General features: G+C 69.0%; 56 protein-coding genes (2 of these 56 cut by a window edge). 23 read left to right on the top strand and 33 right to left on the bottom strand.

Annotation, left to right across the window (positions count from 1 at the left end; genetic code table 11):
• Positions 1–405, top strand: partial view of a 1-aminocyclopropane-1-carboxylate deaminase gene (locus AC07OH_RS25970; protein WP_495302632.1) — the final stretch only. The gene continues 612 nt to the left of window position 1, outside the view; the window shows 405 of its 1,017 coding nt (coding positions 613–1,017); the start codon falls outside the window, past its left edge; the stop codon is at positions 403–405.
• 67 nt (positions 406–472) lie between these two features.
• Here the strand turns inward: AC07OH_RS25970 and pyk are convergent, their stop codons facing one another.
• From pyk to AC07OH_RS25955, 3 genes are all read right to left on the bottom strand, one after another.
• Positions 473–1,921, bottom strand: coding sequence for a pyruvate kinase (pyk, locus tag AC07OH_RS25965; protein ID WP_487847605.1), 1,449 nt, complete (start codon positions 1,919–1,921; stop codon positions 473–475).
• 105 nt (positions 1,922–2,026) lie between these two features.
• Positions 2,027–3,220, bottom strand: coding sequence for a phosphoglycerate kinase (locus tag AC07OH_RS25960; protein ID WP_495302631.1), 1,194 nt, complete (start codon positions 3,218–3,220; stop codon positions 2,027–2,029).
• 92 nt (positions 3,221–3,312) lie between these two features.
• Complete coding sequence (locus AC07OH_RS25955) at positions 3,313–4,221, bottom strand: LysR family transcriptional regulator (RefSeq protein ID WP_495302630.1); 909 nt, start codon at positions 4,219–4,221, stop codon at positions 3,313–3,315.
• A gap of 90 nt (positions 4,222–4,311) precedes the next feature.
• On the opposite strand from AC07OH_RS25955, the gene AC07OH_RS25950 reads away from it, so the two are divergent.
• From AC07OH_RS25950 to AC07OH_RS25925, 6 genes are read left to right on the top strand one after another with little or no spacing between them, the layout of a single operon-like run.
• The gene (locus AC07OH_RS25950) at positions 4,312–4,866 is read left to right on the top strand and encodes a VOC family protein (RefSeq protein WP_139700734.1); all 555 of its coding nucleotides are present in this window, start codon (positions 4,312–4,314) and stop codon (positions 4,864–4,866) included.
• Entirely contained in the window at positions 4,859–5,980 is a 1,122-nt protein-coding gene (locus tag AC07OH_RS25945; protein WP_495302629.1) for an alpha/beta hydrolase family protein, read from the top strand. Before AC07OH_RS25950 ends, AC07OH_RS25945 begins: the two co-directional genes overlap by 8 nt.
• A gap of 7 nt (positions 5,981–5,987) precedes the next feature.
• On the top strand, positions 5,988–7,643 hold the full coding sequence (locus AC07OH_RS25940) for an FAD-dependent oxidoreductase (protein ID WP_495302628.1): 1,656 nt from the start codon (positions 5,988–5,990) through the stop codon (positions 7,641–7,643).
• A complete protein-coding gene (locus AC07OH_RS25935) occupies positions 7,640–7,858 on the top strand; it encodes a DUF2783 domain-containing protein (protein WP_495302627.1) in 219 nt (72 codons plus the stop codon). The genes AC07OH_RS25940 and AC07OH_RS25935 overlap by 4 nt, the downstream gene beginning before the upstream one ends.
• Positions 7,855–8,820 (top strand): MBL fold metallo-hydrolase, encoded by a 966-nt coding sequence (locus AC07OH_RS25930; protein WP_495302626.1) that lies wholly within the window; start codon positions 7,855–7,857, stop codon positions 8,818–8,820. The genes AC07OH_RS25935 and AC07OH_RS25930 overlap by 4 nt, the downstream gene beginning before the upstream one ends.
• Before the next feature lie 41 nt (positions 8,821–8,861).
• Positions 8,862–9,836 (top strand): Bug family tripartite tricarboxylate transporter substrate binding protein, encoded by a 975-nt coding sequence (locus AC07OH_RS25925; RefSeq protein WP_062478265.1) that lies wholly within the window; start codon positions 8,862–8,864, stop codon positions 9,834–9,836.
• 10 nt (positions 9,837–9,846) lie between these two features.
• Here the strand turns inward: AC07OH_RS25925 and AC07OH_RS25920 are convergent, their stop codons facing one another.
• From AC07OH_RS25920 to def, 5 genes are read right to left on the bottom strand one after another with little or no spacing between them, the layout of a single operon-like run.
• Entirely contained in the window at positions 9,847–10,188 is a 342-nt protein-coding gene (locus tag AC07OH_RS25920) for an AzlD domain-containing protein (protein WP_369630623.1), read from the bottom strand.
• Positions 10,185–10,925: an AzlC family ABC transporter permease gene (locus AC07OH_RS25915; protein WP_495302625.1), complete on the bottom strand. Its 741-nt coding sequence runs from the start codon at positions 10,923–10,925 to the stop codon at positions 10,185–10,187. Before AC07OH_RS25915 ends, AC07OH_RS25920 begins: the two co-directional genes overlap by 4 nt.
• Positions 10,925–11,881, bottom strand: a complete 957-nt coding sequence (fmt, locus tag AC07OH_RS25910; RefSeq protein WP_495302624.1) for a methionyl-tRNA formyltransferase — start codon at positions 11,879–11,881, stop codon at positions 10,925–10,927. The genes AC07OH_RS25915 and fmt overlap by 1 nt, the downstream gene beginning before the upstream one ends.
• Positions 11,878–12,378: a hypothetical protein gene (locus AC07OH_RS25905; RefSeq protein ID WP_495302623.1), complete on the bottom strand. Its 501-nt coding sequence runs from the start codon at positions 12,376–12,378 to the stop codon at positions 11,878–11,880. The genes fmt and AC07OH_RS25905 overlap by 4 nt, the downstream gene beginning before the upstream one ends.
• On the bottom strand, positions 12,375–12,896 hold the full coding sequence (gene def, locus AC07OH_RS25900) for a peptide deformylase (protein WP_489060734.1): 522 nt from the start codon (positions 12,894–12,896) through the stop codon (positions 12,375–12,377). The genes AC07OH_RS25905 and def overlap by 4 nt, the downstream gene beginning before the upstream one ends.
• A gap of 160 nt (positions 12,897–13,056) precedes the next feature.
• Between def and AC07OH_RS25895 the strand changes: the two genes are divergently transcribed.
• From AC07OH_RS25895 to AC07OH_RS25885, 3 genes are all read left to right on the top strand, one after another.
• Positions 13,057–14,280, top strand: a complete 1,224-nt coding sequence (locus AC07OH_RS25895) for a LysM peptidoglycan-binding domain-containing protein (protein WP_495302622.1) — start codon at positions 13,057–13,059, stop codon at positions 14,278–14,280.
• A 33-nt stretch (positions 14,281–14,313) separates the two neighbouring features.
• Positions 14,314–15,456 (top strand): DNA-processing protein DprA, encoded by a 1,143-nt coding sequence (gene dprA / locus AC07OH_RS25890; RefSeq protein WP_495302621.1) that lies wholly within the window; start codon positions 14,314–14,316, stop codon positions 15,454–15,456.
• A 148-nt stretch (positions 15,457–15,604) separates the two neighbouring features.
• A complete protein-coding gene (locus tag AC07OH_RS25885) occupies positions 15,605–16,141 on the top strand; it encodes a Smg family protein (RefSeq protein ID WP_062478246.1) in 537 nt (178 codons plus the stop codon).
• 55 nt (positions 16,142–16,196) lie between these two features.
• Here AC07OH_RS25885 and AC07OH_RS25880 read toward each other — a convergent pair whose 3' ends face one another.
• From AC07OH_RS25880 to AC07OH_RS25860, 5 genes are all read right to left on the bottom strand, one after another.
• Positions 16,197–18,584, bottom strand: a complete 2,388-nt coding sequence (locus tag AC07OH_RS25880) for a DUF1631 family protein (protein ID WP_495302620.1) — start codon at positions 18,582–18,584, stop codon at positions 16,197–16,199.
• Positions 18,585–18,696: 112 nt separating this feature from the next.
• Positions 18,697–19,659 carry a protein translocase subunit SecF gene (gene secF / locus AC07OH_RS25875; RefSeq protein WP_489060724.1) on the bottom strand — a complete coding sequence of 321 codons (963 nt, stop codon included), beginning with the start codon at positions 19,657–19,659 and terminating at the stop codon, positions 18,697–18,699.
• A gap of 18 nt (positions 19,660–19,677) precedes the next feature.
• Positions 19,678–21,561 carry a protein translocase subunit SecD gene (secD, locus tag AC07OH_RS25870; protein WP_495302619.1) on the bottom strand — a complete coding sequence of 628 codons (1,884 nt, stop codon included), beginning with the start codon at positions 21,559–21,561 and terminating at the stop codon, positions 19,678–19,680.
• Between the two features lie 89 nt (positions 21,562–21,650).
• Positions 21,651–21,986, bottom strand: coding sequence for a preprotein translocase subunit YajC (gene yajC, locus AC07OH_RS25865; protein ID WP_099793994.1), 336 nt, complete (start codon positions 21,984–21,986; stop codon positions 21,651–21,653).
• A 258-nt stretch (positions 21,987–22,244) separates the two neighbouring features.
• Positions 22,245–25,856 carry an indolepyruvate ferredoxin oxidoreductase family protein gene (locus AC07OH_RS25860; RefSeq protein WP_495302618.1) on the bottom strand — a complete coding sequence of 1,204 codons (3,612 nt, stop codon included), beginning with the start codon at positions 25,854–25,856 and terminating at the stop codon, positions 22,245–22,247.
• Positions 25,857–26,034: 178 nt separating this feature from the next.
• On the opposite strand from AC07OH_RS25860, the gene AC07OH_RS25855 reads away from it, so the two are divergent.
• Positions 26,035–26,511 carry an Lrp/AsnC family transcriptional regulator gene (locus tag AC07OH_RS25855; RefSeq protein WP_062478228.1) on the top strand — a complete coding sequence of 159 codons (477 nt, stop codon included), beginning with the start codon at positions 26,035–26,037 and terminating at the stop codon, positions 26,509–26,511.
• Between the two features lie 72 nt (positions 26,512–26,583).
• Here the strand turns inward: AC07OH_RS25855 and AC07OH_RS25850 are convergent, their stop codons facing one another.
• From AC07OH_RS25850 to AC07OH_RS25835, 4 genes are all read right to left on the bottom strand, one after another.
• Positions 26,584–26,943 (bottom strand): hypothetical protein, encoded by a 360-nt coding sequence (locus AC07OH_RS25850; RefSeq protein WP_369645605.1) that lies wholly within the window; start codon positions 26,941–26,943, stop codon positions 26,584–26,586.
• Between the two features lie 100 nt (positions 26,944–27,043).
• Positions 27,044–27,433 (bottom strand): roadblock/LC7 domain-containing protein, encoded by a 390-nt coding sequence (locus AC07OH_RS25845; RefSeq protein ID WP_489060715.1) that lies wholly within the window; start codon positions 27,431–27,433, stop codon positions 27,044–27,046.
• Positions 27,430–27,972: a GTP-binding protein gene (locus tag AC07OH_RS25840; protein ID WP_495302617.1), complete on the bottom strand. Its 543-nt coding sequence runs from the start codon at positions 27,970–27,972 to the stop codon at positions 27,430–27,432. The genes AC07OH_RS25845 and AC07OH_RS25840 overlap by 4 nt, the downstream gene beginning before the upstream one ends.
• Positions 27,973–27,985: 13 nt before the next feature.
• Positions 27,986–28,540, bottom strand: coding sequence for a hypothetical protein (locus tag AC07OH_RS25835; RefSeq protein WP_495302616.1), 555 nt, complete (start codon positions 28,538–28,540; stop codon positions 27,986–27,988).
• A 269-nt stretch (positions 28,541–28,809) separates the two neighbouring features.
• Here AC07OH_RS25835 and AC07OH_RS25830 point away from each other — a divergent pair, with 269 nt between their 5' ends.
• The 4 genes from AC07OH_RS25830 (at position 28,810) to AC07OH_RS25815 (ending at position 32,897) form a co-directional block, all read left to right on the top strand.
• Positions 28,810–29,532 carry a hypothetical protein gene (locus AC07OH_RS25830; protein ID WP_495302615.1) on the top strand — a complete coding sequence of 241 codons (723 nt, stop codon included), beginning with the start codon at positions 28,810–28,812 and terminating at the stop codon, positions 29,530–29,532.
• A gap of 80 nt (positions 29,533–29,612) precedes the next feature.
• A complete protein-coding gene (locus tag AC07OH_RS25825) occupies positions 29,613–30,377 on the top strand; it encodes a basic amino acid ABC transporter substrate-binding protein (RefSeq protein ID WP_489060709.1) in 765 nt (254 codons plus the stop codon).
• Between the two features lie 93 nt (positions 30,378–30,470).
• Positions 30,471–31,241: an amino acid ABC transporter permease gene (locus AC07OH_RS25820; RefSeq protein ID WP_492682219.1), complete on the top strand. Its 771-nt coding sequence runs from the start codon at positions 30,471–30,473 to the stop codon at positions 31,239–31,241.
• A 30-nt stretch (positions 31,242–31,271) separates the two neighbouring features.
• Positions 31,272–32,897, top strand: a complete 1,626-nt coding sequence (locus AC07OH_RS25815) for an MFS transporter (protein WP_489060706.1) — start codon at positions 31,272–31,274, stop codon at positions 32,895–32,897.
• Positions 32,898–32,906: 9 nt separating this feature from the next.
• Here AC07OH_RS25815 and AC07OH_RS25810 read toward each other — a convergent pair whose 3' ends face one another.
• Genes AC07OH_RS25810 through AC07OH_RS25785 form a run of 6 tightly spaced genes read right to left on the bottom strand, consistent with a single transcriptional unit; the run spans position 32,907 to position 38,089 of the window.
• A complete protein-coding gene (locus tag AC07OH_RS25810) occupies positions 32,907–33,227 on the bottom strand; it encodes a cytochrome C oxidase subunit IV family protein (RefSeq protein ID WP_495302614.1) in 321 nt (106 codons plus the stop codon).
• Positions 33,228–33,238: 11 nt separating this feature from the next.
• The gene (locus AC07OH_RS25805; RefSeq protein ID WP_139700774.1) at positions 33,239–33,931 is read right to left on the bottom strand and encodes a heme-copper oxidase subunit III family protein; all 693 of its coding nucleotides are present in this window, start codon (positions 33,929–33,931) and stop codon (positions 33,239–33,241) included.
• 11 nt (positions 33,932–33,942) lie between these two features.
• Positions 33,943–34,560 (bottom strand): cytochrome c oxidase subunit 3 family protein, encoded by a 618-nt coding sequence (locus AC07OH_RS25800; RefSeq protein ID WP_495302613.1) that lies wholly within the window; start codon positions 34,558–34,560, stop codon positions 33,943–33,945.
• Positions 34,557–36,347 carry a cytochrome c oxidase subunit I gene (locus tag AC07OH_RS25795; RefSeq protein ID WP_495302612.1) on the bottom strand — a complete coding sequence of 597 codons (1,791 nt, stop codon included), beginning with the start codon at positions 36,345–36,347 and terminating at the stop codon, positions 34,557–34,559. The genes AC07OH_RS25800 and AC07OH_RS25795 overlap by 4 nt, the downstream gene beginning before the upstream one ends.
• The gene (locus AC07OH_RS25790; RefSeq protein ID WP_495302611.1) at positions 36,344–37,516 is read right to left on the bottom strand and encodes a c-type cytochrome; all 1,173 of its coding nucleotides are present in this window, start codon (positions 37,514–37,516) and stop codon (positions 36,344–36,346) included. Before AC07OH_RS25790 ends, AC07OH_RS25795 begins: the two co-directional genes overlap by 4 nt.
• Positions 37,517–37,573: 57 nt before the next feature.
• Positions 37,574–38,089, bottom strand: coding sequence for a DUF1269 domain-containing protein (locus AC07OH_RS25785; RefSeq protein WP_369645616.1), 516 nt, complete (start codon positions 38,087–38,089; stop codon positions 37,574–37,576).
• A gap of 256 nt (positions 38,090–38,345) precedes the next feature.
• Between AC07OH_RS25785 and AC07OH_RS25780 the strand changes: the two genes are divergently transcribed.
• From AC07OH_RS25780 to AC07OH_RS25745, 8 genes are all read left to right on the top strand, one after another.
• The gene (locus tag AC07OH_RS25780) at positions 38,346–39,167 is read left to right on the top strand and encodes a creatininase family protein (RefSeq protein ID WP_495302610.1); all 822 of its coding nucleotides are present in this window, start codon (positions 38,346–38,348) and stop codon (positions 39,165–39,167) included.
• 14 nt (positions 39,168–39,181) lie between these two features.
• Positions 39,182–40,006: an ABC transporter ATP-binding protein gene (locus AC07OH_RS25775; protein ID WP_489060692.1), complete on the top strand. Its 825-nt coding sequence runs from the start codon at positions 39,182–39,184 to the stop codon at positions 40,004–40,006.
• A complete protein-coding gene (locus tag AC07OH_RS25770; RefSeq protein WP_174250296.1) occupies positions 39,984–40,871 on the top strand; it encodes an ABC transporter permease in 888 nt (295 codons plus the stop codon). Before AC07OH_RS25775 ends, AC07OH_RS25770 begins: the two co-directional genes overlap by 23 nt.
• Positions 40,861–42,240, top strand: a complete 1,380-nt coding sequence (locus AC07OH_RS25765) for an FAD-binding oxidoreductase (protein ID WP_495302609.1) — start codon at positions 40,861–40,863, stop codon at positions 42,238–42,240. The genes AC07OH_RS25770 and AC07OH_RS25765 overlap by 11 nt, the downstream gene beginning before the upstream one ends.
• Positions 42,241–42,299: 59 nt before the next feature.
• Positions 42,300–43,328 (top strand): ABC transporter substrate-binding protein, encoded by a 1,029-nt coding sequence (locus tag AC07OH_RS25760; protein WP_495302608.1) that lies wholly within the window; start codon positions 42,300–42,302, stop codon positions 43,326–43,328.
• A gap of 141 nt (positions 43,329–43,469) precedes the next feature.
• Complete coding sequence (locus AC07OH_RS25755; protein ID WP_139700783.1) at positions 43,470–44,063, top strand: NAD(P)H-dependent oxidoreductase; 594 nt, start codon at positions 43,470–43,472, stop codon at positions 44,061–44,063.
• A 21-nt stretch (positions 44,064–44,084) separates the two neighbouring features.
• Entirely contained in the window at positions 44,085–45,047 is a 963-nt protein-coding gene (locus AC07OH_RS25750) for a PDR/VanB family oxidoreductase (RefSeq protein WP_495302607.1), read from the top strand.
• On the top strand, positions 45,044–45,694 hold the full coding sequence (locus AC07OH_RS25745) for a TetR family transcriptional regulator C-terminal domain-containing protein (protein WP_495302606.1): 651 nt from the start codon (positions 45,044–45,046) through the stop codon (positions 45,692–45,694). The genes AC07OH_RS25750 and AC07OH_RS25745 overlap by 4 nt, the downstream gene beginning before the upstream one ends.
• On the opposite strand, the gene AC07OH_RS25740 is transcribed toward AC07OH_RS25745, so the two are convergent.
• From AC07OH_RS25740 to mdeB, 10 genes are all read right to left on the bottom strand, one after another.
• Positions 45,687–46,154: a RidA family protein gene (locus AC07OH_RS25740; protein WP_495302605.1), complete on the bottom strand. Its 468-nt coding sequence runs from the start codon at positions 46,152–46,154 to the stop codon at positions 45,687–45,689. The two genes, AC07OH_RS25745 and AC07OH_RS25740, sit on opposite strands and share 8 nt — an antisense overlap.
• Positions 46,151–47,359 carry an amidohydrolase family protein gene (locus AC07OH_RS25735; RefSeq protein WP_495302604.1) on the bottom strand — a complete coding sequence of 403 codons (1,209 nt, stop codon included), beginning with the start codon at positions 47,357–47,359 and terminating at the stop codon, positions 46,151–46,153. Before AC07OH_RS25735 ends, AC07OH_RS25740 begins: the two co-directional genes overlap by 4 nt.
• Complete coding sequence (gene otnI, locus AC07OH_RS25730; protein ID WP_495302603.1) at positions 47,356–48,174, bottom strand: 2-oxo-tetronate isomerase; 819 nt, start codon at positions 48,172–48,174, stop codon at positions 47,356–47,358. The genes AC07OH_RS25735 and otnI overlap by 4 nt, the downstream gene beginning before the upstream one ends.
• 12 nt (positions 48,175–48,186) lie before the next feature.
• A complete protein-coding gene (locus AC07OH_RS25725; protein ID WP_495302602.1) occupies positions 48,187–48,852 on the bottom strand; it encodes a class II aldolase/adducin family protein in 666 nt (221 codons plus the stop codon).
• Positions 48,849–50,120 carry a 3-oxo-tetronate kinase gene (otnK, locus tag AC07OH_RS25720; protein WP_495302601.1) on the bottom strand — a complete coding sequence of 424 codons (1,272 nt, stop codon included), beginning with the start codon at positions 50,118–50,120 and terminating at the stop codon, positions 48,849–48,851. Before otnK ends, AC07OH_RS25725 begins: the two co-directional genes overlap by 4 nt.
• Positions 50,121–50,123: 3 nt before the next feature.
• Entirely contained in the window at positions 50,124–51,137 is a 1,014-nt protein-coding gene (gene denD, locus AC07OH_RS25715; RefSeq protein WP_095950468.1) for a D-erythronate dehydrogenase, read from the bottom strand.
• A 43-nt stretch (positions 51,138–51,180) separates the two neighbouring features.
• The gene (gene ltnD, locus AC07OH_RS25710; protein ID WP_495302600.1) at positions 51,181–52,110 is read right to left on the bottom strand and encodes an L-threonate dehydrogenase; all 930 of its coding nucleotides are present in this window, start codon (positions 52,108–52,110) and stop codon (positions 51,181–51,183) included.
• A gap of 16 nt (positions 52,111–52,126) precedes the next feature.
• Positions 52,127–53,452 carry an MFS transporter gene (locus tag AC07OH_RS25705; protein ID WP_095747283.1) on the bottom strand — a complete coding sequence of 442 codons (1,326 nt, stop codon included), beginning with the start codon at positions 53,450–53,452 and terminating at the stop codon, positions 52,127–52,129.
• 157 nt (positions 53,453–53,609) lie between these two features.
• Complete coding sequence (locus tag AC07OH_RS25700) at positions 53,610–54,386, bottom strand: FadR/GntR family transcriptional regulator (protein ID WP_070063260.1); 777 nt, start codon at positions 54,384–54,386, stop codon at positions 53,610–53,612.
• A 74-nt stretch (positions 54,387–54,460) separates the two neighbouring features.
• Positions 54,461–54,771, bottom strand: the end of a protein-coding gene (mdeB, locus tag AC07OH_RS25695) for an alpha-ketoglutarate dehydrogenase (protein WP_495302599.1). The gene runs 2,350 nt beyond the window's last position; the window shows 311 of its 2,661 coding nt (coding positions 2,351–2,661); its start codon lies beyond the right edge, outside the window; its stop codon occupies positions 54,461–54,463.

Below are 54,771 nucleotides of genomic sequence, written 5' to 3'. Positions count from 1 at the left end.
GGCATGGTGGTGGGCTTCGCGGCCGACGGGCGCGCCGAGCGCGTGATCGGCATCGACGCCTCGGCCAAGCCGCAGCAGACCTACGAGCAGATCCTGCGCATCGCCAAAAACACGGCCGAGCTGGTCGAGCTGGGCCGCGACATCACCGAGAAGGACGTGGTGCTCGACCGCCGCTTCGGCGGGCCCGAGTACGGGCTGCCGAACGAAGGCACGCTGGAGGCGATCCGGTTGAGCGCGCGCTTCGAGGGCATGCTGACCGACCCGGTGTACGAGGGCAAGTCGATGCACGGGATGATCGAGAAGGTGCGGCTGGGCGAATTCCCGGCGGGCTCGAAGGTGCTCTACGCGCACCTGGGCGGTGTGCCGGCGCTCAACGCCTACAGCTTCCTGTTCCGCAACGGCTGAGCGGGCTGACCGCCCAACGAAAAAGGCCGGCATGCGCCGGCCTTTGTCTTGTTGCGAACGAACTGGCTCAGCGCGCTCTGCAGATCTTCAGCATGTTGGTGCCGCCCGGCGCCCCCATCGGCTCGCCGCAGGTGATCGCGTACACGTCACCGCTTTGCACGATGCCGCGCTTCTTCAGATGGGCTTCCGCCTGTTCGAGCGCGGTGTCGCGGTCGGTCTGCGAGTCCATCAGCAGCGGGCGCACGTTGCGGTACAGCGCCAGCTTGCGCTGCGTGGACAGGCGCGAGGTCAGCGCGTACATGGGAATGTGCGCGCGGTGGCGGCTCATCCACAGGATGGTGGAGCCCGATTCGGTCAGCGCCACGATGGCCTTGGCGCCCAGGTGGTGCGCCGTGAACAGCGCGCCCATGGCGATCGACTGGTCGATGCGGCTGTAGGTCTTGCCGCTGAAGTCGGCGTCGAGCGTCTTGTCTTCGGCGGCCTCGGCGGCTTCGCAGATGCGGCTCATTTCCTGGACGGTCTCGAGCGGGTAGCGGCCCGAGGCGGTTTCGGCGGAGAGCATCACGGCGTCGGTGCCGTCGAGCACGGCGTTGGCCACGTCGCTCACCTCGGCGCGGGTGGGCACGGGGTTGGTGATCATCGACTCCATCATCTGGGTCGCGGTGATGACCACCTTGTCCATGTCGCGCGCCATGCGGATCATCTTCTTCTGCAGCGCCGGCACGGCGGCGTTGCCCACTTCCACGGCCAGGTCGCCGCGGGCGACCATGATGCCGTCGCTGGCGCGCAGGATTTCTTCCAGCTTCGGAATGGCTTCGGCGCGCTCGATCTTGGCGATCATGCCGGGCTTGTGGCCGTACTCGGCGGCCGCCACGTTGCACAGCTGGCGCGCCATTTCCATGTCGGTGGCGTTCTTGGGGAAGCTCACGGCCACGTAGTCGGCCTGGAAGCTCATCGCGGTCTTGATGTCTTCCATGTCCTTGGCCGTCAACGCGGGCGCCGTGAGGCCGCCGCCCTGCTTGTTGATGCCCTTGTTGTTCGACAGCTCGCCGCCCAGTTTGACGGTGGTGTGCACCGCCTCGCCCTTGACGCCGTCGACCGTGAGCACGATCAGGCCGTCGTTCAGCAGCAGCTTGTCGCCGGGCTTCACGTCGCGCGGCAGGTCCTTGTAGTCGAGGCCGACGGCATCGACATCACCCAGCTCGGTGCGCGAGGCGTCGAGCACGAACTTGGCGCCCGGCTCCAGCCAGATCTTGCCCTGCGCGAACTTGCCGACGCGAATCTTGGGGCCCTGCAGGTCGGCCATGATGGCCACTTCGCGGCCGGCCTTGCGGGCCGCCTCACGCACCATGGTGGCGCGGTCGATGTGGTCCTGCGCCGTGCCGTGGCTGAAGTTCAGCCGCACCACGCTGACCTTGGCCAGGATCATCTGTTCCAGCAATTCCGGCGTGCTGGAGGCGGGGCCGAGGGTGGCGACGATCTTGGTGGCGTGGCGGGGGATGCGGTCCGAGCTCATGAAGGGGGTCTCCGTTTTGTATTCGCTACTGTATACACTTTGTGTGTCGAACGGAAGTCAGTCGCCACGGGGGATTTCCCTCCCGTGGCCGGACCGCCGCCGGAATCAGCCCGCCGCGCGCTTGGCCAGGATCTCGAAGGCCGGCAGGGTCTTGCCCTCCAGCACCTCGAGGAAGGCACCGCCGCCGGTCGAGATGTAACCGACCTGCTTTTCGATGCCGTACTTGGCGATGGCCGCCAGGGTGTCGCCGCCGCCGGCGATCGAGAAGGCGCTGCTTTCGGCAATGGCTTGCGCGATGGCCTTGGTGCCGCCCGCGAAGGCGTCGAACTCGAACACGCCCACGGGGCCGTTCCAGACGATGGTGCCGGCTTCGCGCAGCTGCGCGGCCAGGATGGCGGCCGTCTTCGGGCCGATGTCCAGGATCAGGTCGTCGTCGGCCACGTCGGTGGCGGCCTTGACGGTGGCGGGCGCGTCGGCCGCGAAGGTCTTGGCCGTGACCACGTCCACCGGGATCGGCACGTCGGCGCCGCGCGCGCGCATGGCGTCGATCACGGCCTTGGCCTGGTCGAGCAGGTCGGGCTCGGCCAGCGACTTGCCGATCGACAGGCCCGCGGCCAGCATGAAGGTGTTGGCGATGCCGCCGCCGACGATCAGCTGGTCGACGTTGGCCGACAGGCTCTTCAGGATGGTGAGCTTGGTGCTGACCTTCGAGCCCGCCACGATGGCGACCAGCGGGCGCTTGGGCTGGGCCAGCGCCTTGGTGATGGCGTCGATCTCGGCCGCCAGCAGCGGACCGGCCGCGGCCACCTTGGCGAACTGCGCGATGCCGTAGGTGGTGGCTTCGGCGCGGTGGGCGGTGCCGAAGGCGTCGTTCACGTAGATGTCGGTGAGCGCGGCCAGCTTGCGGGCCAGCGCTTCGTCGTTCTTCTTCTCGCCCTTGTTGACGCGGCAGTTCTCCAGCAGCACGACCTGGCCGGGCTTCACGTCGACGCCGTCGACCCAGTTGGCCACCAGCGGAACTTCACGGCCGAGCAGCTCGCCCAGGCGCTGGGCGACGGGGGCCAGCGAGTCTTCGGGCTTGAACTCGCCCTCGGTCGGGCGGCCCAGGTGCGAGGTGACCATCACGGCCGCGCCGGCGTCGAGCGCCAGCTGGATGCAGGGCACCGAGGCGCGGATGCGCGTGTCTTCGGTGATGCGGCCGGCATCGTCCTGCGGCACGTTGAGGTCGGCACGGATGAAGACGCGCTGGCCGGCGGCCTTGCCTTGCGCACAGAGGTCGGTGAATCGAATGACGTTCATGGGTCTGAGGATGGTGAAAGACGGGACTGCCCGCATTGTAGTTTTCGCCCTCTGGCGCCCCTGCGCGTCTCTTGCGGGGCGGTGATGCTTTTTCAGCCCTTCGGCTGCGCGGTCGCGAACTGCTCCAGGATGCCGACGAAGCTCGCCGCCGCGGGCGACAGCGAACGCCGCGCCGCGCTGTACACGCAGACCTCGCGGTGGAAGTCGGGCGACTCGAGCCGCACCATCTGCAGCCCGTGCGCGCGCACCAGCGACGCCGAGTAGGTCGGGCACACGGTCAGCCCCAGCCCCGAGGCCACCATGCCCAGCGCGGTGGTCATGTACGACACCTCCTGCGTGCCCGGCCGCATCAAAAAAGCGCGCTCCTCGGCCCCCAGCTCGGGCAGCACGCGCTGGCGGAAGTCGCGCGTGGGCGCGATGAAGGTGTAGGGCCCCAGTTCGTGCCAGCGCACCTTGCGGCGCTTGGCGAAGGCGTGGTCGGGCGGGCAGATCAGCCAGTGGCGGTCGCGGAACAGCGTGCGGCGCTCGATGGCGGCGGCGTCCACCGCCACGTCCTGGCCCACGGCCAGCTCGACGTCGCCGGCCGCCACGCCCAGCAGCAGGTGCTCGGGCAGCGTGTCGGCCAGGCGCACGTCCACGTCGGGGTACGCCTCGCGGTAGGCGGCGATCACGCGCGGCATCAGCGTACAGGCCATGAGTTGCGGCGCTGCGAGCCGCAACAGCCCTTTCTTCTTGTCACGCAGGTCGGTCACGCCCGCGACCGCGCTCGTGAGGTCGCCGAGCAGCCGGTGCACCGACGGCAGAAACTCGCGCCCCGCCTCCGACAGCTGCACGCGGCGCGTGTTGCGGTCGAGCAGCTGCACGCCCATCTCGCGTTCGAGCTCGCGCACCAGCACGCTGAGCGCCGACTGCGTGAGGTGCAGCTGCCCGGCGGCGGTGGTGAAGCTGCCGGTTTCGGCCACGGCGGCGAAGGCGCGCAGCTGGCGCAGGGTGAGGTTCATATATATGGTTATTTCATCAATCGATGAATTAATTTCGATTGCATCATAAGACGTGGCATTGCCCAATCGCGGCCTCAACGGAGACACGACATGCCGACGACCGCCACCCCCACGGCGCCCCCACCCATTCGCGGGCTGCACCACTTCGCCTGGCGCTGCCGCGACAGCGAGGAAACCCGCCACTTCTACGAAGACCTGCTGGGCCTGCCGCTGGCCCACGTCATCAAGAACGACCACGTGCCGAGCACGGGCGAGTACTGCCCCTACGTGCACATCTTTTTCCAGATGCGCGACGGCGCGTACATCGCCTTCTTCGACCTGGGCGACGACACCGCCGCGCTGCCCTCGCCCAACACGCCTTCGTGGGTGAACCACATCGCGCTGCGCGTCGACTCGGTGGCCGACCTGCTGGCCGCCAAGGCGCGGCTCGAAGGCGCGGGCGTCGAGGTGCTGGGCGTGACCGACCACCACATCATCGAGTCGATCTACTTCTTCGACCCCAACGGCATCCGCGTGGAACTCACCACGCCGACCGTGCCGCAAACCGAGATGGACGCGCACGCGCGCCATGCCCATGCCGACCTCGACGCGTGGACCGCGCGCAAGGCGGCGCTTCGCGCAGCGAAAGGCGCATCGCATGTCTGAGCTGCAACTCGCCGTCATCGACGTGAAGCCCGGCGCGGCCATGGACAGCCAGTCGGGCCTGCAGCTGCTGCGCCCGCGCATCTACGGCGCCTTTCGCGCGCCGCCGGGGCCGAAGAAGATCGCGGCCATCGTGATGCACCCGACCAGCAACTTCATGGGCCACTACCTGATCGGCCCGCTGGCCGAGCGCGGCATCTGCTGCATGGGCCTGAACTCGCGCTTCGTCGGCAACGACACGGTGCTGCTGATGGAGCGTGCGATCCAGGACCTGGGCGCCGGCGTGCAGTACCTGCGCGCGGCCGGCTACGAGAAGGTGTTCCTGGTCGGCAACTCGGGCGGCGCCGCGCTCTCGGCCTTCTACCAGGCGCAGGCCGAGCAGCTCACGGCCACGCACCTGCCCGACGGCGACCCGACGCACCTGCACGCCAGCGACCTGCCCCCGGTGGACGGCCTCGCGCTGTGCGCCGCGCACCTGGGCCGCACGCGGCTCATGCGCGACTGGATCGACCCCTCGGTCACCGACGAGCACGACCCCCTCTCGGTCGACCCCGCGCTCGACATGTACGACCCGCGCCACCGCGTGCCCTACGAGGCCGACTTTCTCGCGCGCTTCAGCGCGGCGCAGAAGGCGCGGATGGACCGCATCGAGCAGTGGTGCCTCGAGCGCCTCGCGCTGCTGCGCGGCACCCCCGGCGCGCCGCGCGACCAGACCTTCGTCGTCTACCGCACGCATGCCGATCCGCGCTGCGTCGACCTGTCGCTCGATGCGAACGCGCGCCTGCCCGGCAGCGTCTGGGGCGATGCGCGGCAAGTGAACTACTCGGCCAACGCGATGGGCCGCACCACCTCGCTCACCGCGTTCCTCTCGCAGTGGTCGTCGCGCTCACAGGCCGACGGGCCCACCAACCTCGCGCGCACCACGGTGCCCAAGCTGCTGCTGACCTACACCGGCGACCAGTCGACCTTCCCGAGCACGCGCGATGCGTGGATGGCCGCGGGCGGCGCGCGCATCCGCAATGTCGACATCGTCGGCGGCAACCACTACCTGGCGGGCCAGCCGCACCTGATTCCGCAGGCGGCCGATGCCATCGCCGAGTTCGCGCACGCGCTGTAGAAGAGCCATGGAAAACTTTGCATTCGCACCGGCCTACGAGCTGCCGGTCTGGCCCTTCACGCCGCCGCCCGAGTTGGACAGCACGACCGTCGTGCGCCACCCGATCGTGATCGTCGGCGCGGGGCCATCCGGCCTCACGCTGGCCTGCGACCTCGCGCAACGCGGCGTGCGCGCCGTGCTGCTCGACGAAGACGACACCGTGGGCGTGCGCGGCGCCTCGTCGCGCGGCATCTGCTACGCGCAGAAGAGCCTGGAGATCTTCGCGCGCCTGGGCATCTGCGAACGCATCGCGGCCAAGGGCGTCACCTGGTCGTTCGGGCGCACCTTCTCGGGCGACGAGGAGGTCTACACCTTCAACCTGCAGGCCACCAGCGTCTCGACGCAGCCGCCCTTCATCAACCTGCAGCAGTTCTACATCGAGTGGTTCCTGGTCGATCGCATTCTCGAACTCGGCGTGACCGACCTGCGCTGGAAGAGCCGCGTGACGCGCGTCGAGCCGCTGGCCGACGGCGTGCGCATCGACATCGAGACGCCCGCCGGCAGCTACACGATCGAGGCCGACCACCTGATCGACGCCACGGGCGCGAACAGCCCGATCCGCACGCAGCTGGGCGTGGCATCGCACGCCTCGCGCAGCACCGACCGCTGGTGCATCAGCGACGTGCGCTTCGAGAAGCCGCTGCCCACCGAGCGCTGGACCTGGGTCGACGCGCCCTTCAACGAAGGCCGCGGCGTGTGGCAGCACCTGATGGCCGACGGCGTGTGGCGCATCGACTACCAGATGCCCGAGGACTGCGACCCGGCCGAGATCAGCCGCCCCGAGGTGGCCGGTGCGCGGCTGCGCGAACAGCTCGGGCCCGACGTGGCGTTCGAGTTCGTGTGGATCGGCCCGTACGGCTACCGCGACCACCTGCTGGAGCGCTTCCGCCACGGCCGCGTGTGCTTCATCGGCGACGCCGCGCACGTGGTGAGCCCCTTCGGCGCGCGCGGCGGCAACACCGGCATCCAGGACGCGGCCAACCTCGGCTGGAAGCTCGCGTTGGTCGCGCAGGGGCAGGCCGGCGACGCGCTGCTCGACAGCTACGACGCCGAGCGCCGCCCGGCCGCGCAGGAGAACCTGACGGTCACGAGCCGTTCCGCGCGCTTTCTTGCGCCGCGCTCGCCGGCCGAGCACACGCTGCGCCGCGCCGTGGTGGCGCTGGCCAAGCGCCACACCTTCGCGCGGGCGCTGGTCAACACGGGCCGCATGTCGGTCGCCAACGACTACCCTGCCGCGCCGCTGTTGCCCGAAGGCGGGCGCACGGTGCAGAACCTGCCGCTGCGCTGGGCCGATGGGCGCCAGACCACGCTGATGCAGCTGCTGGCCGAGGGCACGCAGTGCCTGGGCCTGTGGTTCGCGCCGACGCGCGCGCAGGCCCAGGCCGCGAGCGATGCGACGGCCGCACTGCCGCTGCACCTGCTGGCCGTGGGCGGCGACAGCAGCCTGCCGACCCTGCAGGTCGACGAGACGCTGGCACGCCACCTCGGCATCGATCCCAGCGCGGGCGGCTTCGTGCTCGTGCGCCCCGATGCCTACCGCGCCGCGCTCCTTGCGCAGGCCACTCCCGACACGATCGCCGCCGCCGTCCGCACGGCGCTCGCACTCCCCGCTTCGTCCCCATGATCACCGAGCCCCGCATCCCCGACCCCGACGGCTTCTACGCCGCCCTGCTGGCCGCGCACGAAGGCCGCACCGAGGCGCAGAGCGCCGGCCTCAACGCCCGCCTCGTGCTGCTGCTGGCCAACCAGTGCGCCGACCAAGCCGTGCTGCTCGCCTGCATCCGCGCGGCGGCCGAGGCCGACGACGACATCCCCCCGACCACGACAACACCTCCATGACCGCCACCGTCTCTTTCGCTTCCGCCTCCGACACCCGCGAGCAGAAGCCCCGTCTGCAGGAACTCGCGCCGGGCGCCTACGGCTACATCAGCGACTTCGATCCCAACTGCGGCTTCGTCGTCGGCGAGGAGCAGGTGGTGCTGATCGACACCCGCCCCACGCCGCGCATGGCGCGCGACTTCCTCGCGGCGATCCGCAGCGTGACCGACAAGCCGATCCGCACCATCGTGCTCACGCACTACCACGCGGTGCGCGTGATGGGCGCGAGCGCCTTCGACGAGGTGCAGGAGATCGTCGCCAGCAACGGCACGCTCGACTGGATCCGCACGCGCGGCCAGGCCGACTTCGAATCGGAGGTGGGCCGCTTCCCGCGCCTGTTCGCGGGCGTGGAAGAGATTCCGGGCCTGACCTTCCCGACCACGGTCTTCGAGCGCGAGATGACGCTGCCGCTGGGCGACGGCCGCGAACTGCGGCTCATGGCGCTGGGCCGCGGCCATTCGAGCGGCGACACCGTGGCCTGGCTGCCCGACAGCGGCGTGCTGTTTGCGGGCGACGTGGTCGAGAACCACTGCGGCGTGTACGCGGGCGACGCCTACATCGGCGACTGGGCCGGCACGCTCGATGCCGTGCGCGCGCTGCAACCGCGCGTGCTGGTGCCCGGGCGCGGCGCGGTGCTGCAGGGTGAAGCGGCCTGCGCCGAAGCGATCGGGCTCACGAAGGACTTTCTCTCCACGCTGCTCGACAGCGTGCGCGCGGGCATCGCCGCGGGCGAGACGCTCAAGGGCTGCTTCGCGCGCGCCGAGGCGGCCATGACGCCGCGCTTCGGCGGCTGGCCGGTGTTCCAGCACGTGCTGCCCTTCGACGTCTCGCGCGCCTACGACGAGCTGCGCGGCATCGAGCACCCCGTCGTGTGGACCGCCGAGCGCGACCGCGAGCTCTGGCAGATCCTGCGCGGCACCTGAGCCGCCCTCTTTTTCAACAAAGCAACCGGAGACAACAAACGATGAAGCGCTTCCTTCCCCTGCTGGCCGCGACCCTCGCGCTCGCCGCCGCACCCTTCGCGTCGGCGCAGCCTGCGGCCTACCCCAGCCAGCCCGTGAAATGGATCGTGCCCTACGTGGCCGGCGGCGGCACCGACAACCTCGCGCGCTCGCTGGCCGAGGCCATGCAGCCGTCGCTGGGCCAGCCGCTGATCATCGACAACCGTCCCGGCGCGTCGACCAACATCGGCGTGTCGGTGATGATGCAGGCCAAGCCCGACGGCTACACGATCATGCAGGCCGAGAACGCGGCGCTGCTGTTCAACGAGCACATGTTCGCCAAGCTGCCCTACAAGCCGGCGACCGACTTCACCTACATCGGCACCATCGGGCGCTTCCCGGTGGCGCTGGTCGTGCACCCCGACTTCCCCGCAAAGAACGTGGCCGAGTTCGTGCGCTACGTGAAGGCCAACCCCGACAAGGTGAGCTACGCCTCGCCCGGCAACGGCTCGCCGCACCACATGGCGATGGAGCTGTTCAAGCAGAAGGCGGGCCTGACGATCACGCACGTGCCGTACAAGGGCGCCGCGCCCGCCATGACCGACGTGATGGGCGGCCAGGTGCCGACGATGATGCTCGACCTGGCCTCGGGCCTGCCGATCATCAAGTCGGGCAAGGTGCGCGTGCTGGCCATCGCACTGCCGCAGCGCGCCAGTGCATTGCCCGAGGTGCCGACCTTCGTCGAAGCCGGCTTCAGCGACGTCAACGCCTACGCCTTCCACGGCCTGATCGGCCCGGCCGGCATGCCGCCCGAGGCCGTGGCGCGCATCAACACCGAGCTGCACAAGGCGATGAAGGCACCGAAGGTGGTGAAGCTGTTTGCGGAGTTCGGCTTCGAGGCGCTGCCCGGCACGCCGCAGGACTTCTACAAGCTCTCGCGCGCAGAAAGCGAGCGCTGGGGCAACATCATCAAGACCGCCGGCGTGAAGCTCGACTAGTCTGAGCCGATCACCAGCCCAGGCCCAGGTGCAGGGGCAGGTAGACGGCCATGCCGGCCAGCATCGTGCCGAGCACGCCGCGCCGCCAGAAGTAATAAGCACCGCCGACGACCGCCGCATAAAGGCGGGCGTCGTGCAGCGTGGTGATCAGGTGGCCCTGCGTCATCACGATTTCGGGCGCGATCACGCCGGCCAGCGCGGCGGCCGGCGCGTAGTGCAGCGCGCGGTGCGCCCACTCGGGCAGGCCCCAAGGGCGGTCGAGGATGAAGAAGAAGCAGCGCGTGAGCACAGTGACGCCGGCGAGGCCCGCGATCACGGCCAGGGTCCACCAGTCGGTGCCGCCGCCGCTCACTTGTCGTCCTCCGCGTCGGGGTCGAGCCCGAACTGCTTTTCGAGCCAGAAGCACAGCAGCACCGCCACGCCGATCGCGACCACGATGTTGAGCTTGAGCGGCAGCGCGTAAGCCGCGACCGCCGTGGCGCCCGCGATGAGCGCGGCCAGCACGCGCAGCCGCGTCGTCGCCATCGAGCAGACGATGGCCACCAGGCTCAGCACGCCGGCAAAGCCCAGGCCCCAGGTCTGCGGAATGAGGTTGGCCAGCGCGATGCCCAGCAGGCTCATGCCCATCCACGCGCACCAGGTCACGAAGTAGTTGCCGGTGAGGTAGGCCTCTTGCGCCAGCCGCTCGGCGGGCGTGGTCGGCGGGGCCGTGTACTGCTTCGTGAAGAGCGCGTAGCTCAGGTCGGCCGTCAGGTAGCCGTGCAGCAGGCGACGCCAGCGCGGCATGTGCATGAGGTAGGGCCGCAGGTGCAGGCTGAACACCACGAAGCGCAGGTTGACGCAGAAGCCCGTCGCCAGGATCACCCAGGCCGGCGCGCCCGCGGCCAGCAGCGGGATGGCGGCCAGCTGCGAGCTGCCGGCGTAGACGAACAGGGTCATCGCCACGGCCTCGATCACGCTCATGTCCGACTTGACCATGGCCACGCCGGTCATCAGGCCCCAGGCGCCGATGCCGAGCGCGGCCGAAGCCATGTCGCGCATGCCGGCGCGGAACTCGGGCTGGCGGCGCAGCGTGGGCGAGAGGAACATCAGCCGAAGACCTGGCCGGGCTTCAGGTCGAAGCCGCGCAGGAAATCGGCCGCGGGCAGGCGCTTGCCGCCCGGGCGTTGCAGTTCGGTGAGCACCACGGTGGCGTCCGACGCCGCCACGGCGACGCCGGTGGCGTCGGCCGAGACGACGGTGCCGGGCGCCGCGCCCGGGGTGCCGGGCGCCACGTGCGCGGCCCAGAGCTTGACGGTCTCGCCGCCGAGCGGGCTGTTGGCGCCGGGGAACGGATCGAAGGCCAGCACGCGGCGCACGATGGCAGCGGCCGGCTGCGTCCAGTCGATCAGCGCTTCGTGCTTCTCGACCTTGTGGGCGTAGGTGATGCCTTCGGTGGGCTGCGGCGTACGGGTGAGTTGCCCGATCTGCGCCAGCGCCTCGACCACCATGCGCCCGCCGAGCGCGGCCAGCCGGTCGTGCAGGCGGGCGGTGTTCTCGCCGGGCGCGATGTCGAGCGCCTCGCGCAGCAGCATGTCGCCGGTGTCCAGGCCCGCGTCCATCTGCATGATGGTGATGCCGGTCTGTGCGTCGCCGGCCTCGATGGCGCGGTGGATCGGCGCCGCGCCGCGCCAGCGCGGCAGCAGGCTGGCGTGGATGTTGAGGCAGCCGTGCGCCGGCAGGTCGAGCACCCACTGCGGCAGGATCAGCCCGTAGGCCGCGACCACCATCACGTCGGGCTGCCACGCCAGCAGCGTGTCGCGCGCGGCCGTGGCCTCGTCGGGGTACTTGCCGTCGAGCCGCAGGCTGCGCGGCTGCGCCACGGGCCAGTTGTGGGCCACGGCGCACTGCTTGACGGGTGAGGCCTGCAGCTTCATGCCGCGGCCGGCGGGCCGGTCGGGCTGGCTCATCACGCCGACGATGTCATGGCCGGCGGCGGCAATGGCCTCCAGGGCGACGCGCGCGAACTCGGGCGTGCCCGCAAAAACGACTTTCAACGCGCTCAATCCCGGTTCCGTTCGAATTCGAGGTCATCCCCCGTGTGATACCGGCGCACCACGCCGGTGGGGTCGATGTAGATATAGAGCATGCGGCGCTCGTTGACGGCCTTGTAGCGCCAGGTCCAGACGGCGCCGTCGAAGGAGCTGACGCGGCTGATTTCGTAGGGCTTGCCGTAGAAGGCCAGCACCTCGTTCTGGCGCCAGCGGTCGACCTGGATGTCGTGGCTAAAGCGCGCCTCGGTCAGCACCTGGGTCACCGAGACGACCTTGCCGGACGCGTCGAGGTCGATGTCGACCACCTCGAAGCCCGCGGGCATGCGCGAGTACTGCAACCGCTCGCCGCCGCCGTTGAGCGGGTAGCGGCCGGTGGGCGCGCCCAGGCGCTGCAGGGTCTCGGCGGCGGAGGTGCCGGGCTGGATGCGCGTGGGTTCGCTGACGCAACCCGCCAGGAACAACAGTCCGGCGGCGGTCAGCGAGGACCACGCAGCCCGGCGGCAATTCATGCCCGTGCTTCTTTCATGTCCTCGCGCTGTTGCTTGAGGAGCTTGCTCTTGATGCGGTTGCGCTTGAGTGGCGACAGGTATTCGACGAACACCTTGCCCAGGAGGTGGTCGAGCTCGTGCTGGATGCACACAGCCAGCAGGCCGTCGGCCTCGAGGGTGTGGCTGTTGCCGTCGGCGTCGAGCGCCTGGACCTTCACCGAGGTGGAGCGCATCACGCCGTCGTAGATGCCGGGCACCGAGAGGCAGCCCTCTTCGTTGAGCACCTTCTCGTCGCTGGCCCAGGTGATTTCCGGGTTGATGAGCACGATCGGCTCGTTGCGCTCTTCGGAGACGTCGATCACGACCACGCGCTCGTGCACGTCGATCTGGGTCGCGGCCAGGCCGATGCCGCTCGCGTCGTACATGGTTTCCAGCATGTCGGCGACCAGGGTCTTGATGCGCGCGTCCACGCCCTGCACCGGTTTGGCCACCGTATGCAGGCGCTTGTCGGGGTAACTCAGAATGATTCGTTTGGCCATGAAATCGGGGGGAAGTTGTGGCTATTTTCGCCAATTCCGCGACGCGTCGCGGCGCATTGGCGCGAAAACGTTGCCCTTGCAAGGGCTTCGGGCGCAGAATTCGTAGCAAATTGTGAGATTCGTATGCGCCACGATACTTCGTGCGCTCACCCATCCAGACATGACACAGCCCAGCTCCACCGAACACCAGCGCCCGACCTTCTTTGCCTTCTGGACGGCCGCCCTGGCGGTGGCCGGCAGTTGCGGCGCCACGGCGGCCTGGGCGCAGACGACCTACCCGGTCACGCCCCAGCAGCGCGCCACCGCCCAGCAGACCGCCCAGGCCGGCGTGCCGCTGAGCGAGCTGTCGCCGAAGGCGCCCGACGAGTACACCGTCAAGCCCGGTGACACGCTCTGGGCCATTTCGCGCCTGTACCTGCTGCGCCCCTGGCGCTGGCCGGAGCTGTGGGGCATGAACATCAACGAGATCCAGGACCCGCACCGCATCTACCCGGGTCAGGTGCTGTACCTGGACAAGAGCGGCGGCCGCGCCCGCCTGACCACCCGCCGCAGCGTGGGCGGCGTCGACGGCGGCACCATCAAGCTGTCGCCGCGCACGCGCTTCGACTCGCTCGCCGGCATGGCCCTGCCCACGCTCAACCCGAGCCTGATCGAGCCCTTCCTCAGCGAACCCATCGTGGTCGACGCCAACACGCTCGACGCCGCGCCGCGCATCGTGGCCGGCAACGACAGCCGCGTGCTGCTGTCGCGCGGCGACCGCGCCTATGCGCGCGGCAATGCCGAATCGCCGCTGGTCGAGAAGCCGGGCCCGGTGCAGCACTACCGCATCTTCCGCAGCGCCACGCCGCTGAAAGACCCCGGCACCGGCGAAATCCTCGGCTACGAGGCGCAGTACCTGGGCAAGGCGCAGCTGCAGCGCGGCGAATCGACCACCATCGAGACGACCGGCGACAAGGACGTCATCACGGTCGTGCCGGCCAGCATCGACATCATTGCGTCGCGCGAGGAAATGCGCGCCGGCGACCGCCTGCTGCCCGAGCCGCCGCGCCAGCTGCTGAGCTATGCGCCGCGCGCGCCTTCCACCCAGGTGGACGGCCGCATCGTGTCGGTCTACGGCAACGCGGTGCAGTACGCCGCGCAGAACCAGGTCGTGGCCATCAACAAGGGCACGCGCGACGGCATCGACAACGGCCACGTGCTGGCCATTCTGAAGAACGGCGAGACCATCCTCGACCGCACCGGCGCCCGCAAGGAAACCATCAAGCTGCCGAACGAACGCATCGGCCTGCTGATGGTGTTCCGCACCTTCGAGAAAGTCTCGTACGCATTGGTGCTCGAAATCAACGACACTCCCCGCGCCGGCGACTTCCTCGTCAATCCCTGACACGCGCCTGAGGCTTTTTTCTCGCACACTCGTTTGGAACGCGCAGAACTCGCAGGCTGGCTGCGACTTTCACTGACACCAGGCGTCGGCGACGGTGCCGCACGCCGCCTGCTCGCGGCCTTCGGGCTGCCTGACGCGATCTTCGCGCAGCCCGAGGCGACGCTGGGCGAAGTCGTCAGCGCCGCCCAGGCCGCCGCGCTGAAGCAGCCGCCCTCCGGCCTGCAGGCGCAGGTCGACCAGACCTGGCAATGGCTGCACCCCGCGGACGACAACACCGGCGGCGCCATCACGCGCCGCGTCGTGACGCTCGGCGACGCCGGCTACCCCAGTTCGCTGCTCGAGATGGTCGACCCGCCGCTGATGCTCTACGTGCTCGGCGCCGCCGCCTTCGACCTTACGCAACTCGGCCGCAGCCTCGCCGTGGTCGGCAGCCGCAACCCGACGCCGCAGGGCGCCAGCCATGCGCGCGCCTTCGCGCGGGCGCTGGGCGAAGCGGGCCTGCCCGTGGTCTCGGGACTGGCGCTCGGTATCGACGGTGCGGCGCACCTGGGCGCACTCGACGCGGCCGGCGACGCCCCGGTGCTCGCCACGGTGGCCGTGGTCGGCACCGGCCTGGACCGCGTGTACCCCGCACGGCACCGCGACCTGGCGCACCGCATCACGCTGCAGGGGCTGATCGTGAGCGAGCTGCCGCTGGGCACGCCGCCGCTCACGCAGAACTTTCCCAAGCGCAACCGACTCATCGCAGGCCTGGCGCGCGGCACGCTGGTGGTCGAGGCGGCGCTGGCGTCGGGCTCGCTCATCACCGCGCGGCTCACGTCGGAGCAGGGCAAGGAAGTGTTCGCGATCCCCGGTTCGATCCACTCGCCGCAATCGCGCGGTTGCCACGCGCTGATCCGCCAGGGCGCGAAGCTGGTCGAGTCGGTGAACGACATCCTCGAAGAGCTGCCGCCGCTCGCGCCGGCCGCTCGCACGGTCGCCAGCGACACGCCTTCACCGGCCCCGGAACATCCGCTGCTCGACGCCCTCGGCTTCGACCCCGTGAGCCTCGATGCGTTGAGCGCACGCACCGGCTGGAGCGCGGCCCAGCTGCAGGCGAAGATGCTCGAGCTTGAACTCGACGGGCATGTCTCGCGTTTGCCCGGCGGTCTGTTTCAAAGAGCCGCCGTCGGCTGACGCCCAGTCTGCATCCGCTTTTTCGTGGAACACCGCGGAACCGGCTTTGCCGGGCCGCTGGTGTTGCCCCCGGTAGGGGGCTGGCGCAGCGACACGAAGTGCGCGAAGACTGGGGGCGAGCAACGGTTTCCTAGGCTATATTGGGCCCATGTTCGAAGTGCTCGTGTTTGTGTATGAAAACTACTGGCGCGGCGATGCCTGCCCCGAACCCGAACAGCTGGGCCGCAAGCTCAGTGCGCACGGTTTCGAGGCGGAAGAAATTCGCGACGCCCTGCAGTGGCTCGATGGCCTGAGCCTTGCCACGCAAGGCCTGCAGTTTGAACACCAGGCCAGTGAAGGCGATGACGACAACGCCATCACCACTGCCCGCGTCACGCTGGGCGGCGCGCCCGATGCGGCGCTGCCCCAGTCGAGCCAGTCGATGCGCGTGTACTCGCCGTCGGAGCAGGAACACCTCGGCGCCGAGTGCCTCGGCTTCATCCGTTTTCTCGAACTCTCGAACGTGCTGCCCTGTGGCCTGCGCGAGATCGTCGTCGAGCGCGCGATGGCCGCACCGGGCGACCCGGTGGCGCTGGACGAACTCAAGATCATCGTGCTGATGGTGCACTGGAGCACCGGCATCGAGCCCGATGCCCTCGTGCTCGACGAACTCTGCGAAAGCCGCGAAGGCCGTACGGCACACTGAGCTCGCCTCCGAGCTGCGCGCACTTCCCCACAGACGAGAACCGCCGCGCGGCTGACTAGTTCAGCAGCCGCTCAGGATTCGCATCGAGCTTCGCCAGCGCCTCGCGCGTCGCGCGCGCGGTGAGCGTCTCTTCCTCGGCCGGCACCAGCAGGCCGGCCTGCAGGTACATCGCGAGGCGCCCGGCCTGGATGAGGAAGCTGCGGCCGTCGGCCGAGGCGAACAGGTGCAGTCGCTTGCGGTCGCTGCGCCAGACGAACTGGACCTGGGTGACGCGGTCGTTGTGGTCCAGCATGAACCAGTTGCCGACCTGCAGCTCGTGGGTCCACGCGAGCATGTCTTCCGCGACCTTGACACCGGCGGTGTCGGAAATGACCTCGATGGCCGTGGCGTCCACGCCGAGCAGCAGCTCGATGCTCTGCGCGTCCAGCGGCAGGCTGGAGGCGCTGCCGTCGTCGCTCACGAAGTCTTCCAGGTGCGCCAGCCGCTCGGCCATGGCCTCGATCTTGGCCTGGGGAATGGCCTCGGTCTTCGACATGAAGGCGTCGGTGAGCGTGGCGCCGATGGTCTTGATGTGGCCCTCTTGCGGCTCGCCGACGATGCCCAGCAGGTCCATGCCCTGACGCAGGCGCTGCAGCAGCTGCGGCAGGTCTTGAATGACGCGGGCGCGGTCGGCGCGGTTGGGCTTGGCGCTCGCGGCCCAGACCAGCTCGGAGGCCACGCGCTTGAGCATCACGGTGTGCTCGCCCTGTGCGCCGTAGCGCAGCGCGGCGATGGCCAGCACCTCGGCCCAGACCTTGAACAGGAACTCGCGGATCTCGTCACGCACCGGCATGTCGTTGAGCATCTTGCGCAACTCGATGGTGTACTGGATCGCCATCGTCTCCTTCTGCTCGACCTGCTGCGCCACGCTCATGACGCGCTGCGTGGCGTCGCTCTGCGTGAGGTAGCGGCTGAGGAAGGCGACGAACTCGTCGAACACGAGCTTGAACACGCGCTGGCCGGTCTCGGGGTACTGCTCGATCACCTGCACCACGCGCTTGATCTCGTTCTCGAGCGCGCTGCCGGTGATGGCAGCGGCGTCGAAGCCCATCACGCAGGAGCCCATGCGGTCGATCAGCATGCGCGCGGGGTGCTGCAAGGTGCCGAAGAACTCGGGCTCGGCGATGGCCACGCGCAGCACGGGCATCTGCAGCCGCGCGAACCACACGCGGGCGGAGAACGGAATGCGCTCTTCCGCGAGGATGGCCTGGAACATCAGCGCCACGATCTCGACCGTGGCCTTGTCGGCCGTGGTGGGGGCGCGCTTCTTGAGCTCGGCCGTGCGGCGGCGCAGGTCGACCGCGGTCTGCTGGATCAACGTGGCCTGCTCGCCGCCGCCGTCCATGTACTGCGTGGCCGCCATGCGGTAGGCGACCTCGGCATCGGCGATGGCGCCGGCAAAAGTTCTGGAAAACACGCGGGGCGCGGCCACGCCGCCGCCGGTGCCAGTCACCCCGCCCGGTTGCGAGGCACCGGTCTCGCCGCCGATGCGCGCGGCGACAAAACGCTTGAGGCTCAGCAGCGCGGTCTGCGCGCGCTGCCGTGCGAAGGCGAGCGGCGAACTGCCCATCATCGAGCTGGAGGCCGAACCCGACGACGGCACCGACGCCTGGAAGCCGAAGCCCGGTCGCTGCGGCTGCGATGGCGGCTGGACATGCGGCACCGCCGCACCGGCCGTGCCTTGCCCACCGTGGCCCATCGGCATGTTCGACGTCACCGGCATGCCCATGGACGAGGTGCCGCCACCCGAGTCGCCCGTGCGGCGCACGAAACTCTTGAGGTCGATCTCCTGCATCACGCCCTGCGCGATCAGGAAAGCGTTGGCGCTTTCGTAGGCCTTCACGATCACGTCGGCCAGCGCCTGCTGCACCGTGCCTTGCACGCGGCCCCAGGCCTCGCGGCTCAGGCCGGCGGCCAGCCACTGGTCCACCAGCAGCTGGGCCAGCGTCTCGGGTTTCAGCACGTCCCGGGCGTCGAGCTCGTGCGTGCCTTCGAGGTGCTGGATGCGCAGGCGCAGGTCGCTGAGTTCGAAGCTGGCCTTGTCGTGGATGGTCTGTGCGAGGCGCGAGGCGAGGATGTTGCTCTCGACCACCTCGTCGCCGATGAGTTCCAGCCGCAGCGCCGCGGGGGCCGACGAGGTGGCACCCGTCGGGCTCGCGCCCAGCGCCTTGCGCCAGCCGGTCTGCGCCAGCGACACCCACTGCGAGGCGTGGCCCTGGAACGCCACGAGGTCGTCGCGGCTTTCCTGCATGGTGCGCGCGCTGCCGACATCGGACGCCACCGCGGTCAGCCGGTCGCGGATGGCCTGGGCCAGTGGAGCGATCGCACCTTCCGTGGCCGCCACGAAACGCTCACGCGCCTCGCGTGCGAGCTGCAGGGAAGAAGCGGACCGCGCAGTGCTCATTGATGGATCGGAAAGGCCGGAGAGAACGGTTCATCGACGACAGCCCCGAGCTTGCATCGGGATGCGCCACCGCACAAGTGCGGGTGACGCGAAGCTGGCGCCGAAGTATCCCTCAGACCACGGCGCCAGCGTTCGGGTCGTCGCCGCCCGGATCGCCGTCGCGCTTGACCGGCGGGCCCTTGATCAGGTCTTCACGCTTCACGCCCAGCCACATCGCGATCGCGGCAGCCACGAAACACGACGAATAAATGCCGAAGCAGATGCCGATGGTCAGTGCCAGCGCGAAGTAGTGCAGCGTCGGGCCGCCGAAGAAGAACATCGACAGCACCACGAGCTGCGTGGAGCCGTGGGTGATGATCGTGCGGCTGATGGTCGAGGTGATCGCGTTGTCGATCACTTCGGTGGTCGTCATCTTGCGGTAACGCCGGAAGTTCTCGCGCACGCGGTCGAAGATCACGACCGACTCGTTCACCGAGTAGCCCAGCACCGCCAGCACCGCCGCCAGCACCGCCAGCGAGAACTCCCACTGGAAGAAGGCGAAGAAGCCCAGGATGATCACCACGTCGTGCAGGTTGGCCAGCACGGTGGACAGCGCGAACTTCCACTCGAAGCGGAACGCCAGGTAGATCATGATGCCGATCACCACCATGGCCAGCGCCTTGATGCCGTTGGTGGTCAGCTCCTCGCCGACCTGCGGCCCGACGACCTCGATGCCGCGCTGCGTGGCCGACGGGTCGACCGACTTCAGCGCCTGCATGACCTGCGCGCTCTGCTGGTCGGAGCTCATGCCCTTCTGGGTGGGCAGGCGGATCTGCACGTCGCGCGAGGTGCCGTAGTTCTGCACCTGCACTTCGGGATAGCCGAGCTTGGTGACGGCCTCGCGCACCTTGCCGATGTCGGCCGATTGCTCGTAGGCCACTTCCATCACCGTGCCGCCGGTGAACTCCACCGACAGGTGCAGTCCGCGGTGGAACAGGAAGAACAGCGCCAGCGCAAAGGTGGCGAAGGAAATGATGTTCAGCACCAGGGCATGGCGCATGAACGGGATGGTCTTGTGGATGCGGAAGAATTCCATGGCGATGGTCCTCGGCCGTTACTTGGTTTCGACCACGGCCGCGCCGTCGGTCTTTGGCCGCCAGACGGTGCCGATCGACACAGACTTGAGCTTCTTCTTCTGGCCGTACCAGAAGTTCACGAGGCCGCGCGAGAAGAACACGGCGGAGAACATCGAGGTGACGATGCCGATGCAGTGCACCACCGCAAAGCCGCGCACCGGGCCCGAGCCGAAGGCCAGCAGCGCGATGCCCGCGATCAGCGTGGTCACGTTGGAGTCGAGAATCGTGCCCCAGGCGCGGTCGTAGCCCGCGTGGATGGCGGCCTGCGGCGAGGCGCCGTTGCGCAACTCTTCGCGCACACGCTCGTTGATCAGCACGTTGGAGTCGATGGCCACGCCGATGGCCAGCGCCATGGCCGCGATGCCGGGCAGCGTGAGCGTGGCCTGCAGCATCGACAGGATGGCGACCAGCAACATCAGGTTCACGGCCAGCGCGATCGACGAGAACAGGCCGAACAGCGCGTAGTAGGCACACATGAAGACCATGATGGCCAGGAAGCCGTACATCACGCTCTTGAAGCCTTTTTCGATGTTGTCGGCGCCGAGCGTCGGGCCGATGGTGCGCTCCTGGATGATCTCCATGGGTGCGGCCAGCGAGCCGGCGCGCAGCAGCAGGGCCAGGTCGCTGGCCTCGGCCACCGTCATCGAGCCCGAGACCTGGAAGCGGTTGCCCAGCTCGCCGTTGATCGACGGGGCCGTGAGCACTTCGCCCTTGCCCTTTTCGAAGATCAGCATGGCCATGCGCTTCTTGTAGTTCTCGCGGCTGACGTCGCGCATGATGCGGCCGCCCTTGGCGTCCATGGTCAGGTCGACCTTGGGCTGGTTGCTCTGCTGGTCGAAGCCGGGCTGGGCATCGGTGAGGTTTTCGCCGGTGACGAGCACCTGCTTCTTCACGATCACCGGTCGGCCACCGCGGTCGAGGAATTTCTCGGAGCCGAAGGGCACGGGCGCGCCGCTCAGTTCGGCCGCACGGCCTTCGGCGCTTTCGTCCACCATGCGCATTTCGAGCGTGGCGGTGCGGCCCAGGATTTCCTTGGCCTTGGCCGTGTCCTGCACGCCGGGCAGCTGCACGACGATGCGGTCCAGGCCCTGCTGCTGGATCACCGGCTCGGCCACGCCGAGTTCGTTGATCCGGTTGTGCAGGGTCGTGATGTTCTGCTTGAGCGCGGCGTCCTGCAGGCGGCGGGCCGCCTCGGGCTTGATGGTGGCGGTCAGGCGCCAGTTGGTGCCGTCTTGCGTGTCGGTGGTGCTGAGGTCGGGGAACTGGTCCACGATCAGGCGCTTGGCGGTCTCGAGCGAAGCCGCGTCGCGGAAGGTCACCTCGACGGTCTGGCCGTTGCGGCTGACCTGGGTGCCGCGGATGTTCTTGTCGCGGAAGGTGGTGCGCAGGTCGCTCGCGAACGATTCGGCCTTCTTGTCGATGGCGCCCTTCATGTCGACCTGCAGCAGGAAGTCGACGCCGCCGCGCAAGTCGAGGCCCAGGTACATCGGGTACGCATGCAGCGCCGTGAGCCACTTGGGCGAGCGCGACAGCAGGTTCAGCGCCACCGTGTAGGGCGGGTCGCTGGCGTCGGGCACCAGGGCGCGCTGCACGACGTCGCGCGCCTTGAGCTGGTCGTCGGTGGTGGTGAAGCGGGCGCGCAGGGAGCCGGCGTCCAGCGTCACCAGGTCGGGCGTCAGGCCGGCGGTCTTCAGCGCCTCCTCGACCCGGGCCTGGGTGGCGGCGTCGACCTTGACGGTCGTCTTGGCCGCGGACACCTGCACCGCGGGTGCCTCGCCGAAGAAATTGGGCAGGGCGTAGATGAGCCCCACGAGTAGCACGATCACGACGATCGTGTACTTCCAGACCGGGTAACGGTTCATGAGAAGGCGCTTTTCACAAGCGTTACAGAAATGGAACACGGCGTGACTTGGGGCCCTGCGCCGTGAAGCGCAAGGTTCAGCTCACGCTTTTATTGCTTGACGGCGCCCTTGGGCAGCACCTGGACCACCGCGCTGCGCTGGATCTTGATCTCGATGCCGTTGGCGATCTCGAGACCGAGGTACTGGTCGCTGATGGACGTGATCTTGCCGAGCACGCCGCCGGCCGTGGCGACTTCGTCACCCTTGGCCAGGGCTTCGATCATGGCGCGGGCTTCTTTCTGGCGCTTCATTTGCGGGCGGATCATGACGAAATACAGCACCACGAACATCAGCACCAGCGGCAGCATGCTGCCCAGCGAAGACAACATGTCGCCACCACCGGCGGCTGCGGGCGCGGTTTGAGCGAAAGCAGAGGAAATGAACAAGAGAGTCTCCAGCAGAGGGAAGAGAGAAGAAAAAGACTTCAGATGCGCAGGCCGGGCCCGCGGTTCCGCGCCCACGAGGGATGCGGGCCGCAAGTCAGAGGCTCGGCGGGGGAGGCCGCGCGCAGTCGGGCATTGTATTCGTCGCAGATGGCCGTTTCGCGCCCTTATCCGGCGCGGCCCGGAGGGCTTTCAGCTATCGTTTCAATAGCAAAGAGCGCCGCAAGGGCGCTCTTTGTCAGGGGAAACGGGCCTGGCGGATCAGGCCACTGCGCGCTGCGCCTGGGGGTTGCGCCACTTGCCCATCAGCTCGGTCCAGCGGGTGCGGGCCGCTGCCAGGTTGCGCTCCTTCACGTGGCCGTAGCCGCGGATCTGCTCCGGCAGCGCCGCGATCTCCAGCGCCAGCGCGTGGTTGTCGGCACGCAGGCCCTTGAGCACTTCCTCGATGCTGGCGCGGTACTCGCCGATGAGGGCGCGCTCGGTCTTGCGTTCTTCGGTGCGGCCGAAGACATCGAACGCCGTGCCGCGCAGGCCCTTGAGCTTCGCCAGGAAGCGGAAGCCCGTGAGCATCCAGGGGCCGAACTTCTGCTTTTGCAGCTGGCCCTTGGCGTTCTTCTTGGCCATGAGCGGCGGCGCCAGGTGGTAGTTGAGCTTGTAGTCGCCTTCGAACATGCCCTCGACGCGGTCCAGGAAGGTGCGGTCGGTGTGCAGGCGGGCGACTTCGTACTCGTCCTTGTAGGCCATGAGCTTGAACAGGTAGCGCGCCACCGTTTCGGCCAGGCCCGTGCTCTTGCCGACGGCCGACTCGACCTGCTGCACGCGGCCGACGAAGGCCTTGTATTCCTCGGCGTAGGCGGCGTTCTGGTAGCCGGTCAGGAACTCGGCGCGGCGCGCCACCAGGGCCTCGACCGTCTCGCGCTTCTTGAACTCGATGACCTGGCCCGGGCGCACGCGCTTTTGCAGCTCGTCCGGGCGCACGGCGGCCTGGCGGCCCCACTCGAAGGCGGTCTTGTTGTTCTCGATGGCCACGGCGTTCAGCTCGATGGCGCGCATCAGCGACTCGTGCGCCAGCGGCACCCAGCCCTTTTGCCAGGCGTAGCCCAGGATCATCGGGTTGACGTAGATGGTGTCGCCCATCAGCGCGGTGGCGGCGGCATCGGCGTCGAAGGCGCCCAGGCCGTCGATGCCCACGGCACGCGCAATTTCAGCGGCGCAGGCGTCTTCGGGGTTCTGCCAGTTGGCGTTGCGCACGAAGGCGGCCGTGGGCGCGCTGTGGCTGTTGAGCGCCACGTGCGTGCGCCCTTCACGCATGCGCGCCATGGTCTCGGCGTTGATCGTGACGAGCGGGTCGCAGGCCAGGATCAGGTCGGCCGCCGCGGTGCCCACGCGGGTGGTGCGGATGTCGTCCTGGGTGTCGCCGATGAGCACGTGGCTCCAGGTGGCGCCGCCCTTTTGCGCCAGGCCCGCCGCGTCCTGCGTGACGATGCCCTTGGCCTCGATGTGCGCGGCCATGCCCAGCAGCTGGCCGATGGTGATCACGCCGGTGCCGCCGACGCCGGCCACCACCACGCCCCAGACCTTGCCACCCGCGAGCGACGGAATGGCGGGCTCGGCCAGCAGGCCGAACTCGGCCGGCGTGGCCGCCTTGTTCTTGCCCTTCTTCTTGAGCTGGCCGCCCTCGACGGTCACGAAGCTCGGGCAGAAGCCCTTCAGGCAGCTCATGTCCTTGTTGCAGCTGCTCTGGTTGATGGTGCGCTTGCGGCCGAATTCGGTTTCCAGCGGCTCCACGGAGAGGCAGTTGCTCTGCACGCTGCAGTCGCCGCAGCCTTCGCAGACCAACTCGTTGATGACCACGCGCTTGGCCGGATCGACGGCCGTGCCCCGCTTGCGGCGGCGGCGCTTCTCGGTCGCGCAGGTCTGGTCATAGATGATGGCCGTGGTGCCGGCCATGGCGCGGAACTCGCGCTGGATGTCGTCGAGCAGGTCGCGGTGCTTCACCTGCACGTGGTCGCCGGGGACGTTCACGCCCTCGTACTTCTCGGGCTCGTCGGTGACGATGACGACCTTCTTCGTGCCCTCGGCATGCAGGCTTTCTGCAATCTGCAGCACCGAGTGGCCCTCGGGGCGCTCGCCCACGGTCTGGCCGCCGGTCATGGCAACCGCGTCGTTGTAGAGGATCTTGTAGGTGATGTTCACGCCCGCCGCGATGCTCTGGCGGATGGCGAGCAGGCCGCTGTGGAAGTACGTGCCGTCGCCCAGGTTGGCGAAGATGTGCTGGTCGGTCGTGAAGGGCTGCTGGCCGACCCATGGCACGCCCTCGCCGCCCATCTGCGTGAAGCCGATGGTGGAGCGGTCCATCCAGGTCGCCATGAAGTGGCAGCCGATGCCGCCCATCGCGCGCGAACCTTCGGGCACGACGGTGCTGGTGTTGTGCGGGCAGCCCGAGCAGAACCAGGGCTGGCGCGTGGCGTCGGCCACGCTGGTGGACGCCTGCTGCACCACCATCGCGCGCTCCTTGGCCTCAAGGATCGCGAGCTGTGCGTCGATGCGCGCGGCCATGTCGGCGCCGGCGGCGGCCAAGAGGCCGGTCTTCTTCAGGCGCGCGGCGATGGCCTTGGCGATGAGGGCCGGGTTCAGATCGGCGTTGGCGCGCAGCAGCGTGTGCGAGGTCGGGTTGGGCATCGACCATTCGCCGCCGGAGTAGCCGTCGTCCGTGGAGCTGGCGCCTTCGTCGAACTTGCCGACCACGTTGGGGCGCACGTCGGAGCGCCAGTTGTAGAGCTCTTCCTTCAGCTGGTACTCGATGACCTGGCGCTTCTCCTCGACCACCAGAATCTCTTGCAGGCCGGTGGCGAAATCGCGCGTGAGCTGCGCTTCGAGCGGCCACACCACGCCCACCTTGTGCAGGCGGATGCCCAGCTGGCGGCAGGCCGCGTCGTCCAGGCCCAGGTCGATGAGCGCCTGGCGCGTGTCGTTGAAGGCCTTGCCGCTGGCCATGATGCCGAAGCGGTCGTTCGGGCCTTCGATCACGTTGTGGTTCAGGCGGTTGGCGCGGATGTAGGCCAGCGCGGCGTACCACTTGTAGTGCATGAGCCGGGCTTCCTGCTCCAGCGCATGGTCAGGCCAGCGGATGTGCAGGCCGCCGGGCGGCATCTCGAAGTCGGTGGGAATGACGATGTCGACGCGCTCGGGGTCGATCATGGCCGTGGCGCTCGACTCGACGATCTCCTGGATCGTCTTCATGCCCGACCACACGCCCGAGAAGCGGCTCAGCGCGAAGGCGTGGATGCCCAGGTCGAGAATTTCCTGCACGTTGGCCGGGAAGAACACCGGCGTGCCGCAGGCCTTGAAGATGTGGTCGCTCTGGTGTGCGGCCGTGCTGCTCTTGGAGATGTGGTCGTCGCCGGCCACCGCGATCACGCCGCCCCAGGCGGTGGTGCCGGCCATGTTGGCGTGCTTGAAGACGTCGGAGCAGCGGTCCACGCCCGGGCCCTTGCCGTACCAGATGCCGAAGACGCCGTCGAACTTGTTGGTGCCCTGGGGCGAGAAGCCCAGCTGCTGCGTGCCCCACAGCGCCGTGGCCGCGAGCTCTTCGTTCACGCCGGGCTGGAAGACGATGTTCTGTTCCTTGAGGAACTTGCTGGCCTTCCACAGCGCCTGGTCGTAGCCGCCGAGCGGGGAGCCGCGGTAGCCGCTGATGAAGCCGGCGGTGTTCTTGCCGACCTGCTTGTCGCGCAGGCGCTGCAGCATCGGCAGCTTGACCAGGGCCTGCACGCCGCTCATGAAGGCGCGCCCGTAATCGAGGCTGTATTTGTCGTCGAGCGTGACGGTTTCTAGCGCGCGGCGAATGTGCTCGGGCAGCGGGGCGTTCATGTTCTCTGTCTCCGTATTGGCAGGGCTTTGTGGGCCTGGCTGAGGGGTGTGGGTCTGTGCCCGGTAGGGCGCAAGCCCATGGTGACGCAAAGTGTATGCCGGGGTCCGCGACAGGTGTTTGCGTTTTTTGCCTCGGAAAAACGACTTTCAGAAAGAATCTTGCTTAACATCCACCCCTATGGAAAGCATTGACAAGTTCGACCTCGCTATCCTGCAAGAACTGCAGACCGATGGCCGCCTCACGAACGCCGAGCTGGCGCAGCGCGTGGGCCTGTCGGCGGCGCCCTGCTGGCGCCGCGTGCGCGCGCTGGAAGACGCCGGCTTCATCAAGGGCTACCGCGCCGAGATCGACCGCCACAAGATCGGACTGGGCGTGCTCGCTTTCGTGCGCGTGGACACCGAACGCGTCACCCACGAGGCCACGCGCAAACTGGAGGACGCGATCCGCAAGATGCCCGAGGTGGTGGCCTGCCACTACATCAGCGGCACCGGCACCTTCGAGCTGCAGGTGGTGGCGCAGGACCTGAACGGTTTCTCGGCCTTCGCGCGGCAGAACCTCATGAACCTGCCAAACGTGAAAGACCTGCACACCAGCTTCTCGCTGGGCGAGGTGAAGGCCAACAGCGCGCTGCCGCTGGGGCACCTGGCGAAGTAGCCGCCCCAAAAAAGAAAAGGGCCGCCTCCCGCGAAGGAGCCGGCCCGATGGCGATGCGCCTTGGCGGATCAATTAGAAGGTGATGTCCTTCTCGACGTCCTGCAGCTTGCGGCGGGCCAGCGCCAGGTTCGACTTCGCCTTGTCGAGCACGAAGTAGATGAACACGCCTTCCTTCTGCGCCATCGGGCGCAGCAGGTGGTACTGCTTGCCCAGCGTGATGAGGATGTCTTCGATGGTGTCGCTCAGGCCCAGCGCGCGCATCGTCTTGAGCTTGGCGCGCATCACTTCGGTGTTGCCGGCGGCGGCCACTTCGAGGTCCACGCCGGTGCCGGCGGCGCCCAGCATCATGCCGCTGGCGGAATCGACCACGGCAGCGCACAGGGCGCCGTCGGCGGTCAGGAGGGAGTCGAGGCTGGTCTGGATCGAGGCCATGTCAGTAAGTCCTGTGAGTGAAATTCATGCGAATGAAAAAAGAGGGTGGAGACGTCGCATGCCAATCCGTCTCCGCCCGTGAATTCGTGTGGGAGGAGGCCTAGGGCTGCGGCGCCTCGAGCGCCCGCACGCAGGCCGCCGTGCGATACATCGCCTGCGCGAGCACCGCATCGGCGTCGGCGATGACGTTCACCACCAGCGAGGTCTCGCCGCTGTGCACCGGGCTGACGAGCGCAAAGCCGTTGTCGGTCGCGACCGTGATGCAGGTGCAGCGGCCCAGGCCGGCCTCCTGCGACACCACGGCGCCGATGGCGGCGATCGAGCTGGCCATGGCGGCGATGCGCGCGGGCTCGACGTCGCGCCGGGCGACGCTGGCGATCTCGAAACCGTCGGGCGTGGCCACCACCACCGAGGCGACGCCGCTCACCTCGTCGAGCACGCGGCGGGCCTCGACCGCGGCGCGCAGCTTCAGGGCGTGGGGGATCTTCATGGCGCGGCCTCCTCGTCGAGCACTTCGATCTGCATCAGCAGCGTCTCGATCAGCGCGACGACGTCGTCCTTGCGGCGCGGATCGACCGCCAGCAGCGGCAGCACCAGCCCGCGCGCCGCCAGGGCCTGCGCGTAGTCGTCGAGCGTGGGGGTGGGGTGCGACGGCAGGCGGCTCACGCCCACGGCGCAGGGCATGCGCTCGAGCGCGCCGGCGAAGCCGTCCAGGTACTGGGCCAGGTCGGCCATCGGGTCGGGGCGGCTGTTGTCCAGCAGGATCGCCAGGCCCAGCGCGTCGCGCACCAGGATCTTCCACATGAAGTCGAAGCGGCTCTGGCCCGGCGTGCCGTACAGGCGCAGCCGGTCGCCGTTGTCCAGCGTCACCTGGCCGAAGTCGAGCCCCACCGTGGTGGTGGCCTTGGCGACCGAGGTGTCGGCGTTGACGACCTCGGTGGCGATCGGCGTGGTCTCGCTGATGGCCGCGATGGCCGTGGTCTTGCCCACGCCCATCGGGCCCGTGAAGACGAGCTTGAAGTCCCTCATGCCGGTGCCCTGTTCAGGCCAGCCCGAGGCGTCGGCGGATGCGCGAGAGCAGGCCGCGCTTGTGCTGCGCGGCCTCGCCGCCGGCGCTGGCCCCCGAGGGACGCGGCCCGCGGGCTTCCTCCGACCAGGTCAGCGCGCCTTCTTCTTCCAGCAGGCCGAGGAAGGTGCTGCACTCCTGCACGTCGATGCGACCCAGCACGCTGAGGCTTTCGGCCGATTGCGCGCTCTTCGACAAGGCGGCGGCCAGCCGCACGTAGATCGGATGGCGCTGCAGGGTCACCTGCGAGGGCCAGCGGATCAGCGAAGCGCGCGCGCGGATCGAGCGCACCATGGCGCGTGCCGCGTCGCCCGAGGCCCCGCTCGGCGCGACCTGGTTGAGCAGCGCGACCAGCTCTTCCGCGTAGATGGGACGCGCCAGCGTGCGGCGCGCAGGCGCGGCAGCCACGGCCTCGCCGCGCGCCACCATCGGCACCACGAAGCGTGCGGCCGGCGTCTGCCGCTCGGCGGCCGGCGCATCGCCGTCCACCAGCAACAGGTCGCAGGGCTGCGACTCACTGACGGTCCACAACGACCGGAGATTGGAGCTGAGGCGAACGATGATCCTCAGGAGCTCGACCTCGACCTGAGGGAGCCCCATGACGCCCAAAACCAATGGCATACCTTCTTCCCTGAGCAATTGCTTTTAATAGTTCCTCATTGTTATATGTGTTAACTAATTGATGCGTTGTGTATCGAGTCGATGCCCAAATTTGGACGTGCACCGAGAAGTAACGCACACGATGGGAGCGCCGGGCCGGCGTCGCGGCCCTTCGCAAGACCTCTGGGACACTGGGCCCCATGAATCCCGAAGAAGCTGGCCCACGGGCCCTGTCGCACCTGCACACCCTGCGCCTGCTGACCGACGCCGAACACGCACAGGCGCTCGCGCACCCCGACCTGCCGAACGCGCCGCTGCGCACCCCGAGCGAAGCGCTAGGCTGGGCGGCCGCCAAGGGCATCGTCGCGCCGGAGGCGCTGCCCGGCCTGCGCGACCGCGCCGCCCCCGGCGCGCAAGACGAGGCGCACCGCACCGTGGCGAATGCGGTGGCCATGGTCAGCGGCCAGGCGCCGGCCTGGGTGCTGCTCGAGATCAGCCTCATGGCGAACCGCCTGGAAGACGGCGTGACCGAGAGCGCCCTCGATCAGCTGCAGGCGCTGCAGTTGATCGATCCTGCGCAGCACGCACAGGCCCTCAGCCTGCTGCCCGCACAGGAACCCGAATGGGCCGCGCCCGCTTCGCCGGCCGCCACACTGGCCTGGGCCGTGCGCACCGGCGTGCTGACGCCCGCGCAGCTGCAGATGCTTGCCACGCCGATGTCCGCGGTCTCGCCGGAGGGCCGGCAGGTCGTGGCCGATGCGATCACCCGCACGGACCGCAACAGCGGCGGGCGCACGAAGACCGTGCGCACCCGCAGCGTGACGTGGCACTCCACAGGGGCGTCCGCCTCGCCCCGCGCCGGCAAGGTGATCGCGGTCGTGGCCGTGGTGGCCGTCGCGCTCTACCTCCTGTTCGCCCGGTAGGCGGCAGGGGTCCCGATAGCGACCGCCTAAAATGCTCGCCCACCGCTTCCCGCCGGGCGGCAAAGACACAAGGACCCCGAATGAACTCTCTACGCCGTGCCCTGGCCCTCGGCCTCGCTGCCGCCACGCTCGCCTTCGGTGCCCAGGCCCAAGCCCAGAACCGCGAACTCACCGTGGCCTCCAGCGCCACCTACGCGCCCTTTGCCTTCGAGAACAAGGACAAGCAGATCGTCGGCTTCGACATCGACATCATCAATGCCATCGCCAAGCAGCAGGGCCTGAAGATCAAGATCGTCAACACGCCTTTCACCGGCATCTTCGGCGCGCTGAACAACGGCGACGTCGACCTGGTGATCTCGGGCGTCACCATCAACGAGAAGCGCAAGCAGAGCTACGACTTCACGCCGCCGTACTTCGCGGCGCGCCAGCTCATCGCGTTGCCGAAGAACAGCACCGTGGCCTCGCTGAAGGACCTCACGGGCAAGAAGATCGCCGTGGTCAGCGCCTCCACCGCCGACGACATCGCCTCGCGCGAGTTCGGCAAGACCAGCCCCAACATCCGCCGCTTCGAGAGCACGCCGCTCATCATTTCCGAGCTGGCCGGCGGTGGTGTCGATGCCGCCATGGGCGACAACGGCGTGATCGCCTACCGCGTGTCGCAGCACCCCGAGCTGAAGACGCTGGACGACAAGTCCTTCCCCGAAGAAGGCTTCGGCATCGTCGTGAAGAAGGGCGACAAGGCGCTGCTGGACAAGCTCAGCGCCGGCCTGGCGGCCATCCGCGCCGACGGCAGCTACGTGACGATCTACAAGAAGTGGTTCAACAAGGACCCCAACGTGCGCTGAGCCGCACGGCATTTTCCTGAACACGGCCGCCCTCACGCGGCCGTTTCGTTTTTTCGCTGACCGACAGATAGACAGAGAGTTGAGGACGCAAGCATGGAACAACCAGTGCTGCTTTTCGGATGGTTCCGCTGGGACATCCTCGTGGAATACAAGGACCTGTTCTGGCAGGGCGCCTGGATGACGCTGCGCATGACCGTGGTCTGCGTGCTGCTCGGGTCGAGCTGGGGCCTGTGCCTGGCGCTCGCACGGCTGGCGCAGGCGCGCCACGCGCCGTGGACCTGGGTCACGCGTGTGCTGCTGCGCTGGCCGGCCACGGTGTACGTGAGCTTCTTCCGGGGCACGCCGCTGTTCGTGCAGATCCTGCTCATCCACTTCGCGGTGATGCCGGTGTTCATCCACCCGACCTCGGGCATCCTGATCGACGGCGAGCTGGCGCGCACGCTCAAGCAGGAGCACGGCGCCCTCATCTCCGGCGTGGTCGCGCTCACGCTGAACTCGGCGGCCTACATCTCCGAAGTGTTCCGCGCCGGCATCCAGTCGATCTCGCGCGGGCAGTTCGACGCCGGCCGCTCGCTGGGCCTGAGCCCCGCGCAGGTGATGCGCTACGTGGTGCTGCCGCAGGCCTTTCGCCGCATGCTGCCGCCGCTGGGCAACAACGCGATCGCGCTGCTCAAGGACACCTCGCTGGTGTCGGCCATCGGCCTGGCCGAGCTGGCCTACGCCGCGCGCACCGTGGCCGGCGCGTATGCGCGCTACTGGGAGCCGTACCTGGCGATCTCGGTGGTGTACTGGGTGATGACGCTGGTGCTGACCACGCTGCTGCGTCGCCTGGAACACCGTCTCGCCCGCAGCGACAGAGGTTAGGCGCGCCGCCTCGCGCCACAATAGCGCGACATGCCGCCCATATCCCCCGAAGAGACACCCCTCCCGCCGGCCAAGCCGCAGCCCTCGAACCTCGCGGCGCTCGAGCCGCTGAAGCTCCCCGTGTTCCGCATGCTGTGGAGCACCTGGCTCATCGCCAACATCTGCATGTGGATGAACGATGTGGCGGCGGCGTGGATGATGACCTCGCTGACCACCTCGCCGATCTGGGTGGCGCTGGTGCAGTCGGCCTCCACCTTGCCGGTGTTCCTGCTGGGCCTTCCGAGCGGCGCGCTGGCCGACATCCTCGATCGCCGGCGCTGGCTGGTGGCCACGCAGTTCTGGCTGGCCGGCACCGCCGTGGTGCTGTGCGCCGCCATCGCGCTCGACGTGATGACCGCGCCGCTCCTGCTGGCGCTCACCTTCGCCAACGGCATCGGGCTGGCGCTGCGCTGGCCGGTGTTCTCGGCCATCGTGCCCGAGCTGGTGCCGCGCCAACAGCTGCCGGCGGCGCTGGGCCTGAACGGCATCGCCATGAACGCCTCGCGCATCGTCGGCCCGCTCACGGCCGGCATGCTGATCGCGAGCGCGGGCAGCGTCTGGGTGTTTGCGCTCAACGCGGTGCTGTCGGTGGCCTCGGGCTTCGTGGTGCTGCGCTGGCGCCGCGAGCACACGCCCAACCCGCTGGGGCGCGAGAAGCTCATCAGCGCGATGCGCGTGGGCGTGCAGTTCGTGCGCCAGTCGCAGCGCATGCGGGCGGTGCTCACGCGCGTGTCGCTGTTCTTCTTCCACTCGACGGCGCTGCTGGCGCTGCTGCCGCTCCTGGCACGCAACCTCCAGGGCGGCGGTGCCGGCACCTTCACGCTGCTGCTGGCCGCCATGGGCACGGGCGCGATCATCGCGGTGCTCTTCCTGCCGCGGCTGCGCCAGGCGCTGGGGCGCGACCAGCTGGTGCTGCGCGGCGCCATGCTGCAGTCGGCCGCCACCGCCGTGATGGCCGTGGCGCCCAACGCCTGGGTCGCGGTGCCGGCGATGTTCTTCGGCGGCATGGCGTGGATCACGGTGGCCAACTCGCTGTCGGTGTCGGCCCAGCTCGCGCTGCCCGACTGGGTGCGCGCGCGCGGCATGTCGACCTACCAGATGGCGATCATGGGCGCGAGCGCGATCGGCGCGGCGCTGTGGGGCCAGGTGGCCACCGTCACGTCGCTGAAGCTGAGCCTGGCCATCGCCGCCGTGAGCGGCACGCTGCTGATGCTGGCGGCCATGCGCTGGGTGACCGACGTGAGCGGCGAAGACGACGTGCGCCCCGCCCAGGCCGGCTGGGCCACGGGCCCACCCGCCGAGGCGCCGCAGGAAGACGGCCGCGTGGTGATCACGGTCGAGTACCTGATCGACCCGTCGCGCGCCGCGGCCTTCCACCTCGTGATGCAGCAGACCCGGCGCGCGCGCCTGGGCCAGGGCGCCATCGGCTGGGAGCTGCTGCACGACATCGCGCAACCCGAGCGCTACGTGGAGCAGATCGTGGACGAGTCGTGGACCGACCACCTGCGCCGCTTCAACCGCGCCACGGCCGCCGACATGGCGCTGCGCGAACGCCGGTTGGCGTTCCACCTCGGCGAAACGGCACCCGTCATCACACGCTTCGTGGTGCGGCGCTGAGCCCGTCCGTCAGCGGAAGAACAGCAGCCGCGTGAGGAAGGTGTGGTCGGCCTCCGCCGCCATCAGCCCGACCAGTACCAAGAGGCACAGCGGCGGCAGCAGGATCGCGTAGACCAGCGCCAGCCGCTCCCACGCCATGTGCATGAAGACCGCGACGATGAGCCCGGCCTTGAGCAGCATGAAAGTGATGATCAGGCCCCAGCGCAGGTAGCCCTGCACGTGCAGGTAGTCGACCATGTACGACATCGCGCTGAGCACGAACAGGAGCCCCCAGATCTTCAGGTACAGGCCGATCGGGTGCTGCTGGCCGGTGGTGGTTGTGGTGTTCATGGCGGTCGTCCTCACCAGAGATAGAACAGCGCGAAGATGAAGACCCACACCAGGTCGACGAAGTGCCAGTACAGGCCCACGATCTCGACCACCTGGTAGTTGCCGGCCTTGTCGTAGTCGCCGCGCATCAGCTTGAAGGCCACGGTGAACAGCAGCACCACGCCAGCCGACACGTGCAGCCCGTGGAAGCCCGTGATCATGAAGAAGGCCGCGCCGAACTGCGCCGCGCCCATCGGGTTGCCCCAGGGCCGCACGCCCTCCTCGAGGATCAGCTTGGACCACTCGAAGGCCTGCATGCCCACGAAGAGTTCGCCGAAGGTGGCGGTCACGAGCATCAACGTGGCGGCGTTCACGCGGTCGCCGCGGTAGGCGAAGTTGACCGCCATCGCCATCGTGCCGCTGCTGCTGATGAGCACGAAGGTCATGATCGCGATCAGCAGGAGCGGCACGTCGGCCCCGCCCACGTGCAATGCGAACACCTCGCTCGGATTCGGCCACGCCGCGGTGGTCGAGACGCGCACCGTCATGTAGCCCGTGAGGAAGCAGCTGAAGATGAAGATGTCGCTCAGCAGGAAGATCCACATCATCGCCTTGCCCCACGAGACCTGGAAGGCCTGGCGGTCGGACGACCAGTCGGCCACCAGCCCGCGCCAGCCGCTCGCGGCGACGGCGGAGCCGGTGAGGGTTGCGGTGGTGGGGTTCATGCGAAGCCTCCTCACGCCGTGCCGCAGAGGACGCGCGCCACCTCCGGCGTCACCCACCCCAGCAGTGCGAACAGTGCCAGCCACACGGCCAGCATGAAGTGCCAGTAGCGCGCGCACAGCGCGATGCGCCATCCGGCCCGGGCGGGATCGGCCCACGCGACGCGCGCCGCCATCGCCCACCCGACCAGCCCGCCCGCCAGGTGCAGCCCGTGCATGGCGGTCAGCAGGTAGAAGAAGCTGCCCGACGGGTTGCCCGCCGGCATGACCTGCGCGTGCACCATGGCGCCCCAGGCCCACAGCTGCACGCCGAGGAAACCCACGGCGCACAGGCCGCCGGCCAGCAGCAGGCGGCGCATGCGCGCCGGGTCCACGCGGCGCGAGGCGGCTTCCAGCGCGACGCTGCCCGCCGCCAGCAGCGCCGAGCTGAGCCACAGCTGCCACGGCAGCGCGAGCGCGACCGCGTCGCCGCTGCTCATGCGCATCACGTAGGCCACGGTGAACAGGGAGAACAGCGCGGTGACCACGCCCATGAAGACCCACAGGCCGATGCCCGCCGCGCTCGCGTGCGCGTCGCGCAGCCGCACGTCGCGGGGCAGGCCGCGCAGGCGCAGGGCGGCGTCCGCGTTCATGCCGGGGCTCCGCGCGCGCCGCTCACCGGCACGTCGTTTTCGTCGTCGCTGGCCTGCGGCGGCGCGTTCTGCGCGATGAAGTCTTCCGCCGCGCCCGGCACGCCGTAGGCGTAGGCCCAGCGGTAGGCCACGGGCAGCCGCGGCCCCCAGTTGCCGTGGCCGGGCGGCGTTTCGGGTGTCTGCCATTCGAGCGAGGCGGCGCGCCACGGGTTGGCGCCGGCCGGCCGGCCGCGCCAGGCGCTCCAGCCCAGGTTGACGATGAAGAGCAGCTGCGCCGCGCCGACCACCAGCGCCACCACGGTGATGAAGGTGTTGAGGCTGAAGGCCGACGGCGGAATGAACTTGTAGCCGTCGAAGTTGTAGTACCGCCGTGGCATGCCCAGCACGCCCAGGTAGTGCATCGGGAAATAGATCGCGTAGGTGCCCAGGAAGGTGATCCAGAAATGCAGCCGGCCGATCCGGTCGTCCAGCATGCGCCCGGTGATCTTGGGGAACCAGTGGTAGATGCCGCCGAACACCACCAGCAGCGGCGCCACGCCCATCACCATGTGGAAGTGCGCCACCACGAAGTAGGTGCCCGACAGCGGGATGTCCACGCTCACGTTGCCCAGGAACAGGCCCGTGAGCCCGCCGATCACGAAGGTGCACATGAAGGCCAATGCGAACAGCATCGGCACCGACAGGTGGATGTCGCCGCGCCACAGCGTGAGCAGCCAGTTGTAGACCTTGATCGCCGTGGGCACCGCGATGACCAGTGTGGTGGTGGCGAAGAAGAAGCCGAAGTACGGGTTCATGCCGCTCACGAACATGTGGTGCGCCCACACCACCACGCTGAGCCCGCCGATGGCCACGATGGCCCACACCATCGTGCGATAGCCGAAGACGCGCTTGCGCGCGTGCACGCTGATCAGGTCCGACACGATGCCGAAGGCCGGCAGCGCCACGATGTAGACCTCGGGATGGCCGAAGAACCAGAACAGGTGCTGGAACAGCAGCGGGCTGCCGCCCTTGTAGCCCGTGACCTGCCCCATCGACACCAGCGCCGGCATGAAGAAGCTGGTGCCCATCGTGCGGTCCAGCAGCAGCATCACGCCGCTGACGAACAGCGCCGGAAAGCCCAGCAGCGCCAGCACCGTGGCCACGAAGATGCCCCACACCGTGAGCGGCATGCGCAGCAGCGTCATGCCCCGGCAGCGCGCCTGCAGCACGGTGGTCGCGTAGTTCAGGCCACCCATGGTGGTGGCCACGATGAAGATCAGCAGCGACACCAGCATCAGCACGATGCCGCCGCCGTGGCCCGGCGTGCCGGGCAGGATCGACTGCGGCGGGTACAGCGTCCAGCCCGCGCCCGTGGGACCGCCCGCCACGAAGAAGCTGGCCATCAGCACCACCACCGACAGCAGGTAGACCCAGAAGCTCAGCATGTTGAGGTAGGGAAACACCATGTCGCGCGCCCCCACCATGAGCGGGATCAGGTAGTTGCCGAAGCCGCCCAGGAACAGCGCCGTGAGCAGGTAGATCACCATGATCATCCCGTGCATGGTCACGAACTGGTAGTAGCGCTCGGCGTTGATGAACTCGAACTGGCCCGGAAAGCCCAGCTGCAGCCGCATCAGGTTGGACAGCACCAGCCCGACCACGCCCACCGCGATGGCGGTGCAGGCGTACTGCACGGCGATCACCTTGTGGTCCTGGCTCCAGACATAGCGGCGCAGGAAGCCCTGCGGCGCCGGGTGGCCGCCGTCGTCGTGTTCGTCGTCTTGAGTGAGCGCAGAAGAAGAAGTCATCGCGCAGCCTTCTGTTCGGTGGCAGCCTGCGCCGGCGGGCTGCCCAGACTCTGGATGTAGGCCACCAGCGCGGCCAGTTCCTCGTCGCTCAGGTCGATCTTCGGCATCACCGGCGGGAAGCCCTTCACATGGCGCGCCTGCGGGTCGCGGATGAAGCTGCGCAGGTAGGTCTCATCGACCCGCGCCGTGCTGCCGTCGGCCATCGACTCGTTCTTGCCGTACAGGCCCTTCCAGGTCGGCCCGACGCGCGCGCTGCCGTCGACGGTGTGGCAGGCCACGCAGCCCTTGGCGTCGGCCAGCGCGCGGCCCTGGTCGACGCGGGCGCCGCCACCGCCGGCAGGTGCCTGTGCAGCCTGCGTCGCCTTGGCCGCCTGCGCCAGCTGCATCGCGCCGAAGGTCGGCAGCGCCGTGCGCCAGGCGTCGTAGGCCGCCGCGTCCTCCACCACCACGAAGCCGCGCATGTTCGGATGCCCCACGCCGCACAGCTGCGCGCACAGCGCCTCGTAGCGGCCCGCGACGGTGGGCGTGAACCAGAAGCGGCTCACCTGCCCCGGCACGATGTTCATGCGGGCGCGGATGGGGGGCACGAAGAAGTCGTGCAGCACGTCGTGGGAGCGCATCAGCACCAGCACCGGCTGGCCGATCGGCAGGTGCACCTCGTCGCCGGGGACCAGCAGGTCGTCCTGCCCGGCCGGGTCGGCCGGGTCGAGACCGAACGGATTGGCGGCGCTGACGAAGCGCGCATCGGTCGCGCCCAGCTTGCCGTCCGCGCCCGGCAGGCGGAAGCGCCACTGCCACTGCTGGCCCAGCACCTCGAGCACGAGCGCGTCGTGCGGCGTGCGCACGTAGTTCGCGTACACCACGAGGCCGGGCGCCAGCAGCGCCATGATGCCGACGGTGGTGGCGCCGATCAGCCAGCGCTCGAGCGTCTTGTTCTCAGGCGCATGCGGCGCCACGCGGCGCCCTTCGCGGTGGCGAAAGCGCACCACGGTGTAGGCGAGGAACACGTTGATGACGACGAAGAACAGGCCCGTGATGACCAGCGTGATGGTCAGCGTGTCGTCCATGCGCTGCCAGTTGGAGGCCAGCGGCGTCGTCCACCACGGGTTGACGAGGTGGAACGCCACCGAGGCCACCACGATGAGCAACAGGACGACGGCGATGGTCATGTGCTGCGCTCCCTGGGGTGGCCATCGTGGGGTCCGGGCGTCGCATGCGCGGCGGCGTCAGCGGATCGCCGGAATCCGCGGCTCTTCGCCCTCGAAGCGGGCCTCGGGGTGCGTGGCCTCCAGCATCGCCTCGACCTCGCGCACGCGCGCGGGCGGCAGGTCGACCATCAGCAGGACCTGGCCCTGCGCGATGGCGCTCTCGAAGCGCGCCAGCCGCGGGCTCGGGATCGACACGCCGACCATGGTGGCCGACCACGCGCCCACCACGCCGCCCAGCAGCGCCAGGCCCACGGCCACGGCCCATTCGGGCTCGTCGCCGAACACCGGGAACAGCAGCGCGGCCAGCAGCCCGACGACGACACCGCAGGCGGTGCCGAGCACCCAGCCGGTCTTGGCGGCGTGAACGAGGTCGGAGGTCTGCCAGACGTTGGCCGCATGGAGCCCGGCCATGTCCTGGCCTTCGCGTGCGGCGAAATGCAGGTGCGCGATGTCGACACGCGCCCGCAGCAGATCGTGCATCGCCTGCCTGGCACTCGCCAGGTCCGGCAACAGCCAATAGATGCGTCTTTTCACGGCGCCTCCTTTCCGTCTTGCGACGAGCAAGAGACCATGCCTGAGTTATAGGCTCCACAGGGGCCGCATTCAAGTCGGCCGCGGGCGCCCGCGCCGGGCGATGCGACACGGCGCCCGCAGGTGTTTTGACCACCTGCATCGTTTTGCTGGCACGCCCCTTGCAAGCAGCTATACAAGGGTATCCACGCATGGTCTACCTTTTTTGACCACGTGGATAATTTAGACTCCCCCACCCGTTCTCATGAGGTTTGCCACGATGAATCCGCCCCCGTTGCGCAGCCGCTTCTGGTCCGACCTGACCAGTGAAGAGTTCTCCCGCCTCGACCGCGAACGGCTGATCGCCGTGCTGCCGGTGGGGGCGACCGAACAGCACGGCCCCCATTTGCCGATGTCGACCGACACCGCCACCATCGACGGCATGGTGCGCGCCAGCCTGCCCTACCTGCCCGACGACCTGCCGGTGCTGTTCCTGCCCACCGTGCCCTACGGCAAGAGCAACGAGCACTCGCGCTACCCGGGCACGCTCACGGTGTCGGCGAACACGCTGATCTCGCTGTGGAAGGACGTCGGCGCCTGCGTGGCCAAGGCCGGCGTGCGCAAGCTGGTGCTCTACAACAGCCACGGCGGCCAGATGAGCGTCATGGACATCGTGGCGCGCGACCTGCGCGAAGAGCACGACATGATGGTCGTGGCCGCCAACTGGTACACGCTGGGCCTGCCCGAGGGCCTGTTCACCGCGCACGAAGGCAAGCACGGCATCCACGCCGGCGACCTCGAGAGCTCGGTGATGCTGCACCTCACGCCCGATTACGTGCGCCGTGACCAATTCCAGAACTTCGGCTCCATGACCGAGCAGCTGGCGGCCGAAAACAAGTTCCTTTCGATCACGCCCAGCGGCAAACTCGGCTGGCAGATGCACGACATCAACCCGGCCGGCGCCGCCGGCGACGCCACCCGCGCCAGCGCCGAGAAGGGCGCCGCGGTGCTCGACCACGTGGGCCGGCGCTTCGGCGAACTGCTGCACGAGATCGACCGCTTCCCGCTCTCGCGCCTGGCCAACGTTCCGGCCTGGCGCTGACGCCAAGGAGTCCCATGGAAAGCCCCACGCCATCCACCGCCGCAGCGTCGGCCACACCGCTGGTCCGCCTGCGCAACGTCGGCAAGCGCTTTGCCAACGGCACGCTCGCCCTGCAGGGCATGACGCTCGACATCGGCGAGCACGACTTCGTCAGCTTCCTGGGCCCCTCGGGCTGCGGCAAGAGCACCGCGCTGCGGCTGATCGCCGGGCTCACCCGCATCAGCTCGGGCGACATGCAGTGGTCGGGCGCCAACACCGGCAGCGCCAAGGACAGCAAGAGCGACCGCGACCTGGGCTTCGTGTTCCAGGAGCCCACGCTCATGCCCTGGACCAAGGTGTTCGACAACGTCTGGCTGCCGCTCAAGCTCGCGGGCATGAGCCGCGACGAAGCCGCGCCGGTGGTGCAGCACGTGCTGGAACTGGTCGGCCTCTCGCGCTTTGCCGACGTGTACCCGCGCGAGCTCTCGGGCGGCATGAAGATGCGCGTGTCGATCGCGCGCGCGCTGGTCACGCACCCGCGCCTGCTGCTCATGGACGAGCCCTTTGCCGCACTCGACGAGATGACGCGCATCAAGCTCAACAACGACCTCCTGGCCATCTGGCGCGAGCACCGCTTCTCGATCGTGTTCGTCACGCACAGCGTGTACGAGTCGGTCTACCTGTCGAACCGCATCGTCGTGATGGCGGCGCGCCCGGGCCGCGTGATCGACGAGATCGCCATCGACGAGCCCTACCCGCGCGGAGAAGCCTTCCGCACCTCCAGCCGCTACAACGCGCACTGCACGGCTGTCTCGCAATCTCTGCACGGAGCGCTCCATGGCCTCGACATCGACCATTGAAACCGTGATGCCCCTCGACACCACCAACGAAGCCACGCCGTCCGCCGAGACGCTGCGCGCGCACGAAGACAAGCTGCGCCGGCGCGAGGCGACGCTGCGCATCGTCGTGCCGGTCGTCATCGTCGCCGCGCTGCTGCTGGTGTGGGAGTGGATGGTGCGCGCCAACGACATCCCGCACTACATCCTGCCGGCGCCTTCGCTCATCCTGCGCACGCTGTTCGACAACTGGGGTTCGCTCTCGGGCGCGCTGTGGTTCACGGTGAAGCTCACGCTGCTGGCGCTGGGCGCCGCCATCGTCGGCGGTGTGCTGCTGGCGATTGCCTTCGCGCTGTTCAAGTGGGTGGAGATCGGCCTGTTCCCGATCGCCGTGATCCTGCAGGTGACGCCGATCATCGCGATCGCGCCGCTGATCCTGATCTACGTGTCGAGCACCACCGCGGCGCTCTTGCTGTGCGCGTGGATCGTGGCCTTCTTCCCCATCCTGTCGAACACCGTCATCGGGCTGAAGAGCGCCGACAGCAACCTGCGCGACCTGTTCCAGCTGTACAAGGCCTCGCCCTGGCAGACCTTCCGCTACCTGCTGGCGCCCAGCGCGCTGCCGTACTTCATGGCGGGCCTGAAGATCGCCGGCGGCCTGAGCCTCATCGGCGCGGTGGTGGCCGAGTTCACGGCCGGCACGGCGGGCAAGGAAACGGGGCTGGCCTCGCGCATCCTCGAGTCGAGCTTCCGCACCGAGATCCCGATGATGTTCGCGGCGCTGCTGCTGGTGTCCTTGCTGGGCATCGTGATCTTCATCGTGTTCGCCGCCCTGTCGCGGCTGGTGCTCGGCCACTGGCACGAGAGCGAGATGCGCCGTGAACGCTAGAACCCCGCTGTCCACCGTCGACTGGGACGCCGTGCGCGAGGAGCTGCACGGCCTGAACGTGATCGCCACGCCCAGCCAGCGCAAGCAGCTGTCGAAGGACTTCTACTGGTACAGCCCGATCCTCACGGCGCAGCTCGCGGGCTGCGTGGCCGACCTCGTGGTCAAGGTCAGCACCGAGGACGACGTGCGCCAGGCCGCGGCCGTGGCCGCCAAGTGGAAGCTGCCGCTCACCGTGCGCGCCGGCGGCACCGGCAACTACGGCCAGTGCGTGCCGCTCGAAGGCGGGCTCGTGCTCGACGTGACGCAGATGTGCCGCGTGCTCGACCTGGCCGAAGGCCGCATCCGCGTCGAGGCCGGCGCGCGCATGCACGACATCGACCTGGCCGCGCGCGAGACCGGGCAGGCGCTGCGCATGTGGCCCTCGACCTGGCACGTGGCCAGCATCGGTGGCTTCATCGCGGGCGGCTTCGGCGGCATCGGGTCGTTCCGCCACGGCATCCTGCGCGACCCCGGCAACCTGCTGCGCGCGCGCGTGATGACGGTGGAGCGCGAGCCGCGCGTCATCGAGCTGGTGGGCGACGAGATCCAGCAGGTGCACCATGCCTACGGCACCAACGGCGTGATCCTCGACGTGGAAGTGGCGCTGAGCCCGGCGGTCGACTGGGTGCATTGCACGGCGCTGTTCGACACCTACCGCGGCGCGCTCGACTTCGGCATCGCCGCGCAGGCGCCCTCGCTGGACATCTTCCTGCTGTCGACCGTGGAGGCGCGCTTCTCGCCCTACTACACGGCCATGGGCGATCGCTTTCCGCCCGACCGGCACGCGGTGTTCACCATGGTCTCGCCCGACTCCATGGCCGAGTTCCGCGCGCTCGCGGCGGCGCACGGCGGCACCCTGTCGGTGGCCGGCACCGAAGCCGAGCTGCAGGCCGAGGGCCTGCCGCCGGCCTACGAGTGCGCCTTCAACCACACGACGCTGCAGGCGCTGAAGGCCGACCGCAGCTGGACCTACCTGCAGGTGGCCTACGCCCAGCCCTTCGACCCGGCCGTGGTCGAGCGCCACATGCAGATCTTCGGCGACGACGTGCTGCAGCACCAGGACTTCGCGCGCGCCAACGGCCAGTGCGGCACCTTCGGCATCCTGCTCGTGCGCTGGAAGGGCGAAGCCCACCAGTACGAGGTGATGCGCGAGATCGAGTCGCAGGGCGGCGCGCAGATCTTCAACCCGCACGTCTTCACCATCGAGGACGGCGGCATGAAGACCATCGACACGCAGCAGATCGAGTTCAAGAAGCGCAGCGACCCGATGGGCCTGATGAACCCCGGCAAGACGCGCGGCTGGACGCCCGACATGGCCGTCGAGCGCTGAGAAAAACATTTAGTCTTCGCATCCCGTCCCCACCCCAACCTCCACAGGAGTCCGTCCCCATGCGCATCCCCGCTTTCTCTCTCCGGCCGCTGGCCTTCGGCCTGGCCCTCGCAGGTGCTGCCTTCGCCGCGCACGCCCAGGAAAAAGTGGTGTTCGCCACCAACTGGAAGGCGCAGGCCGGCCACGGCGGCTTCTACCAGGCGCTGGTGGACGGCACCTACAAGAAGTACGGCCTGGACGTGGAAATCATGCAGGGCGGCCCGATGGTCAACAACCGGCCCATGCTGCCGGCCGGCAAGATCGACTTCCTCATGACCGGCAACCTGCTGCAGTCCTTCGACAACGTGAAGAACGGCGTGCCCACCGTGGTGGTCGCGGCCATCTTCCAGAAAGACCCGCAGGCCATGTTCGCCCACCCGGGCCAGGGCTACGACACCTTCAAGGACATGACCAAGGCGCCCGTGGCCTTCATCGGCAAGGACGGCCAGTTCAGCTTCTGGCAGTGGATGAAGTCGGAGCACGGCTTCAAGGATTCGCAGCTCAAGCCCTACACCTTCAACGTGGGCCCGTTCCTCGCAGACAAGAAATCGATCCAGCAGGGCTACGCCATCTCGGAGCCGCTGTCGATCAAGGCCCAGGCCGGCTTCGACCCGGTGGTGCACCTGTTGGCCGACCACGGCTTCTCGACCTACGCCACCACCATCGAGACCCGCGCCGACCTCATCAAGACCAAGCCCGAGATGGTGCGCAAGTTCATCGAGGCCTCGATCGTCGGCTGGAACAACTACCTCTACGGCGACAACAAGGCCGCCAACGAGCTCATGGCCAAGACCAACCCCGACGCCACGCCGGCCGCGCTGCAGGGCTCCATCGATCTCATCAAGAAGATGGGCATCGTGGACAGCGGCGACTCGCTCACCAAGGGCATCGGCGCCATGGACGAAGCACGCGTGAAGGACTTCTACGACAAGATGGTCAAGGCCGGCCTGTACAAGCCGGGCGAGATCGACCTGTCGAAGGTCGCGACCACGCAGTTCGTCAACAAGGGCGTCGGTGTCGACGTTCGCAAGAAGCTCACCGGCAAGTAATTCGCTTCGTTTTTTCCCGTGGGTCGCGCGGGGCTTGCGCCGGGGTCAGATGCCGGCGCCTGGGTTGCCATAAGGCACTGCGCGGCCTTTCACTCCTTGGGCTCTGACCCCGTCTCGCCGAACAGGCGAACCGGCCCGAACATGAAAACGCTCGTCGTCCATTGCCATCCGAACCCTGACAGCTTCAACCACGCGCTGTACCGCACCGCCCTCGAGGCCCTCACGCCGCGACATCCCGTCAAGGCCATCGACCTGTACGCCGAGGGCTTCGACCCGACGCTGACACGCGAAGAGCGCATCGCCTACCTCGACAACCCCGAACTGATCCGCGAACGCGTGAAACCCCACGTCGAAGCGCTGCTGTGGGCCGAGCACCTGGTGTTCGTCTACCCCACCTGGTTCCATGGACCGCCGTCCATGCTCAAGGGCTGGCTCGAGCGCGTGTGGCTGCCGGGCGTGGCCTTCCTGCCCGCCGAGCGCAAGGGGCAACTCGCCAAGTCGGGCATGCGGCACATCCGTCGGCTGACGGTGGTGACCACCGGCGGCTCGCCGCGCTGGTTCGTGATGGCCATCGGCGACCCGGGGCGGCGGCTGTTCACGCGCGCGCTGCGGGCGCTGTTCGCGTGGCGCTGCAAGGTGACGTGGCTGCAGCTGCACGACATGAACGCCGTCACCGACAGCGACCGCACCCATTTCATCGCGCGCGTGGCGCGCACGCTGCACAACATCCAGTAGACAAGCAGGGAGACACACACCATGAGCCTCGAACGCACGCTGACCGTCCGTGTCGAACGCATCTCGCGGCAGACGCCGGAAATCCTGGCCTTCGAGCTGACGCATCCGTGGGGCCGCGCGCTGCCCGGCTACGAGGCCGGCGCGCACATCGACGTGCACATGCCCGGCGGCTTCTCGCGCCAGTACTCGCTGGCGCGCGCGCCTTCGGGCAGCGGCGGCTACGTGATCGGCGTGAAGCGCGAGCACGCCAGCCGCGGCGGCTCGGCCTCGATGCACGAGCGCGTGCGCGAGGGCGACCTGATTGCGATCAGCGCACCGCGCAACACCTTTCCGCTGCGCGCCGAAGCCCGGCGCCACCTGCTGCTGGCCGGCGGCATCGGCATGACGCCGCTGCTGGCCATGGCGCAGGCGCTGGCCGCGCGCGGCGCCGACTTCACGCTGTGCGTGTTCGCGCGCAGCGAGGAGCACCTGGCCTTTGCCGAGGCGCTGCACGCGCCCGCGCTGGCGCCGCACCTGAAGCTGCACCTGGACCAGGGCGACGCGACGCAGCGCATCGACCTGCGCGCCCTGCTGGCCGAGCGCACGCCCGACACGCACCTGTACGTGTGCGGCCCCGGCGGCTTCATGCAGGCGGTGCGCGAGGCCGCCGCGCACTGGCCCGAAGACGCGCTGCACACCGAGTACTTCGCCGCGCCCACCGGCACGGCCGCCGCCACCACCGGCCTGCCCTTCACGCTGAAGCTGGCGCGGCGCGGCATCGAGGTGCCGGTGGCGGCCGACCAGACCGCGGTCGACGCGCTGCACGAAGTGGGCATCGACATCCCCGTGTCGTGCCAGCAGGGCCTGTGCGGCACCTGCGTGGTCGAGGGCGACGGCGAGGGCGCCGAGCACCGCGACTTCTGCCTCACCGGCACCGAGCGGCGCACCAAGGTGGCGCTGTGCTGCTCGCGCGCCAAGGGCCCCGACCTGGTGCTGCAGCTGTGAGCGTGACGGACACCGACAGCGAAGCCCCCGCCACGCGCGGGCGTTCGCGCAAGTACACGCAGGTGCTGGGCCTCATCAACCAGGCCGCCATCGAGGTGTTCGCCAGCGAAGGGCTGGCCGGCGCGTCGACGCAGGCCATCGCCGACAAGGCGGGCCTGTCGAAGGCGCAGCTGCACTACTACATCGAGAGCAAGGAGGCGCTGTACCGCCAGGTGCTGCAGGACATCCTGACCGACTGGATCGTGGTGTTCGGCTTCAGCGACGAGGCCTTCGGCCCGCGCAAGGTGCTGGGCGACCTGATCCAGCGCAAGATGATGTTCTCGTTCGAGCACCCGCTGCGCTCGCGCATCTTCACCGCCGAGATGATGCGCGGCGCGCCCGTCATCAACAGCATGATGGACACGAGCAAGCAGCGCACCGACCAGGCCGCCGCCGTGATCCAGAACTGGATGAACCAGGGCCTGATGGACACCGCCGACCCGATGCTGGTGCTGTTCCACATCTGGGCCGTGACGCAGTTCTACGCCGACCACGCCACCCAGGCCGCCTACTACCGCAACACGGCGCAGCAGGGCGACGACAGGGACCGCCGCTACCTCATCGAGCAGGTGACGGAGTTCCTGCTCAAGGGCGCGGGCGTCAAGTAGCCGCGCGCTGCGGCAGGTACATGGTGGCTTCCACCTCGACGAGCACCTCGTCGCCCGGCAGGAAGCGCGACACCTCGACCACCGTGCTCACCGGCGGCTCGCCCGGATAGAACAGGCCGCGCACGCGGTTGTAGAAGGCGTAGTGCGGCAGGTGCCGGAAGTACTGCACCAGCTTCACCACGTCTTCCATGGTGCCGCCGTGCTCGGCGGCGATCTGGCGGATGCGCTCCAGCACGAACCAGCTCTGCGCCACGATGGGCGCCTCGAAGATGTCGACCGACATCTGGCCCGTGGCATAGCCCACGCCCTGCAGCGCGGCGCGGGCTTCTTCCGGGATGGCGTCGTAGCCCGCCACCGCGCGGCGCGTGGCCGGGTCGACGGCGACCACGCCGCTCATGAAGACGAAATCGCCGACGCGCTTGGCGGCGGCATAGTTGGCCATCGGCTTGCCCATGCTCATGGTGTGTTCTCCAGTGCCCGGCCTGCGCGGTAGACGGTGCGTTGCCGTCCGCGCGGGCCGATGAGTTCGTGTTCGTCGGTGGCGGCCAGCACTACGAGGTCGGCCGGGCAGCCCGGCGCGATGCGGCCGTCCCACGCGAGGCCCAGCGCCTTCGCGGGGTTCACGGTGATGGTGTCGAGCCAGTCGGCGGCGGGTGCCAGGTGCGCCATCTGCACGCCCAGGCCGAAGGTCTCGAGCAGGTCGTAGCTGCCGTAGGGATAGAAGGCGTCCTGCACGTTGTCGGTGGCCAGGCTCGCGCGCAGGCCGTGCGCCGCCGCCTCACGGATGCGCGTGATGCCGCGCGCCACGGGCGTGCGGTCCCACGCGCCCTGCAGGTAGAGGTTGGTGGTCGGCAGCGCGACGAGGTGCAGCCCGGCGCCGGCGCACAGCGTGAGCGTCTCGGCGGCCACGGCGTCGTCCTGCACCGAGAGCGAGCAGGCGTGGCCGCAGACCACGCGGCCCTTGAAGTCGCGCGCGCGCACCAGCTGCGCGATGCTGCGCAGGCCGCTGGCGTCGGTGTCCAGGCCTTCGTCGACGTGGAAGTCGAGCCCCAGCCCGTGCTGCTGCGCGAGGTCGAACACGCGGCCCAGCTTGGCGAAGAGGCCGTCGTTGCGGTAGATGAAAGCGCCCAGCGAACCGCCCGCGCGCTTCACGTCGCGCGCGATGCGCTCGCCGGCGGCGAGGTCGGCGAACACGTCGAGCGGCACGAGCGCGACGAACTGCAGTTCGATGCGGCCGGCCCATTCTTCGCGCAGCGCCTCGAACACGGCCAGCGCGGCCGGCGGCTCGGGCTCGACCCAGTCGAGGTGCGTGCGCAGCGCGCGCGTGCCGGCGCGCCAGGCCTCGTGCAGCGCGCGCTCCATGCGCAGGCGCAGCGAGGCGCCGGTCCAGCTCGCGCGGTGGCGGCCCATGCGCTCGATGGCGGTGAACAGGTCGCCCTGCGCGGCGCCGACGTCCTGCACGGTGAAGTTCTTGTCGATGTGCGCGTGCGCCTCGACGAGGGCGCTCAGCAGCGTGCCGCGCGCCTGGGCTTGCGACGCGCTGGGCGCGATGGCCGCGACCTTGTCGCCGTCGATCGTGACGTCGAAGACCTGCGCATCGCCCGCCGCTGCAAAGCCCCGCAGCGGCGCTGGAATGCGCAGCGCTTCGAGCGTCGTGGTCGTCATGCGCGCTGGCGCCAGTCGCGCAGCCAGCCCAGGCCGGCCGAGGTGCCGCCGGGTTCCATACCGCGGCGCGGGCGGTATTCGCAACCGACCCAGCCCTGCCAGCCGCACTGCGCCGACACCTCGTCGATCACGCCGAAGAGGTAGTCGTAGTTCTGCTCGCCCACATCGGGCTCGTGGCGCTCGGGCACGCCCGCGATCTGCAGGTGGCCGACGCGGCCGGTCGGCAGGTACTGGCGCAGCTTCATCGCCACGTCGCCTTCGACGATCTGGCAGTGGTACAGGTCCATCTGCACCTTGAGGTTGGCGGCGCCCACGGTCTCGACGATCTGGTGCGCGTGGTCCTGCCGGTTGAGGAAGAAGCGCGGAATGTCGCGCGTGTTGATCGGCTCGATCAGCACGTCGCGCCCGGCCTTCGCGGCCTCGGCCGCGGCCCAGCGCAGGTTCCCGACATAGACGGCCTCTGCCGCCTCGCGCGCGAGGCCTTCGGGCACGAGGCCGGCCATCACGTGGATGCGCGGGCAGTCGAGCGCCACGGCGTAGTCGATGGCTTTCGCAATGCCTTCGCGGAACTCGCCCTCGCGCCCCGGCAGGCAGGCCAGGCCGCGCTCGCCGCCGGCCCAGTCGCCGGGCGGGCCGTTGAACAGCACCTGCTGCAGGCCGTTGTGCTTCAAGCGCGCGACGATGTCTTCCTTGCTGAAGTCGTAGGGAAAGAGGTACTCGACGGCCTGGAAGCCGTCTTTCGCGGCGGCGTCGAAGCGGTCGAGAAATGCGAGCTCCGGATAGAGCATCGAGAGGTTGGCGGCGAATTGGGGCATGGGGTGTTTGTACTACCAGCGCGCACCGAAAGTGCGGCGCAGTTCATCGATCTGGTCGGGGGCGAGCGGTGCGGGCCGGGTGGCCTGCGTGAGCATCTGCAGGCGGGCGGTTTCTTCCAGCTCTTCGAGCACGGCCATCGCGGCGGCCGGCGTCTCGTGCCAGACGTTGGGGCCCAGGCGCGTGAGCATCGCCGCGCGGATCGGCGTGCCGGCCGCGCCGTAGCGCGCGATGGCCTGCGCCACCTGCTCGGCCGCCTCGGGCGCGCCGGGGCGGTGGTACGGGATGACCGGCACATGGCCGACCTTCATCACGAAGTAGGGCGTGAGCGCGGGCAGCAGTTCGGCCTGCGGGTTGCCCAGGGTCAGGGCCACGCAGTGCGTGCTGTGCGTGTGGATCACGCAGGCCGTGGCGGCATCGAAGCCGCGCGCGGCGGCGTAGATGCGCGTGTGCAGCGCGATGGTCTTGCTGGCGCGGTCGCCGCCGGTCTGCTGGCCCTGCGCGTCGAGCCGTGCGAGCCGCGCGGGGTCGAGAAAGCCCAGGCAGGCATCGGTCGGCGTGATGAGGAAGCCGTCGTCCAGCCGCACGCTGATGTTGCCGGCCGTGGCATGCACGTAGCCGCGCTCGAACAGGCTGCGGCCGACGCGGCAGATTTCGTCGCGGGCTTCGTTCTCGGTCATGCGAGCACTGTAAAAGCTTTGGTGAAGAAATCGTCGCTGCCGAAGTTGCCCGACTTCAGCGTGATGTGCAGCCCCGCTTCGGGCGCCGCATCGCAGCGCGCATGGCACCACGGCACGCCGGGGTCGATCTGCGGACCGATCTGCATCTGCGCGATGCCCAGCGCCTGCACGCAGGCACCCGAGGTCTCGCCGCCGGCCACCACCAGCTGGTGCACGCCGCGCTCGACCAGGCCGCGCGCAATGGCGGCGATGGTGCGTTCGACCATCGCGCCGGCTTCTTCCACGCCGAGCCGTCCCTGCACCGACTTCACGGCGCCGGCTTCGGCGGTCGAGTAGACGAGCACAGAACCCTTGTCGATGAGCGGTGCGGCCCAGGCCAGCACTTCGGCGGTCACGTCCACGCCCGCCGCGATGCGCAGCGGGTCGATGGCCATCGCCGCGCCGCCGCGCTGGATGAAGTCGAGCACCTGCCGGTTGGTGGCGAGCGAGCAGCTGCCCGACACCACCGCGGTCTTGCCGCCGGCCTTCGGCAAGGCGCTGGCCTGCGACGACGGCGCGAGGCCGAAGTTGGCCGGCAGGCCGATGGCCACGCCCGAGCCCGCCGTGAGCAACGGCAGCTTCGCGAGCGCCGGGCCCATGCGCAGCAGGTCGTCGTTCGAGACCGCATCGACGATGGCGATCGACACGCCCTCGACCTTCAGCTGCGCGATGCGTTCTTCGATCGCCGCTGCGCCGCGTGCGACCACCGCGTGGTCGATCAGGCCCACCTTGCGCGTGCACTGCGCCTGCAGCACGCGCACGAGGTTCGGGTCGGTCATCGGCGTGAGCGGATGGTTCTGCATGCCGCTCTCGTTGAGCAGCACATCGCCCGCGAACAGGTAGCCCTTGAACACGGTGCGCTTGTTGTCGGGGAAGGCGGGCGTGGCGATGGTGAAGTCGCAGCCCAGTGCGTCCATCAGCGCCTCGGTCACGGGGCCGATGTTGCCTTGGGCCGTGCTGTCGAAGGTCGAGCAGTACTTGAAGTAGATCTGCTGCGCGCCCTGCGCCTGCAGCCAGCGCAGCGCATCGAGCGACTGCGCGATGGCCTCGGCCGGCGCGATGGTGCGCGACTTGAGCGCGACCACCACGGCATCGACGTCGGCATCGAGCGGGCCGGCGGGCACGCCGATGGTCTGCACCACGCGCATGCCGGCGCGCACGAGGTTGTTGGCCAGGTCGGTGGCGCCGGTGAAGTCGTCGGCGATGCAGCCGAGCACGAGCTTCGCCATCGCTCAGCCCTTCAGCGCGAGCGTGACCGCCTGCGCGTTCTCGCGCACGTAGTCGCGCAGGATGGCGTCGAAGCTGGCGTCGGCCTTCAGGCCCAGCGCCTCGGCGCGCGCCGCGTGGATGCGGCTGGGCCAGCTGGTGACGATCTTCGCGATGGCGGCGTCGGGCTCCCAGTCGATGAGGGCGGTGGCCTCGGTGCCGGCGATGCGCTCGAGCGCCTGCGCCATCTCGCGCACGGTGGTGGTCAGCGCGGGCAGGTTGACCGCGGTGCGCGCGCCCCATTCGGCGGCACCGGCGGTGGCCGCGCGCACGATGCCCGCGACGGTGTTGCCGGGCGAGGCCAGCGCGACCGGCGTCTCGGGCGCCACGGGGCAGCGCGCGCGCACGCCGGCCAGCGGCTCGCGCAGCATGCCGCTCAGGAAGCTGGAGGCCGCGCCGTTCGGACGGCCCGGGCGCACCGACACCGTCATGAGCCGCACGTTGCGGCCCTGCACGAAGCCCTTGCGCGTGTAGTCGGCCACGAGCTGCTCGCCGATGAACTTCTGGATGCCATAGCTGTTCTGCGGCGTGGGCAGCGTGGTGTCCTCGATCACCGCGGGCAGGCGCTGCTCGGGCGAATCGCCGAACACGGCGACGGAGCTGGAGAACACGAACACGGGCGCATGGCCCGCGCTGCGGCAGGCGTCGAGCAGGGCGCGCGTGGTGTCCAGGTTGCTGCGCATGCCGAGGTCGAAGTCGGCCTCGCACTCGCCGCTCACGGCGGCGGCGAGGTGGAACACGGCGTCGGTGTCGGCCAGCGGCAATGCGCCGTTGGCGGCCTGCTCGTAGAGGTCGCCCTGCACGAACTGGATGCGCGCGTCGGCGGCGAGGTCGGCGGGCGGCGGCACGCGGTCGGCCAGCGTGATGCGTGCGATGTCTTTCGCCGCGCCGCCCGCCAGTGCGAGCGGGCCGCCGGCGAGCAGGGTGCGAGCGAGGCGGGCGCCGAGGAAGCCGCAGCCGCCGGTGATGAGAACGTTCATGGTGTGTGTCTTTCCTGGGTCGGTGGAGCGCAGACGCTCGATGCTATTTTTTCGATTCTTTCGCAACGGGCAGCTCGATGCCCGGGAAGATCTTGATGACCGCGCTGTCGTCCTCGCGCGCGAAGCCGGCCGTGGAGGCCTGCATGAACATCTGGTGCGCGGTGGACGACAGCGGCAGCGGAAACTTGCTGGCGCGCGCCACGTCGAGCACCAGGCCCAGGTCCTTCACGAAGATGTCGACGGCCGACAGCGGCGTGTAGTCGCCCGCCAGCACGTGGGCCATGCGGTTCTCGAACATCCAGCTGTTGCCGGCGCTGTGGGTGATGACTTCATACAGCGCGTCGGGGTTCACGCCCTCGCGCAGGCCCAGCGCCATCGCTTCGGCGGCGGCGGCGATGTGCACGCCGGCCAGCAGCTGGTTGATGACCTTCACCTTGCTGCCCGCGCCGGCCGAATCGCCCAGGCGGTAGACCTTGGCGGCCATCGCGTCGAGCATCGCGCCGGCCTTCTCGTAGGCGGCGGGCGTGCCGGCGGTCATCATCGTCATCTGGCCGCTGGCGGCCTTGGCGGCGCCGCCGGAAATCGGCGCGTCGAGGTACAGGATGCCCTGCTGCGCCAGGCGCGCTTCGAGCGCCATCGACCAGTTCGGGTCGACGGTGGAGCACATCACGAACAGGCTGCCGGGCTTCATCGACGCCGCGCAGCCGGGCGTGGTGCCGTCACCGAACAGCACCGACTCGGTCTGCGCCGCGTTGACGACCACGCTGACCACGATGTCGCACTGCGCGCCGAGCGCGGCCAGCGTGTCGCAGGCGGTGCCGCCTTCGCGCGCGAAGGCCTCGGCGACGCCGGGGCGCACGTCGAACACATGCGGCGCATGGCCCGCGCGGCGCAGCGATTGCGCCATGCCGCTGCCCATGGCGCCCAGGCCCACGAGGCCGACGACGGGGGTGTTGGTGGAAGAAGAAGTCATGTCGTGCGTCCTTCGGTCAACGGTTGACGAGTTGCTTGGGCGTGAGCCACACGCCGATGGCGCCGAGCACCAGCGCGCCGGCCAGCACGTACATGCCGATCTGCGTACTGCCCGTGAGGTCCTTCAGGTAGCCGATGAGGTACGGGCTCACGAAGCCCGCGAGGTTGCCCACCGAGTTGATGACCGCGATACCCGCGGCCGCCGCCGTGCCCGAAAGGAAGGCGGTGGGCAGCGACCAGAACAGCGGCGCGCAGGTGAGCACGCCGGCTGCGGCGAGCGACAGGAAGGTCAGCGACACGACCGTGTTCTGCGTGTACGAGGCCGCGACCGTGAAGCCCACGGCGCCCATCATCGCGGGAATGATCAGGTGCCAGCGGCGCTCGCGGCGCGCGTCGGCGCTGCGGCCGAACAGGTTCATCGCGACGATCGCGCACAGGAACGGAATGGCGCTGAGCAGGCCGATGTTGAAGTTGCCCTGCACGCCCGTGGCCTTCACCAGCGTGGGCAGCCAGAAGGTCAGCGCGTACTGGCCCATGACGAAGGCGAAGTAGATCAGCGCCATCCACCACACGCGCGCGTCGCGGAACATCGCGCCCACCGAATGCGGGCCCTTGGCGCCGTGCGCCTGGTCGCGGTCGACCTCGCGCTGCAGCAGGTTCTTTTCTTCCGGCGAGAGCCAGCGTGCATGCTTGATGCCGTTGTCCAGGTAGAACAGCACCATCACGCCCACCAGCACGGCGGGAATGGCTTCGATGATGAACATCCACTGCCAGCCGTGCATCGACGACACGCCGTGGAAGGCGTCCATGATCCAGCCCGACAGCGGGTTGCCGAAGATGCCCGCCACGGGAATTGCCGACATGAACACCGCGATGATCCGCGCGCGCCGGTGCGACGGGTACCAGTGCGTCAGGTACAGGATCACGCCGGGGTAGAAGCCTGCCTCGGCCACGCCGAGCAGGAAGCGCAGGATGTAGAAGCTGGTCGGCGTTTCCACGAACACGAAGCAGGCCGACAGCAGGCCCCAGGTGATCATGATCCGCGCGATCCACACGCGCGCGCCCACGCGGTTGAGCAGCAGGTTGCTCGGCACTTCGAACAGGAAGTAGCCCAGGAAGAAGATGCCGGCCCCGAGGCCGAACACGGTTTCGCTGAAGCCGAGGTCCGCGCCCATCTGCAGCTTGGCGAAGCCGACGTTCACGCGGTCGAGGTACGCGACCACGTAGCACAGCATCAGGAAGGGCACGAGGCGCCAGAACACCTTGGCGTAGGCGCGTTTTTCGAGCGCGGCGTCGGGCGCGTCAGCCGCGAGGGGCGCGCCGGCCTGGAGGGTGGAAGTCATTGGGAGGGAGTCCGCTGGATGAAAAAACGGGGCCGTCCCGTCACCCTGCGGCGCGGTCGCCCCTTACTTGTCAGGTCATCATACAAATTTAAGACAAGTTCCCGGATACGGGATAACCCGCACATTCTGCCCCTACCGAAAATTTGTGAGCGTGGGCTTACTTGCCCGCAGGCCAGCCTTCGACCAGGGGTCGGGCGAGCTGGGCGCCTTCCTGCTGCCAGAAGGCCGGGTCGGCCTGCTCGATGCGGCGGATGGCGTTGTCCATGTGGGCCTTGGCGGCTTCGCGCGCGGCCAGCGGGTCGCCGGCGTCGATCGCCTCGACGATGCGCGCATGTTCCTGCGCCACTTCGCGCACGAAGTCGGCGCGGCGCGCCTCGTTGGCGCGCGTGACGCGGGTGGCGCCATGCAGGAACTGCCGCAGGTACTGCAGCGTCCCGATGAGGAAGGGGTTGCGCGCGGCCTCGGCGATGGCGCGGTGAAAGCGCACGTCCTCGTCGGCGCCGTTGCCGCCCATCGACACCGCCGCGTGCAGCGCATCGATGGCGTCGCGGATGCGCAGCATGTCCTCGGGCGTGCGGCGCTCGGCCGCGAGCGCGGCCACCTCGGCCTCGAGCGCGCGGCGCAGCTCGACCATCTGCACCACCGCTTCGCGCGACGCCACGTGCGGCATCTCGAAGCGCAGCGGTTCGACCCCGGCAGCGCGCACGTACACGCCGCTGCCCTGGCGCGAATCGACCAGCCCGAGCGACTTCAGCCGCGACACCGCCTCGCGCACCACCGTGCGGCTCACGCCGAACTGGGTGGCCAACGCGGTCTCGGTGGGCAGCCGGTCGCCTTCCGACAGGCGCCCGCTGCGCACCTCGGCCACGAGCGCTTCCGCCACCTGGTCGGCCAGGCGGACGGCGGGAGCAAGGGACTGGAAGCGGGCGGTCATGGGCGCGGGAAGGCGGTGGGGCCTGCGACTCTAACGCAGGCACCACGCCGTCACGCCGCATGGCCGCGCTGGCGTCAGGCGCCGAGCGCGTGCCGCGCGGCGCGCGCGATGCTCGCCGCGTCCACGCCGAAGAAACCGCGCAGCGCGGCGCGCGTGTCGCTGCGGCCGAAGCCGTCGGTGCCCAGCGTGAGGTAACGGCGGCCTTCGGGCAGGAAGGCGCGCACGCTCTCAGGCAAAGCGCGCACGTAGTCGGTGGCGGCCACGATCGGGGCCTTGCTGGCCTTGCCGAGCTGCTGCGCGACGAAGGGCGTGCCTGCATTCTTCTCGCCGGCCAGCGCGCGCTGCTCGCAGGCCTGGCCGTCGCGTGCCAGTTCGCTCCAGCTCG

It is taken from the genome of Variovorax sp. GW821-FHT10C12 (assembly GCF_059415405.1).
Note: the sequence above shows the minus strand (reverse complement) of the source record. Positions and strands in the feature narration are given on the sequence as shown.

Coding starts and splice junctions, on each gene's coding strand:
- pyk (WP_487847605.1), bottom strand. CDS start 1,921: ATGAGCTCGGACCGCATCCCCCGCCACGCCACCAAGATCGTCGCCACC.
- AC07OH_RS25960 (WP_495302631.1), bottom strand. CDS start 3,220: ATGAACGTCATTCGATTCACCGACCTCTGTGCGCAAGGCAAGGCCGCC.
- AC07OH_RS25955 (WP_495302630.1), bottom strand. CDS start 4,221: ATGAACCTCACCCTGCGCCAGCTGCGCGCCTTCGCCGCCGTGGCCGAA.
- AC07OH_RS25950 (WP_139700734.1), top strand. CDS start 4,312: ATGCCGACGACCGCCACCCCCACGGCGCCCCCACCCATTCGCGGGCTG.
- AC07OH_RS25945 (WP_495302629.1), top strand. CDS start 4,859: ATGTCTGAGCTGCAACTCGCCGTCATCGACGTGAAGCCCGGCGCGGCC.
- AC07OH_RS25940 (WP_495302628.1), top strand. CDS start 5,988: ATGGAAAACTTTGCATTCGCACCGGCCTACGAGCTGCCGGTCTGGCCC.
- AC07OH_RS25935 (WP_495302627.1), top strand. CDS start 7,640: ATGATCACCGAGCCCCGCATCCCCGACCCCGACGGCTTCTACGCCGCC.
- AC07OH_RS25930 (WP_495302626.1), top strand. CDS start 7,855: ATGACCGCCACCGTCTCTTTCGCTTCCGCCTCCGACACCCGCGAGCAG.
- AC07OH_RS25925 (WP_062478265.1), top strand. CDS start 8,862: ATGAAGCGCTTCCTTCCCCTGCTGGCCGCGACCCTCGCGCTCGCCGCC.
- AC07OH_RS25915 (WP_495302625.1), bottom strand. CDS start 10,925: ATGTTCCTCTCGCCCACGCTGCGCCGCCAGCCCGAGTTCCGCGCCGGC.
- AC07OH_RS25905 (WP_495302623.1), bottom strand. CDS start 12,378: ATGAATTGCCGCCGGGCTGCGTGGTCCTCGCTGACCGCCGCCGGACTG.
- def (WP_489060734.1), bottom strand. CDS start 12,896: ATGGCCAAACGAATCATTCTGAGTTACCCCGACAAGCGCCTGCATACG.
- AC07OH_RS25895 (WP_495302622.1), top strand. CDS start 13,057: ATGACACAGCCCAGCTCCACCGAACACCAGCGCCCGACCTTCTTTGCC.
- AC07OH_RS25885 (WP_062478246.1), top strand. CDS start 15,605: ATGTTCGAAGTGCTCGTGTTTGTGTATGAAAACTACTGGCGCGGCGAT.
- AC07OH_RS25880 (WP_495302620.1), bottom strand. CDS start 18,584: ATGAGCACTGCGCGGTCCGCTTCTTCCCTGCAGCTCGCACGCGAGGCG.
- secF (WP_489060724.1), bottom strand. CDS start 19,659: ATGGAATTCTTCCGCATCCACAAGACCATCCCGTTCATGCGCCATGCC.
- secD (WP_495302619.1), bottom strand. CDS start 21,561: ATGAACCGTTACCCGGTCTGGAAGTACACGATCGTCGTGATCGTGCTA.
- AC07OH_RS25860 (WP_495302618.1), bottom strand. CDS start 25,856: ATGAACGCCCCGCTGCCCGAGCACATTCGCCGCGCGCTAGAAACCGTC.
- AC07OH_RS25855 (WP_062478228.1), top strand. CDS start 26,035: ATGGAAAGCATTGACAAGTTCGACCTCGCTATCCTGCAAGAACTGCAG.
- AC07OH_RS25850 (WP_369645605.1), bottom strand. CDS start 26,943: ATGGCCTCGATCCAGACCAGCCTCGACTCCCTCCTGACCGCCGACGGC.
- AC07OH_RS25845 (WP_489060715.1), bottom strand. CDS start 27,433: ATGAAGATCCCCCACGCCCTGAAGCTGCGCGCCGCGGTCGAGGCCCGC.
- AC07OH_RS25840 (WP_495302617.1), bottom strand. CDS start 27,972: ATGAGGGACTTCAAGCTCGTCTTCACGGGCCCGATGGGCGTGGGCAAG.
- AC07OH_RS25830 (WP_495302615.1), top strand. CDS start 28,810: ATGAATCCCGAAGAAGCTGGCCCACGGGCCCTGTCGCACCTGCACACC.
- AC07OH_RS25825 (WP_489060709.1), top strand. CDS start 29,613: ATGAACTCTCTACGCCGTGCCCTGGCCCTCGGCCTCGCTGCCGCCACG.
- AC07OH_RS25820 (WP_492682219.1), top strand. CDS start 30,471: ATGGAACAACCAGTGCTGCTTTTCGGATGGTTCCGCTGGGACATCCTC.
- AC07OH_RS25815 (WP_489060706.1), top strand. CDS start 31,272: ATGCCGCCCATATCCCCCGAAGAGACACCCCTCCCGCCGGCCAAGCCG.
- AC07OH_RS25810 (WP_495302614.1), bottom strand. CDS start 33,227: ATGAACACCACAACCACCACCGGCCAGCAGCACCCGATCGGCCTGTAC.
- AC07OH_RS25805 (WP_139700774.1), bottom strand. CDS start 33,931: ATGAACCCCACCACCGCAACCCTCACCGGCTCCGCCGTCGCCGCGAGC.
- AC07OH_RS25800 (WP_495302613.1), bottom strand. CDS start 34,560: ATGAACGCGGACGCCGCCCTGCGCCTGCGCGGCCTGCCCCGCGACGTG.
- AC07OH_RS25795 (WP_495302612.1), bottom strand. CDS start 36,347: ATGACTTCTTCTTCTGCGCTCACTCAAGACGACGAACACGACGACGGC.
- AC07OH_RS25790 (WP_495302611.1), bottom strand. CDS start 37,516: ATGACCATCGCCGTCGTCCTGTTGCTCATCGTGGTGGCCTCGGTGGCG.
- AC07OH_RS25780 (WP_495302610.1), top strand. CDS start 38,346: ATGAATCCGCCCCCGTTGCGCAGCCGCTTCTGGTCCGACCTGACCAGT.
- AC07OH_RS25775 (WP_489060692.1), top strand. CDS start 39,182: ATGGAAAGCCCCACGCCATCCACCGCCGCAGCGTCGGCCACACCGCTG.
- AC07OH_RS25770 (WP_174250296.1), top strand. CDS start 39,984: ATGGCCTCGACATCGACCATTGAAACCGTGATGCCCCTCGACACCACC.
- AC07OH_RS25760 (WP_495302608.1), top strand. CDS start 42,300: ATGCGCATCCCCGCTTTCTCTCTCCGGCCGCTGGCCTTCGGCCTGGCC.
- AC07OH_RS25755 (WP_139700783.1), top strand. CDS start 43,470: ATGAAAACGCTCGTCGTCCATTGCCATCCGAACCCTGACAGCTTCAAC.
- AC07OH_RS25750 (WP_495302607.1), top strand. CDS start 44,085: ATGAGCCTCGAACGCACGCTGACCGTCCGTGTCGAACGCATCTCGCGG.
- AC07OH_RS25740 (WP_495302605.1), bottom strand. CDS start 46,154: ATGAGCATGGGCAAGCCGATGGCCAACTATGCCGCCGCCAAGCGCGTC.
- AC07OH_RS25735 (WP_495302604.1), bottom strand. CDS start 47,359: ATGACGACCACGACGCTCGAAGCGCTGCGCATTCCAGCGCCGCTGCGG.
- otnI (WP_495302603.1), bottom strand. CDS start 48,174: ATGCCCCAATTCGCCGCCAACCTCTCGATGCTCTATCCGGAGCTCGCA.
- AC07OH_RS25725 (WP_495302602.1), bottom strand. CDS start 48,852: ATGACCGAGAACGAAGCCCGCGACGAAATCTGCCGCGTCGGCCGCAGC.
- otnK (WP_495302601.1), bottom strand. CDS start 50,120: ATGGCGAAGCTCGTGCTCGGCTGCATCGCCGACGACTTCACCGGCGCC.
- denD (WP_095950468.1), bottom strand. CDS start 51,137: ATGAACGTTCTCATCACCGGCGGCTGCGGCTTCCTCGGCGCCCGCCTC.
- ltnD (WP_495302600.1), bottom strand. CDS start 52,110: ATGACTTCTTCTTCCACCAACACCCCCGTCGTCGGCCTCGTGGGCCTG.
- AC07OH_RS25705 (WP_095747283.1), bottom strand. CDS start 53,452: ATGACTTCCACCCTCCAGGCCGGCGCGCCCCTCGCGGCTGACGCGCCC.
- AC07OH_RS25700 (WP_070063260.1), bottom strand. CDS start 54,386: ATGACCGCCCGCTTCCAGTCCCTTGCTCCCGCCGTCCGCCTGGCCGAC.